39 protein-coding genes, 4 tRNA genes and 1 other RNA gene (1 of these 44 cut by a window edge) are annotated in these 42,333 nt (G+C 61.8%); 19 read left to right on the top strand and 25 right to left on the bottom strand.

Going from position 1 to position 42,333, the window contains the following annotated elements; all coding sequences use genetic code 11:
• Positions 1–4: 4 nt before the first annotated feature.
• From MTX36_RS08225 to MTX36_RS08215, 3 genes are all read right to left on the bottom strand, one after another.
• Positions 5–1,012: an ABC transporter permease gene (locus MTX36_RS08225; protein ID WP_243619217.1), complete on the bottom strand. Its 1,008-nt coding sequence runs from the start codon at positions 1,010–1,012 to the stop codon at positions 5–7.
• A 7-nt stretch (positions 1,013–1,019) separates the two neighbouring features.
• Complete coding sequence (locus MTX36_RS08220; protein WP_243619216.1) at positions 1,020–2,672, bottom strand: ABC transporter substrate-binding protein; 1,653 nt, start codon at positions 2,670–2,672, stop codon at positions 1,020–1,022.
• Between the two features lie 177 nt (positions 2,673–2,849).
• Positions 2,850–3,977: an NDMA-dependent alcohol dehydrogenase gene (locus tag MTX36_RS08215; RefSeq protein ID WP_243619215.1), complete on the bottom strand. Its 1,128-nt coding sequence runs from the start codon at positions 3,975–3,977 to the stop codon at positions 2,850–2,852.
• A gap of 131 nt (positions 3,978–4,108) precedes the next feature.
• On the opposite strand from MTX36_RS08215, the gene MTX36_RS08210 reads away from it, so the two are divergent.
• A complete protein-coding gene (locus MTX36_RS08210) occupies positions 4,109–4,969 on the top strand; it encodes a spermidine synthase (RefSeq protein ID WP_243619214.1) in 861 nt (286 codons plus the stop codon).
• A 7-nt stretch (positions 4,970–4,976) separates the two neighbouring features.
• Here the strand turns inward: MTX36_RS08210 and MTX36_RS08205 are convergent, their stop codons facing one another.
• The 3 genes from MTX36_RS08205 to MTX36_RS08195 form a co-directional block, all read right to left on the bottom strand.
• A complete protein-coding gene (locus MTX36_RS08205; RefSeq protein ID WP_243619213.1) occupies positions 4,977–7,991 on the bottom strand; it encodes a bifunctional [glutamine synthetase] adenylyltransferase/[glutamine synthetase]-adenylyl-L-tyrosine phosphorylase in 3,015 nt (1,004 codons plus the stop codon).
• Entirely contained in the window at positions 7,988–9,328 is a 1,341-nt protein-coding gene (gene glnA, locus MTX36_RS08200; protein ID WP_243619212.1) for a type I glutamate--ammonia ligase, read from the bottom strand. Before glnA ends, MTX36_RS08205 begins: the two co-directional genes overlap by 4 nt.
• Positions 9,329–9,435: 107 nt before the next feature.
• Entirely contained in the window at positions 9,436–11,004 is a 1,569-nt protein-coding gene (locus MTX36_RS08195) for an alpha/beta hydrolase (RefSeq protein WP_243619211.1), read from the bottom strand.
• Positions 11,005–11,197: 193 nt separating this feature from the next.
• Here MTX36_RS08195 and panB point away from each other — a divergent pair, with 193 nt between their 5' ends.
• From panB to pip, 3 genes are read left to right on the top strand one after another with little or no spacing between them, the layout of a single operon-like run.
• Entirely contained in the window at positions 11,198–12,046 is an 849-nt protein-coding gene (gene panB, locus MTX36_RS08190; RefSeq protein WP_243619210.1) for a 3-methyl-2-oxobutanoate hydroxymethyltransferase, read from the top strand.
• A gap of 55 nt (positions 12,047–12,101) precedes the next feature.
• A complete protein-coding gene (locus MTX36_RS08185) occupies positions 12,102–12,542 on the top strand; it encodes a hypothetical protein (RefSeq protein WP_243619209.1) in 441 nt (146 codons plus the stop codon).
• Between the two features lie 13 nt (positions 12,543–12,555).
• Complete coding sequence (gene pip / locus MTX36_RS08180) at positions 12,556–13,518, top strand: prolyl aminopeptidase (protein WP_243619208.1); 963 nt, start codon at positions 12,556–12,558, stop codon at positions 13,516–13,518.
• Between the two features lie 18 nt (positions 13,519–13,536).
• Here pip and MTX36_RS08175 read toward each other — a convergent pair whose 3' ends face one another.
• The 3 genes from MTX36_RS08175 to rnpB all read right to left on the bottom strand — a co-directional run bounded on the left by MTX36_RS08175 (position 13,537) and on the right by rnpB (position 15,939).
• Positions 13,537–14,946 (bottom strand): RNB domain-containing ribonuclease, encoded by a 1,410-nt coding sequence (locus MTX36_RS08175; protein ID WP_243619240.1) that lies wholly within the window; start codon positions 14,944–14,946, stop codon positions 13,537–13,539.
• A 51-nt stretch (positions 14,947–14,997) separates the two neighbouring features.
• Entirely contained in the window at positions 14,998–15,183 is a 186-nt protein-coding gene (locus MTX36_RS08170; protein ID WP_033233133.1) for a hypothetical protein, read from the bottom strand.
• Positions 15,184–15,525: 342 nt separating this feature from the next.
• Positions 15,526–15,939: RNase P RNA component class A (gene rnpB, locus MTX36_RS08165), an RNA gene on the bottom strand.
• 54 nt (positions 15,940–15,993) lie between these two features.
• Here rnpB and MTX36_RS08160 point away from each other — a divergent pair.
• Together MTX36_RS08160 and MTX36_RS08155 are read left to right on the top strand one after the other, a co-directional pair.
• Positions 15,994–16,521 carry a DUF1697 domain-containing protein gene (locus MTX36_RS08160; RefSeq protein WP_243619207.1) on the top strand — a complete coding sequence of 176 codons (528 nt, stop codon included), beginning with the start codon at positions 15,994–15,996 and terminating at the stop codon, positions 16,519–16,521.
• Between the two features lie 20 nt (positions 16,522–16,541).
• Complete coding sequence (locus MTX36_RS08155) at positions 16,542–17,777, top strand: SLC13 family permease (RefSeq protein WP_243619206.1); 1,236 nt, start codon at positions 16,542–16,544, stop codon at positions 17,775–17,777.
• Here MTX36_RS08155 and MTX36_RS08150 read toward each other — a convergent pair whose 3' ends face one another.
• The 4 genes from MTX36_RS08150 to cobC all read right to left on the bottom strand — a co-directional run bounded on the left by MTX36_RS08150 (position 17,778) and on the right by cobC (position 21,894).
• Positions 17,778–18,905, bottom strand: coding sequence for a bifunctional RNase H/acid phosphatase (locus tag MTX36_RS08150; RefSeq protein ID WP_243619205.1), 1,128 nt, complete (start codon positions 18,903–18,905; stop codon positions 17,778–17,780).
• Positions 18,902–19,639 carry a zinc ribbon domain-containing protein gene (locus MTX36_RS08145; protein ID WP_243619204.1) on the bottom strand — a complete coding sequence of 246 codons (738 nt, stop codon included), beginning with the start codon at positions 19,637–19,639 and terminating at the stop codon, positions 18,902–18,904. The genes MTX36_RS08150 and MTX36_RS08145 overlap by 4 nt, the downstream gene beginning before the upstream one ends.
• Before the next feature lie 93 nt (positions 19,640–19,732).
• On the bottom strand, positions 19,733–20,863 hold the full coding sequence (locus MTX36_RS08140) for a Nif3-like dinuclear metal center hexameric protein (protein WP_243619203.1): 1,131 nt from the start codon (positions 20,861–20,863) through the stop codon (positions 19,733–19,735).
• On the bottom strand, positions 20,860–21,894 hold the full coding sequence (cobC, locus tag MTX36_RS08135; protein ID WP_243619202.1) for an Rv2231c family pyridoxal phosphate-dependent protein CobC: 1,035 nt from the start codon (positions 21,892–21,894) through the stop codon (positions 20,860–20,862). The genes MTX36_RS08140 and cobC overlap by 4 nt, the downstream gene beginning before the upstream one ends.
• A 56-nt stretch (positions 21,895–21,950) precedes the next feature.
• On the opposite strand from cobC, the gene MTX36_RS08130 reads away from it, so the two are divergent.
• Genes MTX36_RS08130 through MTX36_RS08120 form a run of 3 tightly spaced genes read left to right on the top strand, consistent with a single transcriptional unit; the run spans position 21,951 to position 24,064 of the window.
• The gene (locus MTX36_RS08130) at positions 21,951–22,634 is read left to right on the top strand and encodes an HAD-IA family hydrolase (protein ID WP_243619201.1); all 684 of its coding nucleotides are present in this window, start codon (positions 21,951–21,953) and stop codon (positions 22,632–22,634) included.
• Positions 22,621–23,094 (top strand): low molecular weight protein-tyrosine-phosphatase, encoded by a 474-nt coding sequence (locus MTX36_RS08125; RefSeq protein ID WP_243619200.1) that lies wholly within the window; start codon positions 22,621–22,623, stop codon positions 23,092–23,094. Before MTX36_RS08130 ends, MTX36_RS08125 begins: the two co-directional genes overlap by 14 nt.
• A 49-nt stretch (positions 23,095–23,143) precedes the next feature.
• A complete protein-coding gene (locus MTX36_RS08120; RefSeq protein WP_243619199.1) occupies positions 23,144–24,064 on the top strand; it encodes an SURF1 family protein in 921 nt (306 codons plus the stop codon).
• On the opposite strand, the gene MTX36_RS08115 is transcribed toward MTX36_RS08120, so the two are convergent.
• From MTX36_RS08115 to MTX36_RS08095, 5 genes are all read right to left on the bottom strand, one after another.
• Positions 24,005–25,006, bottom strand: a complete 1,002-nt coding sequence (locus tag MTX36_RS08115; protein ID WP_243619198.1) for a cobalamin biosynthesis protein — start codon at positions 25,004–25,006, stop codon at positions 24,005–24,007. The two genes, MTX36_RS08120 and MTX36_RS08115, sit on opposite strands and share 60 nt — an antisense overlap.
• A gap of 275 nt (positions 25,007–25,281) precedes the next feature.
• A tRNA-Val gene (locus tag MTX36_RS08110) sits at positions 25,282–25,353 on the bottom strand.
• A 32-nt stretch (positions 25,354–25,385) separates the two neighbouring features.
• Positions 25,386–25,850, bottom strand: coding sequence for a peroxiredoxin (locus MTX36_RS08105; RefSeq protein ID WP_094275119.1), 465 nt, complete (start codon positions 25,848–25,850; stop codon positions 25,386–25,388).
• Positions 25,851–25,985: 135 nt separating this feature from the next.
• Positions 25,986–26,411: a DUF3052 domain-containing protein gene (locus MTX36_RS08100; RefSeq protein ID WP_243619197.1), complete on the bottom strand. Its 426-nt coding sequence runs from the start codon at positions 26,409–26,411 to the stop codon at positions 25,986–25,988.
• A gap of 177 nt (positions 26,412–26,588) precedes the next feature.
• Positions 26,589–27,140 (bottom strand): hypothetical protein, encoded by a 552-nt coding sequence (locus MTX36_RS08095; RefSeq protein ID WP_243619196.1) that lies wholly within the window; start codon positions 27,138–27,140, stop codon positions 26,589–26,591.
• Positions 27,141–27,469: 329 nt separating this feature from the next.
• Between MTX36_RS08095 and aceE the strand changes: the two genes are divergently transcribed.
• The 6 genes from aceE to MTX36_RS08065 all read left to right on the top strand — a co-directional run bounded on the left by aceE (position 27,470) and on the right by MTX36_RS08065 (position 35,969).
• Complete coding sequence (gene aceE / locus MTX36_RS08090; protein ID WP_279394306.1) at positions 27,470–30,325, top strand: pyruvate dehydrogenase (acetyl-transferring), homodimeric type; 2,856 nt, start codon at positions 27,470–27,472, stop codon at positions 30,323–30,325.
• A 97-nt stretch (positions 30,326–30,422) separates the two neighbouring features.
• Positions 30,423–31,766, top strand: coding sequence for a CdaR family transcriptional regulator (locus tag MTX36_RS08085; protein ID WP_243619195.1), 1,344 nt, complete (start codon positions 30,423–30,425; stop codon positions 31,764–31,766).
• A gap of 142 nt (positions 31,767–31,908) precedes the next feature.
• A complete protein-coding gene (locus MTX36_RS08080; RefSeq protein ID WP_243619194.1) occupies positions 31,909–32,817 on the top strand; it encodes an ACP S-malonyltransferase in 909 nt (302 codons plus the stop codon).
• An 81-nt stretch (positions 32,818–32,898) separates the two neighbouring features.
• On the top strand, positions 32,899–33,174 hold the full coding sequence (gene acpM, locus MTX36_RS08075; protein ID WP_033233096.1) for a meromycolate extension acyl carrier protein AcpM: 276 nt from the start codon (positions 32,899–32,901) through the stop codon (positions 33,172–33,174).
• Positions 33,175–33,181: 7 nt separating this feature from the next.
• Complete coding sequence (locus tag MTX36_RS08070; protein WP_243619193.1) at positions 33,182–34,432, top strand: KasA/KasB family beta-ketoacyl-ACP synthase; 1,251 nt, start codon at positions 33,182–33,184, stop codon at positions 34,430–34,432.
• Positions 34,433–34,535: 103 nt separating this feature from the next.
• Positions 34,536–35,969, top strand: coding sequence for an acyl-CoA carboxylase subunit beta (locus MTX36_RS08065; protein WP_243619192.1), 1,434 nt, complete (start codon positions 34,536–34,538; stop codon positions 35,967–35,969).
• Between the two features lie 50 nt (positions 35,970–36,019).
• Here MTX36_RS08065 and MTX36_RS08060 read toward each other — a convergent pair whose 3' ends face one another.
• The 3 genes from MTX36_RS08060 to MTX36_RS08050 all read right to left on the bottom strand — a co-directional run bounded on the left by MTX36_RS08060 (position 36,020) and on the right by MTX36_RS08050 (position 38,654).
• Positions 36,020–36,526: a DUF3145 domain-containing protein gene (locus MTX36_RS08060; protein WP_243619191.1), complete on the bottom strand. Its 507-nt coding sequence runs from the start codon at positions 36,524–36,526 to the stop codon at positions 36,020–36,022.
• A gap of 138 nt (positions 36,527–36,664) precedes the next feature.
• On the bottom strand, positions 36,665–37,489 hold the full coding sequence (locus tag MTX36_RS08055) for a serine hydrolase (RefSeq protein ID WP_243619190.1): 825 nt from the start codon (positions 37,487–37,489) through the stop codon (positions 36,665–36,667).
• 37 nt (positions 37,490–37,526) lie between these two features.
• Positions 37,527–38,654, bottom strand: a complete 1,128-nt coding sequence (locus MTX36_RS08050) for an NDMA-dependent alcohol dehydrogenase (RefSeq protein WP_243619189.1) — start codon at positions 38,652–38,654, stop codon at positions 37,527–37,529.
• A gap of 233 nt (positions 38,655–38,887) precedes the next feature.
• On the opposite strand from MTX36_RS08050, the gene MTX36_RS08045 reads away from it, so the two are divergent.
• Positions 38,888–39,091 carry a hypothetical protein gene (locus tag MTX36_RS08045; RefSeq protein ID WP_243619188.1) on the top strand — a complete coding sequence of 68 codons (204 nt, stop codon included), beginning with the start codon at positions 38,888–38,890 and terminating at the stop codon, positions 39,089–39,091.
• Positions 39,092–40,335: 1,244 nt separating this feature from the next.
• Positions 40,336–40,470 carry a hypothetical protein gene (locus MTX36_RS29805; RefSeq protein ID WP_279394304.1) on the top strand — a complete coding sequence of 45 codons (135 nt, stop codon included), beginning with the start codon at positions 40,336–40,338 and terminating at the stop codon, positions 40,468–40,470.
• 104 nt (positions 40,471–40,574) lie between these two features.
• Here MTX36_RS29805 and MTX36_RS08040 read toward each other — a convergent pair.
• Positions 40,575–40,648 (bottom strand) — tRNA-Ile (locus MTX36_RS08040).
• Positions 40,649–40,827: 179 nt separating this feature from the next.
• Between MTX36_RS08040 and MTX36_RS08035 the strand changes: the two genes are divergently transcribed.
• Positions 40,828–41,025, top strand: coding sequence for a hypothetical protein (locus MTX36_RS08035; RefSeq protein WP_243619187.1), 198 nt, complete (start codon positions 40,828–40,830; stop codon positions 41,023–41,025).
• Between the two features lie 175 nt (positions 41,026–41,200).
• Here the strand turns inward: MTX36_RS08035 and MTX36_RS08030 are convergent.
• Positions 41,201–41,273: transfer RNA gene (locus tag MTX36_RS08030), tRNA-Asn, on the bottom strand.
• Between the two features lie 160 nt (positions 41,274–41,433).
• Positions 41,434–41,506, bottom strand: a tRNA-Asn gene (locus MTX36_RS08025).
• A gap of 136 nt (positions 41,507–41,642) precedes the next feature.
• Between MTX36_RS08025 and MTX36_RS08020 the strand changes: the two genes are divergently transcribed.
• On the top strand, positions 41,643–41,894 hold the full coding sequence (locus tag MTX36_RS08020; RefSeq protein WP_094273802.1) for a hypothetical protein: 252 nt from the start codon (positions 41,643–41,645) through the stop codon (positions 41,892–41,894).
• Between the two features lies 1 nt (position 41,895).
• On the opposite strand, the gene dnaG is transcribed toward MTX36_RS08020, so the two are convergent.
• Positions 41,896–42,333, bottom strand: the final stretch of a protein-coding gene (dnaG, locus tag MTX36_RS08015) for a DNA primase (protein WP_243619186.1). The gene runs 1,494 nt beyond the window's last position; only the last 438 of its 1,932 coding nucleotides appear in the window; the start codon falls outside the window, past its right edge; the stop codon is at positions 41,896–41,898.

The following is a 42,333-nucleotide window of genomic DNA, read 5'->3' as shown; positions in this document are numbered from 1 at the left end:
CACTTCACCGACAAACGTATCCATCGATTCTCCGACGCGGTTGAGGGTGTGTGCATCCATGTGGGCATGGTCTCGAGAAATCCGTCGAAACTCGAGCGGACACGCCGAGGTAACAAAGTACTACTAGCGTTGCCAGCAGGAATGCCCCTTGCAGCAAGGGGTAATCACGCGTTGTCACCGCGTCGTAGGTGAGCTTGCCCAATCCGGGGTAGGCGAAGACACTTTCCACCACCACAGCGCCCGATAGCAGGGTTCCCACTGTCAGAGTCAGACTCGTGAAAACGGGGAGCAGAGAGTTTCTCAGTGCATGCCCGAGCGCAACCCGCTTTTCGGTGAGCCCCTTGGCCCGAGCGAGCCTGATGAAAGGCTCGTCGAGTACTCCCGTCATAGATGCTCTGGCCAGGAGGAAGAATCCGCCGACACTGGCGATGACCAGCGTCGCGACCGGTAGCACCAACCTGAGGGCAACTGCGGTGAACCAATCCCATCCGCTGACATTGATCGGTACGGCGCCGTAAGAAGGAAACCAACCCAGCTGCACGGCGAATACCGCGATCAAGATCATGCCCACCCAGAATCCCGGCATCGAGTCGACAACGAGAACTCCGGCGACAGTTGCGGTTTCACGGTTCGTCCCGCGATGCCAGGCCACCCAGGTACCCAGCAACGTGCCGATCACCGCGGCAATCAGCATCGCCATCCCGACCAGAACGAGGGTCCACGGGAGCTTTTCCATCAGCAGATCCACGACGGGCCGATTGTGTTGAATCGACATCCCCAGGTCCCCCTGGAGCAGTCCTCCCAAGAATGAGAAGTACTGCTCCACGATAGACCGGTCGAGACCTGCTGCGGAGCGCATCTGCTCGACGTACTCGGGCGCCAGGTTTCCGTCCTCGCCCCCGTAGAGGAAAGTGATCGGATCTCCTGGTGCGAGGTACGGCAGTGCAAAATTGATTGTTACCGCAGCCCACAGGACCAGTAGGTACTGCCCGATACGTCGAAGCGCCGTCATTGAAAGCTCAGCGCACCGGCGCGATAGCGTTGGCGGTCTCCGCTACCTCGCGGGGCAGGAACGACCACTTGTGCACGATGCCGTAGCCGGGAGTTTCGACCCAGCCCCCGAACGTGTCGGAGCGGACGCCGAAGTACTCGTCGGGGTAGTACAAGCCAATGACGGTGGGCTGACGGTTGAACAGATCCTGAATCTCGTCGAGCACCGCGAGACGCGCATCGTTGGTCTCGGTCGCTTTCCACTTCTCGTACAGCGCATCGTATTCGGGGTACGCCACCGACGGCGCCTTCCACAAGTTGCCCGAGCGGTGCGACATGATGAACTGGGTGGAATCCGCCACTGCGTGAGGCGAATTCATGGTGATGTAGAGATCGTAGGTTTTCTTCGTCGCGATGTCGGACAGAGTTCCGGTGTCGACAGCGATCACGTTGGTTTCGATGCCGATCTCGGCGAAGTCCTCGGTGAGCAACTCGGCGGCGCGCACGTCCGGCGAAAGTCCACCGTTGACATGAATACCGAAGGTCAACTTCTCCCCAGCCGCAGTCTCACGAATACCGTCGTCATCCTTGTCGACAAAGCCCATCTCGTCGAGAGTTTTGTTCGCAGCCTCGACGTCATATGGATCCTCGGTCGGGTTTACATAGGGCGCATCCGGGTGGACGTAACCCTGAGTTGCCGGCCGGCCCTGACCTAATCCGACGATCTCGAGAAGCTGATCGCGATCAACGGCCTGGTTCATGGCTGTGCGGAACTTCGCGTCACTGAACGGAGCTTCGAGGAAATTCAACTTCAACTCGGGGTAACGCAACGGCGAGGTCTTGATCACCGAGATCTCCGAGGAACCTTCGAACTCGGCAATCAGCTCAGGTGTCAAAGCTCTTGTCGTGGCATCGATCTGACCCGAACGTAGTGCAGTGAACGTAGCGGAGGAATCCGCGATCACCGGCACGATGATCTCGTCGACGGTCGGTGCGCCGGCAAAGTAATCCGCGTTGGCTTCGAGTCGGTAGCCCGAGGTGGGGCTGTAGTCGACGAGTTTGTAGGGGCCGGTTCCGATCGGGAGGTCGGTGACTTCCTTGGCCTTGGCGGGATCAACCTTGGACCAGAAATGTTCCGGCAGAACGGGAAGATCTGCGAGCGTCACCGTTCCGAGTTCAGGGCACGCGTAATCACAGACAAACCGCACACCCCCGTCGGCGGTGGCCTCGACAGTGGAGATCGACGGAGTGTCGTTCACATGATGGGTGAAACGGCCGGTCGGCGCCGAATGCATGTAGTGGAAACTGAAGACGACGTCGTCAGCTGCAAACGCCTCGCCGTCGTGCCACTTCACGTCATCGCGTAGCTTCACTTCCCACGTGGTGGGGCTTACCTGTTCAACAGACGTTGCCAGCCAGGGCTGCGGGTCGTCGACATACGGCGACGGCGCCAGCAACTTGTCATAGATCATCTCCGTCATCTGATCCGTCTGTCCGGCAAAGATATTGAGTGGACCCGAATCCTTGTCCGTGGCAATGGTCAATGACGTCGCCGTGGCGGGACCGGACAGTGAATCAGCCTCGTCGATACTCGAGCCGCATGCAGTCGCCAACATCACGGGAGTCAGTACAAGAGCGGAGACGCCGCACACACGCCGCCGGGAAAAGTTGGGAAGGCCCATCACGATCTTTCTAGTTAGGTCTGCATTACCTTAGCGAGGTAAGCCTAGCTTAACTAGAATCAATTCTGTGTACCTACGTTCACCGGCGCCCGAAATCTGCCACCGAAACGAAACCGGCCCTCCGGCACGTACGCCGGAGGGCCGGAATCAAATCCGTCACGCTGAGACTGAAGGCGATCAGTAATCGTCCTCCGTGTAGACGATCATTCCGCGCAGATTCTTTCCGGCCAGCATGTCCGCGTACCCCTCGTTGATTTCCTCCAACTTGTAGGTCTTGGTCACCAACTCGTCGAGTTTGAGTGCGCCACTGCGGTAATGGTCGAGGAGCTTCGGAATCTGGGAACGCGGTCCCACTCCACCAAAGATGGCTCCCTGCAAGCGCTTCTGCAGAAGTGTCAGCTCGAACAGACTCAGCGTCACCTGAGAATCAGCGTAGTGGCCCATACCGACGACGACGACCTGCCCACCCTTGCCTGTTGCACTGAGTGCGGGCTGGATCATGTCGCCGTGGATCTCACCGACCGTAATGACCGTGACGTCGGCCATCTTCCCCCAGGTGATTTCGCCGATCGCCGGGAGTGCCTCCTCGATCGAAGCAAAGGTGTGCGTGGCACCGAATTCCTTGGCCTTCTGTCGCTTGAACTCGACCGGATCAATGGCAACGACGAAGCGCGCCCCAGCCGCCGCGGCACCCTGCACCGAGTTGATGCCGACGCCGCCGACGCCGATAACAACCACAGTGTCACCTACTTTGGTGCCGCCGATTGCCGTCGCCGAGCCCCAGCCCGTCGCAACGCCGCAGCCGAGCAGAGCGGCCTTGTCGAGAGGTATGTCTTTCTCGATCTTGATCACCGATGCCTCGTTGACCGTGACGTACGGCGAGAAGGTACCCAGCAAACACATCTGGACGACTGGTTCTCCGTTCAATGTCACACGATGCGTCTTGTCCGAGATCGCCTGGCCGGTCAGCAGGCCCGCGCCCTCGTCACAGATGTTCTGGAGCCCCTTGGCACACGATGGACACCGTCCACAGGCGGGGATGAACGCGAGCACCACATGATCGCCTTCTTCGATATTGGTGACGCCAGCACCCACCTTTGTCACCACACCGGCACCCTCGTGGCCACCGAGAGCTGGATAGAAAGGCAGCGGAGTTGCGCCTGTGCGTAAGTGCTCGTCCGAATGGCACAACCCGGACGCGGCAAGTCGAACCTGGACTTCACCGGCGACCGGATCTCCCAGTTCGACTTCCTCGATCTCCCATGCCTGGCCGGGTGCCTTCACTACTGCTGCTTTGACCTTCACCTGCACTCCTCGAAATTCTTCGTGACGCACGGACGACGACGGACCGAACCGGAATCATGTGTCTCCGATCACACTCCACCCATGAGTGTGCCTGAAACGAAGCGAAAATACCGCTGCTCCGTGCGCCTAGAATGGGCGCAGTGGCCAAAGGAACTCGGAAGACCAAGAATCGCAGCACCGCTCCCGAACAAGGAGAGACCGGCCCCGTCCCCGGAATCTTCCCGATCGACACCGGGACCTGCGAACTTGTTCGCGATCAATACTCCGACACCGGTTGGATAGTGCAGATCAACGGCGTCCCCAGCTCGCACATCGATCTTGCCGATCCGAAGATTCTGGATTTCGAGTACATGAGGTGGATTGCGCACCTCGTCGATTCCGAACGCGATCGAGCAGAGCGGCTGCGCGTACTCCACTTGGGCGGCGGGGCGTGTTCGATGGCTCGGTACTTCGCGGCCATCTATCCCGATGCGCGGCAGGTTGTGGTCGAGATCGACGGCGCGCTGGCGGAATTGGTCCGCAACTGGTTCGATCTTCCGCGGGCACCATTGCTCCGCATCCGCGTGGGCGAGGCTCGGGCCGTCACCGAAACCCTCACCGAATCCACGCGCGACATCATCATCCGAGATGTCTTCGCCGGCAGCAAGACTCCGGTACCGCTGACCACGGCCCAGTTCACCGCCCACGTGCGACGCGTCCTCGCGCCCGGCGGCATCTACCTCGTCAACTGCGGCGACACCCCCGACCTGCAGGGAGCACGGGCCGAAGCTGCAACTATCGGTGCACAATTCGAACACCTGGCGATCATCGCCGATCCCGCGATGCTCAAGGGCCGACGCTACGGCAACATGATCATCGCGGGCAGCGATGTTCCCATCGCCAATTCTCCGGCGCTTGCACGCGAACTACTCGGCGGCGGTGTTCCAGCCCACGTGTGGGGCGACGCGGAGGTTCGGAAGTTCGCGGCAACCGGGTCGGCCTTGCAGGACTGAACCAGCTCTACTCGCCGCCGAAAACCCTCTCCACCACAGCCTTTGCCCGACGCGTGATGCGCAGGTAGTTGTCGAGGAACTCTCCCGCATCATCTCCGTACCCGGCGACCTGCGCCACGGCAGCCAGGACGCGTCCGGGCCCAGGCAACTGATCCGTCGGCTTACCACGAACCAGTACAAGGCAATTCCGTGCTTTGGTCGCGGTAATCCAGGCGTCGCGTAGCAGTTCCACATCTTCTTCGCTGAGCAACTCGGCCGCGCCGATGGCGTCCAGAGTTTCCAACGTCGAGGTGTTGTGCAGGGACTGGATTTTGTCGGCATGGCGCAGTTGAATCAGTTGCACCGTCCACTCGATGTCGGCCAGTCCGCCGCGCCCCAGTTTGGTGTGCGTTGCGGGATCAGCTCCGCGAGGGAGCCTTTCGGAGTCGATACGAGCCTTGATCCTCCGGATCTCGCGAACAGCTGCGTCGTCGACACCACCTTCGGGGTATCGAGTCTTGTCGATCATGTGCAGGAACCGCAGCGCGAGCACGGGATCGCCCGCAACGGGGTGAGCCCGTAGCAGCGCCTGGATTTCCCACGCCTGCGCCCACTTCGAGTAGTAGGCGTCGTACGACTCGAGGGTGCGGACCATCGGACCGTTTCGGCCTTCGGGGCGCAGTCCGGTATCGACTTCGAGAGGCGGATCAGTACTCGGAGCACCGAGAAGTTTGCGTACCTTGTCCGCAATACTGTTGGCCCACTTGACTGCAACGGTTTCGTCGACGCCTTCGAGGGGCTCGCACACGAACAAGACGTCCGCGTCGGATCCGTATCCGAGTTCGCCGCCGCCGAGGCGACCCATGCCGATGACGGAGAAGGCTGCCGGTGCCGGTGCGCCCATTTCCGCAACACTGGCCTTGATGACGGCAGACAGGGACGCATTGAGTACTGCGGCCCACACCGAGGACAACGCCTTGCATACCGCGGGAACATCGAGCATGCCCAGGATGTCGGCCGAGGCGATCCGAGCCAATTCATGCCGACGCAACGAACGTGCCGCAGCGACAGCGCGATTCGGATCACTATGTCGCCCGGAGGCCGTGAGGATTCCGCGGGAGACGTCCTCGGGCTTCGGTTCGATCAGGCGTGGGCCGCTGGGTGAATCCGCGTACAGACGGATCACATCGGGTGCCTTGACGAGCAGATCGGGAAGGTAGGCCGAGGAACCCAGCACCCGCATCAGGCGTTCGGCAACGGCAGCCTCGTCGCGGAGCAACCGGAGGAACCAGGTCTGATCGACCAAGGCATCGGACAACCGTCGATACGCAAGCAGTCCGGCATCAGGATCCGGTGTGTCAGCAAGATATTCGAGCAGTGTCGGCAGCAGTAGCGCCTGAATCCTGCCCTTGCGGGAAGCGCCCCTGGTCAATGCGGTGAGGTGACCCAGCGCATTTTCGGGGGCGGTGTACCCCAACGCCGCCAACTGACGGATCGCAGCGTCCGGTCCGAGAACCATGGCTTCCTTGTCCATCCGAGCCACCGATTCGAGCAGTGGGCGGTAGAACAACTTGGCGTGGAGTCGGCGGATCCGATGCGAGTTCCGCTTGATTTCGGCACGCAACACTCCGAGCGCATCCAGACGTCCGTCGGGACGCATGTGCGCGGCGCGGGCCAACCAGCGCAATGCCTCGTCGTCGTCCGGTGGCGGCAACGTGTGCGTGCGCTTGAGTTTCTGCAACTGCAGACGATGCTCGAGAAGTCGCAAGAATTCGTACGACGCCGTGAGGTTTGCGGCGTCGTCCCGGCCCACGTACCCACCGGCAGCGAGCGCAGTCAACGCATCGACGGTGCTCTGAACATGAAGGGCGTCATCGGCTCGGCCGTGCACCAATTGCAGGAGCTGGACGGCAAATTCGACGTCGCGCAAACTTCCGCGGCCGAGTTTGAGCTCACGCTCACGCATCTCGGCCGGAACCATCTCCTCGACGCGGCGGCGCATGGCCTGCACTTCGGGGACGAAGTCTTCGCGTTCGGACGCAGTCCACACCATCGGACTCATGGCCTCGGCGTACTGACGACCGAGTTCCATATCGCCGGTCATCGGCCGAGCCTTCAGTAGCGCCTGAAACTCCCACGTCTTGGCCCACCGCTTGTAGTACGCGAGGTGGGAGTCGAGTGAGCGCACCAGTTCTCCGCGCTTGCCCTCAGGGCGCAATGCGGCATCAACTTCGAAGAATGCGGAGGTGCCGATCCTCATCATTTCACCGGCTACCCGACTGGCTGTGGCATCGGCCGGTTCCGCAACGAAGACGACGTCGACGTCGGAGACGTAATTCAGTTCACGGGCACCACATTTGCCCATCGCGATCACGGCAAGCCTGATCGGACAGCTACCTTCGGGGCACACTGTGGCGATGGCTACCGACAGCGCAGCGGTCAGTGCGGCATCTGCCAGGTCCGAAAGTTGATGGCCGACAGTCTGATACGGAACGACCGGCTCGTCCTCGACCGTGGCCGCCAAATCGCAGGCAGCCAGCAGCATCAGCTGATCTTTGTACGATTTACGCAGCGCTGCAACGGCTTCCGGACCAGTGACGGTGGCGCGGTACGTCTGCGACCCCGGCCCGGCACCATCGTCGAGACTCGCCCCGACAGAATCGAGCAGCGCAGACGTGGCTTCGTCCTTACTCGGCAATGACGAACCGTCGAGGAGTTTCCACCCGATCGGATCGGCAACCAGGTGATCGCCGAACGCGGCCGACGCACCGATCAACGCCAGGAGGCGACCGCGGACACTCTTGTTCGTGCGCAGCGCGGCATCGAGCTCACGCCAGCCGTCGCCCAGGGACTCCTTGATGCGCACCAGTGTGCGCAACGCGAGGTCCGCATTTGCCGCGCGCGAAAGCGACCAGAGAAGTTCGATGCTGTCGGCGTCGACCCATCCAAGCTGGCGGAGTTCGTCGGCGGCCGTGGACTCGACCAGCCCTAGCCGACCTGGTCCCGGAACTACTGCTCGAGCAGATGGCGGCTTCACCGTCACAGACCGAGGTAGTTCTTGAGCTCGAACGGCGTCACGTGGCTCCGGTATTCCTCCCACTCACGACGCTTGTTGCGGAGGAAGTAGTCGAACACGTGCTCGCCGAGCGCTTCGGCCACGAGTTCGGATTTCTCCATCTCGCGTAGCGCGCCGTCCAGGTCGCTCGGAAGTTCCTTGTAACCCATCGCACGACGCTCGGCGGAGGTCAACGACCACACGTCGTCCTCAGCCTCGGGCGGCAAGGTGTAGCCCTTCTCGATTCCGCGCAGACCGGCTGCGAGCAATACCGCGAAAGCGAGGTACGGGTTGCACGCCGAGTCTGGGCTGCGAATCTCGACGCGACGCGACGACGCCTTGTTCGGCGTGTACATCGGAACGCGGATCAGTGCCGAGCGGTTGGACGGGCCCCATGACGCGGCCGTGGGTGCCTCTCCGCCGTGCACGAGACGCTTGTAGGAGTTGACCCACTGGTTGGTGACGGCACTGATCTCATTGGCGTGCTCGAGGATGCCGGCGATGAATGCCTTGCCAGTTTCCGAGAGCTGCATCGGATCATCCGGATTGTGGAATGCGTTGGTGTCGCCTTCGAAGAGGCTCATGTGAGTGTGCATGGCCGAACCGGCCTGATCGCTGAACGGCTTGGGCATGAAGCTCGCCCGCACACCTTCACCGATCGCGACCTCCTTGACGACGTAGCGGAACGTCATCACGTTGTCGGCCATCGACAGTGCGTCGGCGTAGCGGAGATCGATCTCCTGCTGGCCGGGCGCGGCCTCGTGGTGGCTGAACTCGACGGAGATGCCCATCGATTCGAGAGCGTCGATCGCATGACGACGGAAGTTGGGCGCCGAATCGTGTACGGCCTGATCGAAGTAACCACCGGAATCAGCCGGGATCGGCGGTGTGCCGTCCATCGGGCCGTTCTCGAGGAGGAAGAACTCGATCTCCGGATGCACATAGCAACTGAAGCCCAGATCGCTGGCCTTGCTCAGCTGGCGACGCAGCACGTGGCGAGGATCCGCCCACGACGGCGAACCGTCCGGGTTCGTGATGTCGCAGAACATGCGCGCGGAATGCTGCGCACCGTCCTTGTGGGCCCAGGGAAGAACCTGGAATGTCGACGCGTCCGGGCGGGCAACGGTGTCGGCTTCGGAGACTCGGGCGAATCCCTCGATGGCAGAACCGTCGAAACCGATTCCCTCTTCGAAGGCACCTTCGAGTTCGGCGGGGGCGATCGCCACCGATTTGAGGTAACCGAGAACGTCGGTGAACCACAAGCGGACGAACCGAATGTCGCGCTCTTCCAGGGTACGAAGCACGAATTCTTTTTGGCGATCCATGTCCGCGAGAGTAAGCAAGCCACGTTAAATCTGTGTTACATCAGTGGTCGGAGTTGTCCGAGTGATTTGTCACCCTCGCATCTGCGCAGCGTACGAGTGTGCGGGCATTAACATGTCAGGCCCTCTTCCGGAACTTTCAGGTAGACGAAGTAGTCGATCACCGCGTCGTCGACGCAAGAATTGCCGTCCAAGACCACGGTGTGTTGGGTTCCGTCGAACGTGATGAGCGCTGCGCCCAGCTGCTTGGCCAGGTCCACGCCGGCCTCGTACGGCGTCGCCGGGTCCTCGGTAGTCGATACGACGACAAGCGTCGGCAGACCGGCGTCGGCCAGTGCCTGTGGATCGAGTTGGTGCGGGGCGCCTGTCGCCGGAACGGGCCAGAAGGCGCAGAGATCCAACGATGCCTGACCGGTTCCACGACCGTCGTCGAGGAACGGGGCTGCTTCGCGGTACCGGGTATCGGCTTCCCCTGCTTCCGCGCGATCGGTCATCGCCGGATCGTCCGCGCACCTGATCGCATTGAAGGCGTCGTTGAGATTGGAGTACGTGCCGTCCCACTCGCGCCCTTGATATTGGTCAGCCAGATTCAGAAGCGAGTCACCGTAACCGTCGGCCAGGCTGGTCAATCCGCCGCGCAACGAAGTCCACAGTTGCGGTGAATACAGCGCCTGCTGCACCCCGGTCAACGCATCCTCGTAGCTGAGTCCACGCGGATCTGTAGTTGCTGCCGGCTTCTCGATCATCGGCTCGACCAATTCCTTGAAACGCGCCTGAGTCTGCGCCGGATCATCCCCGAGCGGGCACTGCGGCCGCGAAACACAGTCCGCGGCAAAAGCATCGAACGCAATTTGGAAGCCTTTGGCCTGCAGGACAACCTCGTCGACGACGTTCTGATTCGGATCCAGCGCACCATCGAGCACCATGGACCGGACGTTCTGCGGGAAAGTTTCAGCGTAAGTGGAACCGATTCGCGTTCCGTACGAGAACCCGAGGAAGTTCATCGTCGAATCCCCGAGCGCGCCGCGGATCACGTCCAGATCGCGCACCACTTCGTACGTGCCGACGTGGGCGAGGAATTCGGTGCCGGTGTGCTCGACACACGCAGCGGCGTAGTCCTTGCTCTCCTGCTCTGCGCGAGCAATGCCCGCGGGAGTCATATCGACGTTGACCTCGGCGCGGTCGGCATCGAATTCGGCCGGCGTCAGACAACGCACCTGCGGCGTCGACGCACCCACACCGCGCGGATCGAACCCGATCCGGTCGAAATGCTCCGACAACTGCGTCCCCGAACCCTCGGATGCCATCGACAGTCCTGATCCGCCTGGTCCCCCGGGGTTGATCAGAAGGGATCCGATGCGCTCCCCCGTCGCCTCCGCTCGCGAGATGACAACCTTCGCGGTGTCCCCCTCCGGATGTGCGTAGTCGATCGGGACTTGGATCGCGGCACAGTCGATACTGCTCGAGAGCGGAGAATCGGTGGCAAATCGGTCGCACGGACCCCAGTCCGGACTCTGCTCGTAAAACTTCTCCAAGCCTGCCGGAATCGCACCCGTCGACGGCACACCGGTGGTCTCCGGCGTCGGAGTCTCACCCCCGGACGTGGTGCAACCAGCGACCAGCAGGAGGACTGCGACACTTCCGGCCAAGGCACCGGCGAGGCGAGAAGACTTCGACATGCCACCGATAGTGCCAGGAGACGCCCGGGACGGCCGGTAACCAGCCATTCGCCTGCCCCACAGCGACTGCTGCGATGTGACCCAACGCACCTGCGTCAGCTATTCGCTCCGACGGTTCCCGGTGGCAGACTGAGCGTGTCATCACCCAAACCCGGGGACCCGACAAGGGCCTCGAGGCACGAAAGGGACAACGATGTCCGAAACTCCGCTTTACGGTTCTGCACCTTCAACCACGTCTGCAGCACCCAAGCGCAAGACCCGCATTCACCACCTCGCCGAGATGAAGCAGCGCGGTGAGCGCTGGTCGATGCTCACGGCCTACGACTACTCGACGGCACGCATCTTCGAGGACGCCGGCATTCCGGTACTCCTCGTCGGCGATTCAGCCGCCAACGTGGTCTACGGCTACGACACGACAGTGCCGATCACGATCGACGAACTGCTCCCACTGGTTCGTGGAGTCGTTCGCGGCGCTCCCCACGCCCTGGTTGTCGCCGACCTGCCTTTCGGTACCTACGAGGGCTCAGCCGAACAGGCACTGGCCACCGCGACGCGCTTCATGAAGGAGGGCCTCGCGCACGCCGTCAAGATCGAAGGCGGCGAGCGGATGAGCAAGCAGATCGCGGCCATCACCGCTGCCGGCATCCCCGTCATGGCTCACGTCGGATTCACCCCGCAGAGCGTCAACTCGCTCGGCGGATTCCGCGTCCAGGGCCGCGGCGACGCTTCCGAGCAACTTGTGGCGGACGCCATTGCCGTCCAGGAAGCCGGAGCGTTCTCCGTTGTCATGGAAATGGTTCCGGCAGACATTGCGGGCCAGGTCAGCCGCAAGTTGACCATCCCCACGGTCGGCATCGGTGCCGGCAACGAATGCGACGCCCAGGTTCTCGTCTGGCAGGACATGGCCGGTTATACGAGCGGCAAGACAGCCAAGTTCGTCAAACGTTTCGGTAACGTCGGTGACGAACTGCGCTCCGCGGCCGCAGCCTATGCGTCAGAAGTTCGCACAGGCGCATTCCCGGCCGAAGAGCACAGTTTCTGATCCGAGACCGGCGAACGCCGCCTGTCTCTCGAAAGAAGATTCAGGGGTGCGTTCAATGATGGGCAACCGTCGTACTTTCACTGCTGCCGCCGTCGGCGGCGCAGCTCTCGTGACGGTTCTGAGTGGATGCGCGGGAGGGACAACGGTCTCTCCCGCGTCTTCCGGTTCGACCGCACCGACCACCTCGGCAGCGGCAAAATCAGCCACGACGACCGCCGCACCGGGGACCTTCACCGACGCTCAGATCCAGCAGTTGTGCTCGGATATGGAAGCGGAACTTCAGAATTGGCGCACGGTCACGCCGACGCTCGGCAAGGGCGGGCTAAACATTCTTGTCGGTTCGTGGGCAACCGCGAACGGCATCAATCTTCTTGATCTCGCCCAGCACCGCGATCGCATCGACACCGCCATGGCTGCCAGCTGCCCACAGGTCCGTGACGGTGCCCTGTACGCCCTCGAGATCCCCGATCTAGCCTCGGGCATGGTCGGGTTCTGATGGTCAGCCTCTAATGGCAGAGCTGCGCACTCTCTATCCGCCGATCGAACCGTTTTCCAGTGGGTTCCTCGATGTCGGTGACGGTCAGCGCCTGTACTGGGAAGCCAGCGGCAACCCGGTCGGGAAACCGGTCGTGTTCCTGCACGGTGGCCCCGGCGGCGGCACGCATCCGTCGTTCCGCCAGTTCTTCGATCCCACGGCCTACCGGATCGTCCTTCTCGATCAACGTGGCTGCGGACGGTCCACACCCCATGTTGCCGACGGCGCCGATCTGTCGGTGAACACGACGGACAAACTGCTCTCCGATATCGAAGCTCTACGTGAGCACCTCGCCATCGAGCGGTGGATGGTGTTCGGCGGATCCTGGGGATCAACGCTGGCACTCGCGTACGCCGAAACATTTCCGGCTCGCGTCACCGAACTCGTCCTGCGAGGGATCTTTCTCCTGCGCCGACGCGAAATCGACTGGTACTACAACGGCGGGGCCGGCAACATCTTCCCCGAACGGTGGGCTCAGTTCCTCGAACCCGTTCCGGAACATGAGCGCGGCCACGATCTGGTGGCGGCCTACCACCGACTGCTGCAGTCCGACGACCCCGAGGTCGCCGCCCGCGCCGCCGTCGCGTGGTCGGCGTGGGAAGGGTCGACCAGCTACCTGCTCCCCCAACCGGACAAGGTCGAGGAGAACTCGGAGATCCGGTTCGCCCTGGCATTCGCGCGCATCGAAAACCATTACTTCGTGAACGGCGGATTCTTCGACGAAGCCCAACTCCTGCACCAGAGTTCGGCACTCCACGGCATTCCCGGCACCATCGTGCAGGGACGCTACGACGTCGTCTGCCCGGCCACCAGTGCCTGGGACCTGCACAACGCGTGGCCGGAGTCCAAGCTCGTGATCGTCGACGACGCCGGACATTCCGCAATGGAACCCGGCATCATGCATCACCTCCTCGAGGCAACCGACGCTTATCGGTAACTCGATTCGGTGGCTCGATCACGCTGGGAAAGTGAACTCCACTGTCCGCTTGGCCATGTCGACGGCGGTGAGGCGGACCTTGACCCGCTCCCCGTCGTCGGGAGTGCCGACGCACTTGGCAATCACCGTGACCGACGGAATGAAAACCTCAGCCGCGCGCTTCCCGTCCTTGGCGCGCATCACCACCGCGTCGAACACCTCTCCGACGCGGCCCTCGAGCAACGTGACCTCAGTCAGATCGATGCACGCACGATCCACCTTGTTTGCCAAGGAATCCGAGCCGCTCATGATCGGAGGCAACTCGGGCAGTGCCGTGCGCGCCCACTCCGGTATCGCTGCACCGGCACTGATCGCCAGGCAGACCTCGGTGCTGAATCGATCGGAGAGCCTTCGCAGCGGTGCCGTCACGTGGGCGTACGGCGCACCGATCCCTGAATGCACTGTCAGGTCCGGTAATTGCCCGTCGAAGGCCGCGTAGTCCGCGCCACGTAGCAGCGACGGGGCAACCGACATCAGAGCCATCGTGGACGGCGCCTGCGCATCGAGTCCGGCAAGGATTTGCCCCACCGATTTGTCTTGGGGCCACACAATCCCCAACGCGAGCGCAGTTCTGCGCAGAGCGTCCACCGCAGACTTCTCGGCCGGCGGCAAGGTGCGCAGCAATCCGACACCGGCGTCGATCATCATTTTTCCGGCGCACATTCCGGTCAGTAGCGATACTTCGGCATTCCAGTCGTCGGCCTCGGTGCGCGGTTCCAGCACGATGTGCCACTGCCCCGAACCGTCAGCAGCCGAATCCTCCCGAACCACGGACTGCTCGGGCAGTTTCAGCTCGATCGCCCCGCGGGTTACAGCAGAGATACCGCGCAGACGGCCGAATTCGGGGAGCGCCGCAATGGACGGATGCAAGGTGCCGGCGTCGGCGTCACGCTGGACCGTCGAATAATCCAGACGCGCCACTGATTTCACGAGCGCGCGTGTCACCGTCCACGACGTCGGCTCGGCATTACCGTCGAGCTCGATTCGCCAGAGCGCTACGGGTCGAACCAGATCCGGGAGCAGGCTGGCCGAACCTTCGGACAGAGCACGAGGATGCAGCGGAACAGAACCGTCCGGTAGGTAGAAGGTTTGGCCTCGCTTGCGCGTTTCGATGTCCAGCGCCCCACCAGGGTTCACCACCGCAGCAACATCCGCGATTGCATAGTGAACGACAAAACCGTCGACCGACTTCGTCAGGTGCACTGCCTGGTCGAGATCCATCGACCCGGGCGGGTCGATGGTGACAAACGGAATGTCAGTGGCGTCGAGACGGCCGTCGGTCAATCGATCTCGAGCATTGTCGGCTTCTGCCAACGCCCCGCTACAGAACGCGTCGGGTAGCGCGAACTCCGCCCGGATCATCCCGAAGTCGATTCCCTGCACCATCATTCGACTTGCCGGCACTCGTCCTCCACCTTCGGTTCGGCGGCGAAACCGAACTCAGTTGTTCCAGTCGTCGTCGGCCCGATCAGCAGCTTTGTTGCGTTCGGCCGCGATCTGCAATGCATGCTCTGCCGACTCCCGATCAGGGTACGGCCCCATCCTTGTCAGGGACGAAGGCCCCTTCCCTTGGGACACAGATCCATCGGACACATCGAAGTACCAGAGTCGATCTTCATCAGTCATGAATACAGTGTGGCATTCCCGGCGACCCGCGGGTGACATTCCGATGGGAGTCGCGCTTGTAGATCGTCGCAAGACTGCTATTCTTTCGACGGCCTGGCAGGTGAGAACCGGACATTCGAACGGTGAGTTCTGCTTGATCGCCCTCGACGAGCTACGAAAAGAAATTAGGAGCGCACAATGTCCGCGATTCTCTACGATTACCTCCTCCCGCTCATGGGCCATGACGCGGCGACCTACTGGGCGACCTTGCTGGTCATCAAGCCCCTCTAAGTCATCCCACAGATCTATAACAAGAAACCCCCGTTGACTTCGGTCGACGGGGGTTTCTTTTCAGTCTGGGGGCGGACGAGTTGGCGTATAAGCCGGATCCTGTCCTCGACACCGAAGTGACGAGTGGCGACCATCCATCTGGACACACCGTCGCCGGGTGCCTCACGCGGTTCACCCGCAGGCTCGGGCGAGCAGCCCTCGAACACCTGCGCAGCCGCACCGCAAGCGATGCGACCTTCAACCTTGCTCCGGGCGGGGTTTACCTAGCCACCCCGGTCACCCGGGGTGCTGGTGCGCTCTTACCGCACCGTTTCACCCTTACCTGCCTCGAAAGGCCGGCGGTCTATTTTCTGTGGCACTGTCCCGCGAGTTGCCTCGGGTTGCCGTTAGCAACCGCCCTGCTCTGTGGAGTCCGGACTTTCCTCGACTCGAGGCCTGTGCGCACTACGCGCAGGTTCCCCGATCCGCAGCCGCCCAGCCAACTCGTCCGCCCCAGTAGGTTACCGGGTCCCTGTCGGTGACCCACACTATGGTCTCGGTATGACTCGGTACGTTGCCCTGCTACGCGGAATCAATGTCGGCGGTATCAACATCAAGATGGTGGACCTGGCACGCGTCTTCACTCAACTCGATTTCGAGAATGTCAAGACGGTCCTCGCATCCGGCAACGTTCTATTCGACAGTGACAGCACAAATGTGGCGGCACTGAAGAAACGGATCGAGACGGCATTGAACACGGAGTTCGGCTACGAGGCGTGGGTTTTTGTGCTGGACACCCCGGCACTGAAGGCTATCGTCGAGAACTATCCGTTCGATCCCGACCATGAGGGCTGGCACTCCTACGCGATCATCGCGTCCGAACCTGCTGTACTTGACGAACTAGCTTCGCTGTCAGACCAACTCGATCCCAACCTCGAGCAGATCGGCGTTGGCGACGGCGTTCTGTACTGGGAGGTCGAAAAGGGTATGACGCTCAAGAGCGTCGTCGGCAAATACACCGGTAAGCCGAAGTTCAAGGCGTTCACCACCACCCGCAACCTCAACACCCTCAACAAACTGCTGCGATAGAACTCGCCGGCCAGCCGCTCATGAATCTGATTCCGATCATCCTGGTCGCCGCGGTTCTGATCTTCGCGATCGCCCGCCCGCGTGGTCTTCCCGAAATCGTTGTCGCCGGCCCCGCCGCGCTGATAGTCGTACTGACCGGCGCGGTCAGCCTCACCGAGGCCCGCACCGAAGTAGCGACGATGACTCCGACCGTCGTCTTCCTGGTGGCGGTGCTGATACTCGCGCACGCCGCCGATGCATTGGGTGTCTTCGGTTGGGTAAGCCAAGTCCTGCAGAAACAATCACGGCGCGACCCACGGCGACTCCTGACCTACGTGTTCGTCGCAGCCGCCGCGACAACCGCAGCCCTGAGCCTCGACGCGACCGTCGTCCTTCTGACGCCGGCAGTGATCGGGGCAGCCCGAGCCGTGGCGGCAAGTCCGCGCCCACACTCGTATGCTGCTGCGCACCTCTCCAATTCGGCGTCGACGCTACTGCCGGTTTCCAATCTGACAAATCTCATCGCCTTCTCGGCCACCGGCCTGACCTTCCTGCATTTCACCGCGCTGATGGCCCTGCCATGGGTTGTGACGATCGTGATGGAGTACCTGATTTTCCGGCTGTTCTTTCGGACCGAGCTGAAAGCGACCAACCACGCCGAGCCTGCTCCGCCGAGCCCGCGCTTGCATGCACCGACCCTGCCGCTGGTTGTCATCGGAGCAACACTCGTCGGCTTTGCCGCTTCAGGTTTTGTCGGTATCGAGCCCGCCTGGGTCGCGGTTGCGGGCGCCGGCGTGCTTGGCAGTGTGGCTTTACGTCGACGCAGAACCGATCTACCAAGAATTCTTTACGCCGCAGACCTGTGGTTCTGCGCTTTTGTGCTGGTGCTCGGCATTGTCGTCGCGGGCGTCGCACACGGACCGATCGGAGACTGGATCGGACGGATACTGCCGTCGGACACGAGCTTCGTCTCCCTGCTCGTTGTTGCGACGGTGGCGGCACTCGCCGCGAATCTGGTGAACAATCTGCCGGCGACGCTGTTGATGATCGCGGCACTCGGCCCGTCGGCGCCACCGGGACTGCTGCTGGCCATGCTCATCGGAGTCAACCTCGGACCCAACCTGACCTATGTCGGCTCACTGGCGACGATGCTGTGGCGGCGCGTGGCCACCAGCGCGGGCGCTGCGCCCACGCTGGCAACCTTCACGAAGCTCGGCCTTGCCACAACGCCGCTCACCCTGTTTACGGCGGTAAGCGCATTGTGGCTCGTGCTGTGATCAGCGCAAGTGCGACGTGTCGTTCACAAGCCGAACGGACGCTCCCCCATCGGGATAAAACTCGGCGATACTCAACGACGCCAAATCCAGATGCAGGCGGTACAGCAACGACGGACCGGCATCGAGAGCCAACTGCACGAGAGTCTTGATCGGCGTCACGTGCGAAACGACGAGAAGAGTTGCGCCGCCGTACGTTGCGATCAAATCGTCACGCGCGGCAATCACACGATCACGGACCTCGTCGAAGCTCTCGCCTCCGGGCGGCTTCACCGACGTGTCGGACAGCCACTGACGGTGCAGTTCCGGATCACACTCGGCCGCTTCACTGAACGTCAGACCGTCCCAGTCGCCGAAATCGGTTTCGATCAAACCTTTGTGCTCGATCACCGGCAGTCCCAGAACACGCGCCGATTCCTCGGCGGTCTCACGAGTCCGACCCAACGGCGACGAGACTACGGCGTCGATACCGCCGCGGCTTCCGAATCGCGCGGCGGCCCCGGCAGCTTGGGCGCGGCCCAAGGCGGTCAGGATCGGATTGCCCCGGCCGGAGTAACGACGATCTACCGACATCGCGGTCTGACCGTGACGTAGCAACAACATTCGCGTCGGCTTGCCGGTGGTGGCAACCCAACCCGGCGAACCGGCGATCTGCGGTTCTGATGTCGACTCGGAGGGTGCGTCCACCGGAGCGGCAACCGGTGCCGTCTTTGTTTCAATGCCGGCCGCAGCATCCATCGCCTCGTTTGCCAGGCGATCCGCGTGCGAATTCTCGGCCCGAGGGATCCAGGTGTACGTCACGCGGTAAAACTGCTTGGCCAACTCCGCGGCGCGCCGCTGAAGCGGAATCATGTCCGGGTGCTTGACCTTCCAGCGTCCGGACATCTGCTCGACCACAAGTTTAGAGTCCATCCGGACGTCCACGTCGGTCGCTCCGAGTTCACCCGCAGCGGTCAATCCGGCGATGAGTCCGCTGTATTCCGCCACATTGTTGGTAGCTGTCCCGATGCTCTCCTTGCGCTCCGCGAGCACAGTGCGAGCCTCGTCGAAAACGACGGCGCCGTACCCGGCGGGTCCCGGATTGCCTCGCGATCCACCATCAGCCTCGATGATGACCTGTGACGAACTCACAGACCGGACTCCTTGGTACGAACCATGATTGCGCCGCACTCGTTGCAGCGGACAACAGAATCGGACGGGGCAGCTGCAATGCGCGAAATCTCGGCACGGTCGATTTCGATCCGGCACGCACCACAGCGGCGAGCCTGAAGGAGCGCTGCACCCGGTCCGCCTTGAGCGCGCTGCTTCTCGTACACGGCCAGGAAATCAGCCGGGAATTCACCGATCAGGCGTTCGCGATCCGCGAGGCAACGCTCCTGCGCCTTGTTCAGATCGGCGACGGCATCGTCGCGACGACGCTTCGCATCGACCAACTCGTCTTCTGCCTGCGAAAGCTGCGCACCGGCGTGATCGTGATCTGCCTGCAGCGCCTCGCGCTGTTCCATGATCTCGAGCAACTCGTCTTCCAGGATTCCCTGCCGACGGACGAGGCTGCCCAGTTCGTGTTCGAGTTCGGTGAGCTGCTTGGCGCCCACGCTGCCGCTCTGCAAAAGAGTTCGGTCTTTGTCTTCACGCTGACGAACTGCGTCGATCTCGCCCTCGAGCTTGCGAATGTCGCGATCGATGTCATCAATCTGGATCTCGACGGAAACCGACGCGTCCTTGCGGCTGATGCGTTCAGCCTCGAGACTGTCCACTTCCTGCTGCTCGGGAAGCGCGTTGCGACGGTGTGCGATCCGGGTGAGCTCCGCATCCACGCCGGCGAGGTCGAGAAGCTTGGCTTGCACCTGTGGTTGGACGTTCACGCTGTGTAACTCCTGCTGTATGTCCGAGGTCGGCACGACTCATGAAAACTGCTGTTGAAATGTTCGTGCAACCGTACCTTGATCGGGGCCGACCTACGACGCACTCAGGCACCACGGATCCGTGCGAATTGTCGATACCCGACTCTCCCATCCGGGAACGGACCCGAAGGCGGCGTCGACCACCGACTTTGCCTGGCCGCACCACGGAAACTCGCTGGCCCAGTGCGCGACGTCGACCAAGGCCGGTCCCCCAGCCCGCAGATGCTCGTCGGCGGGGTGATGCCGCAGGTCGGACGTCACATACACGTCGACGCCCAATGCCGACACCGTCGCGAGATACGAATCTCCGGAACCGCCGCAGACAGCGACGGTGCGCACCATCGCGTCGGGGTCACCCGCTGCGCGGACGCCCCATTCCGTCGACGGCAATGCCTTGGCGACACGCGCGGTGAACTCACGCAGAGTTTCGGGGTGCGGAAGCTCACCTATGCGGCCCAAACCCAATGAACTCGGGAAGGCGGCGAGTTCGAATACATCGAAGGCCGGTTCCTCGTACGGGTGCGCCGTGCGCAATGCCTCGAGCACGGCCCCGCGCTTGTTTCGCGCCGCGATGACCTCGACACGATCTTCGCTTACCTCCTCGATCGCACCGACGCTGCCGATCGCCGGATTCGCCCCGTCTCCGGGAACGAACTGGCCGGTGCCCGTCACCGTCCAACTGCACTTGCTGTAGTCACCGATCCGGCCGGCGCCGGCCACGAACAGCGCTTCCCGTACAGCGGCGGTGTTACCGGCCGGCACCATCACCACCCACTTGTCAAGCGGCGCAGACGGTTTCGGTTCGATCGGACGCAATACCTTCAGTCCGAGAGCGTCAGCGAGAGCGTCGGAAACTCCGGGATCTGCCGAATCTGCATTCGTATGCGCGGAGAACAACGCGCATCCCGCCTTGATCAGCTTGTGCACCAGTGCGCCCTTCGGCGTGTGCGCGCCGACGGTATCCACCCCGCGCAGAAGCAGCGGATGATGCACGACCAACAGATCGGCACCCGAAGCAATGGCGTCGTCGACCACGGCTTCAGTCGGATCGACGGCGAAGACGACTCGGCTCACGGAATCTGCCGGATCCCCGCACACCAGTCCGACGGAATCCCAGGATTCAGCCAGAACTGTGGGATAGGCCGCTTCGAGGGCCGCGATGACGTCGGCAAGTGTCGTATTCACAGAAACTCCTTCATTGCATCGATCAATATCGACACCTGTTGCGGCGGGCGGACAGCGAGTCTCAAGTGATTCGGGCCGAGTCCCGGAAACGTATCGCACCGACGCACGGCGATACCGCGAGTCCGCAGGTGAGTCCGCATCGCTTCGCCGTCGGGAAGCTCGATGAGAACAAAGGGCGCTGCCGCCGGTTCGTGGACAGCCACACCGATGGCACGCAGTTTTCCACACAGTGCGGCGCGCTGACCCGCGATGATGGCAGCCTTCGTCTGTGACTCCGCCACCGCCGACGGTTCGCAGCACGCTCTGATTGCTTCGATTTGCAGGCTTCCCAGCGGCCAATGCGCGCGTCCGTGCGCCAGTTTCTCGAGCACGTCGGGTGCACCGAGCGCGTATCCGCAGCGCAATCCCGCCAGCGCCCAGGTCTTGGTCAGACTGCGCAACACCAACACGTCCGGCAACGACAAGTCGGCGATGCTCTCGGTTTCGCCCGGTATCGCGTCGCCGAAGGCCTCGTCAACCACAAGAATCCGGCCGGGACGACGCAGGGCCAGGACGTCCGCTTTCGGATGCAGTACCGAGGTCGGATTTGTTGGGTTTCCCACCACCACAAGATCCGCTTCATCAGGCATAACTGCTGTTCGCAGTGTGTACGGAGGGTCGAGAATCACCGGCGTCACCGGCACACCGGCTTCCCGTAACGCCAATTCCGGTTCGGTGAAAGAAGGATGAATCAAGGCAGCGAACGCCGATCCGAGCCGCGGCAACATCGCGAACCCCTCAGCCCCACCAGCCAGCAACAACACCTCGTCCACGCGACGCCCGTGCCGCGCCGCAACCGTTTCTCGAGCCCGCAATTCCGCCGTCGCCGACGGGTACGAACCGAGCGTCGACAGCTCGCCGGCAAGACGTTCCCGCAGCCAAGCCGGCGGACCCTCACCCTGAACGTTGACGGCAAAATCGAGGAGACCCGGCGCAGCGTCGACGTCCCCGTGATGACGCAGACTGTCCAAGTTGCCCGTTCCGATACTCACGCACCAAAGCCTACGGGCGCGGACACCGCTCGCTCAGTCGGGGACAATGACCTTCTGTGACTCAAACTCTCGACGCCTTCCCCGTAGTTCTCTTCGATCTCGACGGCACCATCACCGACTCGGCGCCCGGCATTCACGCCGGATTTCGGCACGCCCTCGCTGCCGTCGGACACCCGGAGCCGACGGAGGAAATGCTGGCCGCCGTCATCGGGCCACCGATGATCGATACATTTCGGTCGCTGGGAATGACAAATACCGAGGTAGAGACGGCAATCAACACGTACATCGAGCGCTACGACGCCATCGGCTGGAGTGAGAATTCCGTATTCGACGGTATGGACGAGGTCCTTGCGCGTGCCAAGGCCAACGGGACTCGCCTGGGCGTCGCGACATCGAAGTCCGAGCGGTTTGCCGTCCGCATCCTCGAGCATTTCGGACTCGCCGAGCACTTCGAGTTCATCGGCGGCGCGAGCAACGACGGCGTCCGTCGGGCCAAGCCTGATGTGATTGCGCACTCACTGACCTCACTCGGACTCACCCCGGTGGCAGCGGCCGACGGCGGCACCCCGGACGTCCTGATGATCGGCGATCGAGACCACGATGTTCTCGGCGCAGCCAAGTTCGGAATTCCCGCGCTGTTTGTCGAATGGGGTTACGGCAGCACATCCGAAGCCCACGGCGCTCACTGCTCCGTCGCGTCGACATCCGAATTGGGAGGACTCCTCGATGGCCGCGTCTGAAGCCCTCCACGTCACCTTTGTGTGCACCGGAAACATCTGCCGCTCGCCGATGGCGGAGAAGATCCTTCTCGGACATCTGCAGCGCCAAGGACTCGACGATCGGGTCCGTGTGAGCAGCGCCGGGATCGAGAACTGGCACAGCGGCAAAGAAGCTGACGAGCGCACCAACATCGTGCTCCGCACAGCGTTGTACCCAACAGGCCACAGTGCAGCCCAGGTAAATACTGACCACCTGTCGGCAGACCTCGTCATCCCCCTCGACACCGGCCACGATCGTGAGCTTGCGCATCTCGGCGTCCCAACCGAGCGAAGGCGCCTCCTGCGTTCCTTCGACCGCGACGCGGACGGGAGTTCGGTGCCGGACCCCTACTACGGCGACTTCGACGGCTTCGAATTGGTCCGAGATCAGATCGAAGCGGCGATTCCCGACATCCTGGTCTGGATCCGAGAACGGCTGTAATCGCCGGAGCGAATTCACTCATCACACGAGAACGGATACCGTAGTAGTCGTGCGAAGACTCAAATTCATGTTGCGGCCCGGTTGGTTGGTACTGGCAGCTGTGGTCGGCATCTTCGCTTACCTCTGCTTCACGGTGCTGGCGCCGTGGCAACTCGGCAAGAACACCTCGACCGAGCATCGCAATGATCTGATCTCCAATTCCATCAACGCGGGGACAGTGCCCGTCGGCGAGGTCATTGCCGACGGAACCATCGCTCCCGACGACGAGTGGCGAAACATCACGGCCACCGGGTCATACCAACCCGATGCCGATATCCTCGTCCGCCTCCAGTCCATCGAGGGCGCCCCGTCGTACGAGGTACTGACACCGTTCCTCCTCGACGACGGCCGAACCATCCTGGTCAATCGCGGCTATGTACGCCCGATCAACGGCGCCGAGGCACCTCCGATCGCGGCCCCGCCGACCGATCCCGTCACCTTGAACGGTCGTGTTCGTCTCTCCGAAGGCACAGCGCCCGGCCGAGTTCCGATGGTCGAAGACGGAGCGAAACAGGTCTACTCGATCGATGCCCGACCGATCGGCGAGTTCATCGGCACCGACCTCGTCGACGCGTACATCCAGCTCGAACCCGATCAGCCGGGTGGCCTGGGTACGATTCCGCTCCCCCAGCTCGACGCCGGTCCGTACCTTTCCTACGGTTTCCAGTGGCTCGCGTTCGGCATCATGGCGCCGCTCGGACTCGCCTACTTCATTCGGGCCGAATGGCGTGAGCGCCGCAAGGAGAAGGCACTGGCCGAGGCCGGGACAACTCCCGACGATGTGACAGCCGGGACAACTCCCGACGACTCGACCCCCGAAGCAACGCCAGCACCGGCCCGAAGCAGTCGGCTCCGCAAACCCGAGCCCGTGTCAGTACCGCGAACGGCGAAGGAAGCCAGACTTGCCGATCGCTACGGCAATGCCCGCTGACACTGCCGCCGCACCGATCTGAACCACCGAGGACAGCCTCGATGCCCGACGTAAATCCGTCGGCGTCGGGGCTGGCCCGTTTCCGAGTACCGGGCGTTGCTCGACGCCATGCGCGTATTGGGTACGCCCCCCGAGCGAAATCCCCAAAGCACCTGCCGCGCTGGCTTCGGCAACACCGGCATTGGGACTCGGATGCGCGGACGCGTCACGCCTCCACGCCTCCAGCGACTCTCTTGACGAACCTCCGACCAGCGGCGCCGACCCGACTGTGAGGACGCCCGTCAACCGGGCCGGCACGATGTTCACCAGATCATCGAACCTCGCGGCAGCCCACCCGAAGTTTCGATACTTCTCCGACCGATAGCCGATCATCGCGTCGAGGGTGTTTGCAGCACGGTAGACAAACAGGCCCGGAACTCCCGCGACAGCACCCCAGAACAATGCGCCGACTGTGGCGTCGGAGGTGTTCTCGGCGACGGATTCGAGTGCCGCTCTCGTGAGCCCTTCCTCGTCGAGTACCGACGGATCGCGACCGCACAGCGACGGAAGTAGCTCACGCGCAGCGGTGAGGTCGCCAGTCGTACGCGAGGTCTCCAGCCGGACCGCCATGTCGTTCCCGGTGCGGGCGAGCGACGTCCCGCCCAGCACGGCCCACGTTGCCGCTGCCGTCACGCCCACCTCTGCAAGCCACCCAGCTCGAACCGCTACTCGACTGCTCACGGTGCCCAGCGCCGCAACCCCGGAAATCAGCACCGCGACGTGGGCAACTCCGGCGATCTTGTTGTCGCGGTACAAAACCTGCTGGAGCGCAGCAGCGCTCGTCCCGAAACCGGCGACGGGGTGAAATCGTGCCGGGTCCGCGAAGCAACGGTCGGCGGCAAAGCCGAGTAGCAGGCCGACTGCGCGTGCAGTGGACGGAGAACAATTCGATGGGCGTGGCACTTGATAGTTCTATCAAGTGCCACCCTGAGTCAGCGCGTTGGTCGAACGGCAGTCCGTCCACACGTCCCCGCGGGGACGTGGCATTTCCGGTTCGAGAGGTCGGACTCCCGGCCAAGCTGATCTGACTGACGTCGGGCGAGTTGCAGAAGGCCCCACCGTTTGGTGGGGCCGTTGAGCGAAGACTGATGTGGGCAGAATGCGAGAAGTTGCCGCCAATCGGGCATAGAAAAAGCCCCGGCCCGCATGTACATGCGGGCCGGGGCTTCGTCCTTCGGTGGGCGCGGAGGGTTTCGAACCCCCGACCGCTGGTGTGTAAAACCAGAGCTCTACCACTGAGCTACACGCCCGAACTCCCGGCGAGAACCTCACCGGGAGTGCTCTAAGACTCTAACGCAGCGATGGCGTTTGCCCAAAGCCCGTGGTCACGGGCCTCTCCGGGACCATTCATCTCAGCGAAGCGGACGATGCCGTCTTTGTCGATGACAAATGTTCCACGGTTCGCGAAGCCCAACTTGTCGTTGAACACGCCGTACTTCTGCGCAACGTCACCGTGCGGCCAGAAATCAGCCAGCAACGGGAAGGTGTAGCCCTGCTCGGCCGACCAGATCTTGTGCGTCGGCGAAGCACCGACAGAGATGGCCAGGATTGCAGTGTCGTCGTTTTCGAACGTGGGTAGTTCGTCACGAACCTTGCAGAGCTCACCCTGGCAGGTGCCGGTGAAGGCCAGCGGGTAGAAGACGAGCAGAACGTTCTTCTTGCCACGGAAGTCGGAAAGTGAGACTTCCTGGTTGTTCTGATCCTTCAACGTGAATTCCGGTGCCTGGGCACCAACTTCGATAGGCATGAGCGATTCCTTAACTGGACAGTGCATCGGAAACTGACGGTGCCTCAGAAACTGAAAATGCGCTGGAAACTGAAAATGCATCGGACGCCGCGCTTGCGCCGTCCGATGCACTACTGCTTACAGAAGAAGTCCTGGTCAGCGCTTGCCGGCCGGACGAGCCTTCGGTTGAACTAGTCGGCTGGCCGACCAATCACCGAGGTTCGCGGCCGAAGTCTGAGTCAAACCGGCTGTAGGTGCAGATTCAGCGATCTCACTGGGCTCGACGTGACCGTCGAGGCCTGTCTTGGGTGTGAGAATCCAGACAAAACCTTCGTCTGCGAGAGGACCGATGGCATCCATCAGGGCGTCGACAAGGTCTCCGTCCTCGTCGCGCCACCACAGCAGCACGACATCGATGACCTCGTCCGAGTCCTCGTCGAGCATTTCCCCGCCGATGGTTTCCTCAACCGAGGCACGAATGCCGTCGTCGGTATCCTCGTCCCAGCCCAGTTCCTGCACCACCATGTCGGCAGTAATCCCTAGTTTCTGAGCGTAGTTCTGGGCATCCGCCGCGGCGACCACGGTGAGGTCCTCCTTTTGTTGATGGCGTGCGGAGTCCCCGCACACCTAACGTTTGTTGTTCGGTTAGGGAAAGCGAACAGGGTCGGAGGCGTTAGCGCAAGCCGACCACGCCGAAAACTTTTGCCAATCTGCGCCTCCTGACGCTCTCGGAACCTTACGCCTTCGAATTTACGCAGGTCACAGGGCTCCACATTCGCTGCGGATCGAATCTCGAATCGAATTATTTGTATCGGTGATTGAGTTGATTTCAGAGGCCGTGTGGTCACGTTCGACGACGCGGGCCGTTTCACTCAAGCTGTCCGCAAGGTCCGAGAAGAGTCCGGACAGCACCGATGGAAGGTCTCCGGCAACCTCATCGAGCCACGACGCCATCTCGTCGGCCGAAGAAACCGCGGCGCGCCCTTTGGCCTTGACGTCGGAAGCATCGTTGTTATTGGCATCGATATACGCGTTGAACGTAGATACGTCTTCCTTCGATCGGGCCACCATCCCTTCGCAAATCGCGAGGGCGTTGTCGGCTGCAGCCGCAGCTGCCTTCGACGACGAGACTGCGACCACCGACGACGTCACCTCTGCCTGATAGTCGGCAGCCTGAGCCGCGTTGGGCTTCGGTGATCCTTCGACAGCACCGGAGCAGCCGACAATCGCAACCGAACCCACCGCCACTGCTCCGAGCGCGAGGGCGAGGGCGCTACGACGAGCCCTGCCCTCACTTGTTTTCGGTCCCACGATCCGCCTCCCCTAGAAATTCACTGCCGCCAAAACCACTGGCGCCACCAATCACTGGCGCCACAAACACTGTCGCCGACAAACCGCAATGGCAGCAACTCGCGAGGGCCCACCCTCCCTGTCGCCACCGGCAACGATCGCCGACGGGCGCCGAACTGAAAAAGGCTACCCGACGGTAACCAGGGCCACAGTGTGCCGGGCCGACCGGGATGGTGAAAGATTGAGGTACGCGCCATATTCATCATGGAAGTGGATCGGGCCTAACAAGGTCTCGATCACCTGCAGAGGACGCCCAACCATGCGTCCCCAAACCCAATGAGGAGCAAACGTTGTCTGACCTGATCCAGGGTCCCGCGTCGCAGCCCAACGCCGAATCCGGCGGAACGGGAGTGGCGGGGTCACCGTCACCCAATCCCACGCCCGGAACGGATGGCCGAGTACGCGTCATCCGTGAAGGCGTTGCGTCGTACCTTCCGGATATCGACCCCGACGAGACCACCGAATGGCTCGAGTCGTTCGACGGACTCCTGGACCGGTCCGGCCCCACCCGCGCCCGCTATCTGATGCTGCGGATGCTCGAACGCGCCGGCGAGAAGCATGTTGCACTGCCTGCGCTGACATCGACCGACTACGTCAACACCATCCCCACCGAGAACGAGCCCTGGTTCCCCGGTGACGAGGATGTGGAGCGTCGTTACCGCGCCATGATCCGCTGGAATGCCGCCATCATGGTGCACCGCGCGCAGCGTCCGGGCGTCGGCGTCGGCGGCCACATCTCGACTTACGCGTCCTCCGCGGCGCTGTACGAGGTCGGCTTCAACCACTTCTTCCGCGGCAAGGAACACCCGGGCGGCGGCGACCACATCTTCATTCAGGGTCACGCCTCCCCCGGCATCTACGCCCGCGCATTCCTCGAGGGCCGCATCCCGGCCGAGCAGATGGACGGGTTCCGTCAGGAGAAGAGCCACGCTGATTTCGGCGGCGGACTCCCCTCGTACCCGCATCCGCGTTTGCTCCCCGATTTCTGGGAGTTCCCGACGGTATCCATGGGCTTGGGCCCGATGAATGCTATCTACCAGGCGCGATACAACCATTACCTGAATGATCGCGGCATCAAAGACACCACCGATCAGCATGTCTGGGCATTCCTCGGCGACGGCGAGATGGACGAGCCGGAGTCACGCGGTCTCGCTCATGTGGCGGCCACCGAAGGCCTCGACAACCTGACGTTCGTCGTCAACTGCAACCTGCAGCGCCTCGACGGACCGGTGCGCGGTAACGGCAAGATCATCCAGGAGTTGGAGTCGTTCTTCCGCGGCGCCGGCTGGAATGTCATCAAGGTCGTCTGGGGACGCGAGTGGGATTCACTGCTGCACGCCGACAAGGACGGTGCGCTCGTCAATCTGATGAACGTGACACCGGACGGCGATTTCCAGACGTACAAGGCCAACGACGGCGCGTTCGTTCGTGATCACTTCTTCGGTCGCGATCCGCGCACGAAGGATCTGGTCAAGGACCTGACCGATCAGGAAATCTGGAACCTCAAGCGCGGTGGCCACGATTACCGCAAGGTTCACGCCGCCTACGCCGCTGCCATGGCCCACAAGGGTCAGCCGACGGTCATCCTTGCGCACACCATCAAGGGCTACACGCTGGGCAAGGGCTTCGAGGCGCGCAATGCGACGCACCAGATGAAGAAGCTGACGTTGCAGGATCTCAAGGATTTCCGCGACTCCACCCGTATGCCGATCACGGACGCACAACTCGAAGCGGACCCGTACCTGCCTCCGTACTACCACCCCGGTAACGACTCACCGGAAATCCAGTACATGCTGGCTCGTCGTAAGGCTCTGGGCGGATTCCTGCCGTCCCGTAATACGGACGCCGCTCCGCTCAAGCTGCCCGACGACAAGACGTACGACGTCATCCGCAAGGGCTCGGGTAAGCAGCAAGTGGCCACCACCATGGCCATCGTCCGCATCCTCAAGGAACTGCTGCGCGACAAGGAGATCGGCAAGCGCATCGTGCCGATCATCCCCGACGAGGCCCGCACGTTCGGTATGGACTCGTGGTTCCCGTCGCTCAAGATCTACAACCGCAACGGACAGCTCTACACGTCCGTCGACGCCGACCTGATGCTTGCCTACAAGGAAAGCTCGGTCGGTCAGATCCTGCACGAGGGCATCAACGAAGCGGGTTCGACGGCGTCGTTCACCGCGGTCGGCACGTCGTATGCCACGCACGGTGAGCCGATGATCCCGCTGTACATCTTCTACTCGATGTTCGGTTTCCAGCGCACCGGCGACGGCCTGTGGGCAGCTGCCGACCAGATGGCTCGCGGATTCGTTCTCGGCGCAACAGCCGGCCGAACCACGTTGACCGGTGAAGGTTTGCAGCACGCCGACGGTCACTCGCTTCTCCTGGCGTCGACCAACCCGGCAGCGGTCACCTACGACGCGGCGTTCTCCTACGAGCTCGCTCACATCGTCAAGGACGGTCTGCGTCGTATGTACGGCGGTACGGAAGGCGTGGCCGGTTTCGGCGGCGAGAACATCTTCTACTACCTGACCATCTACAACGAGCCGTATGTTCAGCCGGCCGAACCTGCCGGTTTGGATGTCGAGGGTCTGCTCAAGGGCATCTACCTCTACAAGACCTCCGACTCGGCAGGTCCGAAGGCTCAGATCTTGGTTTCCGGCGTGGCAATGCCGGAAGGTCTGCGGGCTCAGCAGATGCTGGCCGACGAGTGGGGTGTCTCCGCAGATATCTGGTCGGTCACGTCGTGGGGCGAATTGCGCCGCGAGGGTGTCGAGTGCGAGCGTCAGGCTTTGCTCAACCCGGCCGAGGACGCACCGGTTCCCTTTGTCACCACCGCGTTGTCAGCGGCGCAGGGCCCCCTTGTGGCTGCATCCGACTGGATGCGGGCAGTTCCCGATCAGATCCGCCAGTGGGTACCGGGCGACTTCACCACGCTCGGCACCGACGGCTTCGGTTTCTCGGATACACGCACCGCGGCTCGTCGTTTCTTCAATGTCGATGCCGAGTCCATCACCGTCGCAGTTCTGAACGGACTGGCGAAGGAAGGCTCGATCGATCGCACCCAGGCCGTGGAGGCTGCGGCGCGTTACCGCATCGACGACGTGAACGCTGCACCCGAGCAGACCGGGGACACCGGTAGCGCGTAAGTTTCACCGCTCGAACTACCAGCGCCCATCGCTGCGGGTTTCCTCGAGGCATCTACAGCCTCGCGACATCCACAGCGATGGGCGTAAGTTTTGCAGCATGCACGAACCTGATTCCCCTAAATCTGGAGTCGCAGCAGCCGAAGCCGGCGTGCCTGAAGTCGGGGTACGGAGAATTCGTCCGTCTACTTCCGGTTTGCAGGCTTCGCTGTCCAAGCGTCGCCAAGTTCGTGATCCACTGCCGGACGCATTGCTGCGCCGCGTCAAGCAGTTTTCCGGCCGTCTGGCCACCGAGGCTGTGACGGTGATGGAAGAGGAACTTCCATTCTTCGACAGTCTCGACGCATCCCAGCGCGCCGATGTTCAGTTGCTGGTGCAAACGTCGGTGGTAAATTTCCTGGAGTGGCTCAAGCAGTTGGATTCGGAGATCAGCTTCGGGTACGAGTCCTTTCCCGTCATCCCCCAGGATTTGGCACGCCGCCTCACTCTGCGGCAGACCGTCGACATGGTCCGAGTCGCGATGGAATTCTTCGAGAAGTGGCTGCCGGCGCTCGCCCGCAACGACCAGCAACTCATTGCTTTGACGGAAGCTGTCCTGAGATACGGCCGCGAGCTCGGATTCGCGGCTGCGACCGTGTACGCGAGCGCTGCCGAATCTCGTGGCGCTCTGGATACCCGATTGGAAGCGTTGGTCGTCGACGCCGTTGTCCGGGGCGATACCGGTTCGGACATGCTTTCGCGAGCAGCAACTCTCAATTGGGACGCAACAGCTCCTGCCACCGTCATTGTCGGGTCGCCGCCGCCGGATGAACGGGTATCGGTCGCTGGAAATGTTCACTCCACTGCCGCAACTCATGGTCGCGCGGTGCTCGCTGTCGTTCAGGGCAGTCGCCTCGTGATGATTGTCAGTGGCGACGTCAGCAGTAAATCCGAAGAGAGTGAATTTATTCAGGATCTGTTGAAGAACTTCGCCGACGGACCTGTCGTGATCGGCCCGACCACACCGACGTTGAGCGCTGCACATTTCAGTGCGTCCGAGGCGCTGGCCGGAATCAAGGCTGTCGCCGGGTGGCGGGGTGCTCCACGCCCCGTGTTTGCGACGGAGCTACTGCCCGAACGCGCACTGTTGGGCGACCAGGCCGCGGTCGATGCCCTGCAGGATCATCTCGTCACGCCTTTAGCTGCGAGCGGCACCGTCTTGACCGACACTTTGGACACCTATCTCGACTGTGGAGGTGCGGTTGAGACTTGCGCACGTCAGCTGTTTGTTCATCCAAATACCGTTCGGTATCGACTCAAAAGAATTACCGAGGTGACCGGTCGGGATCCTACAAATCCGCGCGATGCATACGTATTGCGTATAGCAGCTACCGTGGGCCGATTGACGCAAATCGACAACAAAGTGGACAAATTGGTAACTCCGGTCACAACCTTCACAGTGTGACGAACCGGGATGTAACTCTTCGGCGTCCAATTCCGATGGCGGACCGCGACGTGGGAATTTGTGGGAAACCTACAAAACGTGCCAGCAGAGTTCATCGCGACCGACATCTCGCAGGCGGCTCCGCGCAGTGTTCTCTTAGTAAGTGATTTCGTTGCTCGCCCCAGGACAGGGCTCTCAGACACCCGGCATGCTCAGCCCATGGTTGACGCTGCCCGGCGCGCAAGACCGTCTTGAACTGTGGTCGAAAGCCGCGGGCTTGGACCTCGTCCGCCTCGGCACTACCGCAACAGCCGAGGAGATCACCGATACGTCGGTCACTCAGCCGCTCGTCGTTGCAGCTGCCCTCCTCGCCTACGAGGAAATCGAATCACGGGGCCTGCTCGGCTCCGATGTGATCGCAGCCGGCCACTCCGTGGGCGAACTCGCCGCAGCCGCTATCGCCGGCGTCATCTCCGCTGACGATGCCGTCGCACTCGCTGCCGTTCGCGGTGCCGAGATGGCCAAGGCCTGCGCCCTCGAACCGACGGGTATGTCAGCCGTTCTCGGCGGCGACGAAGCTGAAGTTCTGGCACGCATCGAGGAACTCGGCCTGGAGGCAGCCAACCGCAATGCCGCTGGTCAGATCGTCGCAGCAGGTCTTCTCACTGCACTGGCAGAACTCGCGGCCAACGCGCCCGCCAAAGCTCGGGTGCGCGCGCTTCCCGTCGCCGGCGCGTTCCACACGCGGTTCATGGCTCCGGCTCAGGACGCAGTCGCAGCCGCTGCCGCCAAGGTCACGCCTTCCGATCCGATAAGGACTTTGCTCTCCAATTCGGACGGATTGCCGGTCACCTCCGGTGCCGATGCACTTGCCAAACTTGCTGCTCAGGTAACCCGCCCCGTCCGCTGGGAACTCTGCTCCGCATCGCTGCGGTCTGCCGAAGTCACCCTGGTCGTGGAGTTGCCGCCTGCTGGAGCCCTCGTCGGTATCGCCAAGCGTGAAATGCGTGGCACGCCGACGTTGGCCCTCAAGAACCCGGAGGATATCTCCGAACTGCCCGGACAGCCGTAGTCCGAGCGCTCCACCCACGTTCAGCTGCCTAACGCTGAACGTGGCGCACTACCTCAATCGATCAAGAAGGGAGCCACACCAGTGGCCCACACTCAGGAAGAAATCATCGCGGAACTCGGCCAGATCGTCGAGGAGGTCACCGGTATCGAGCCTTCCGAGGTCACCGCTGACAAGTCCTTCGTGGACGACCTCGATATTGATTCCCTGTCCATGGTCGAGATCGCTGTCCAGACCGAAGACAAGTACGGCGTCAAGGTTCCGGATGAGGATCTTGCAGGCCTGCGCACCGTCGGCGACATCGTTGCCTACATTCAGAAGCTCGAAGCCGAAGGCGCCGAAGCCAAGAACGCAGAGTGAGCCGACCGTGACTTCCGCTTCTACCCGCAGGGGGAAATTTCCCGACATCGTAGTCACGAGCCTCGCGACTTCGACGTCGGTGGCTGGTGATGTGGATGGCACGTGGAAGGCACTGCTCGCCGGCGAAAGCGGCATCGGAGTCCTCGACGATCCGTTCATCGAAGAATTCGATCTTCCGATTCGCATCGGCGGGCACCTCAAAGTTTCACCGGACGAGGGCCTCTCGCGAGTTGAAATCCGACGGATGAGCTGGGTCGAGCGCCTCGCGCTCACCCTCGGCCGCACAGCGTGGAGCAACGCCGGTAGTCCCGAGGTCGACAAGGACCGCCTCGCGGTTGTTATCGGCACCGGACTCGGCGGCGGCGACACGCTGATCGACGCGGTCGACAAGCTCCGAAGCGGAGGCTACCGAAAGGTGTCCCCGTTCTCGGTGCAGATGGTCATGCCTAACGGACCGGCTGCGACAGTGGGCCTCGAACTCGGCGCTCGCGGCGGCGTCATCACTCCCGTCTCCGCCTGCTCGTCCGGTTCCGAAGCCATCGCTCACGCTCACCGCATGCTGGTCATGGGTGACGTGGACATGGTGGTGGCCGGCGGTGTCGAGAGTTTCATCGACGCCGTGCCCATCGCGAGCTTTGCCATGATGCGCGCGATGAGCACCAACAACGAGAACCCGACTGCGGCTTCACGTCCTTTCGACAAGGACCGCGACGGTTTTGTGTTCGGAGAAGCCGGCGCTCTCATGATCCTCGAAACCGAGGAACATGCCAAGGCACGTGGAGCTACGATTCATGCTCGCCTGTTGGGCTCCGGAATCACTTCCGACGGCTATCACATCGTGGCACCACATCCCGAAGGGCTGGGCGCGGCGCGAGCGATGACTCGCGCGATCGAGATGGCGGGTCTGACGAAGTCGGATATCAAGCACATCAATGCTCACGCCACTGCGACGCCGATCGGCGACATCGCAGAGGCTGCGGCAATCAATTCCGCAGTGGGCAATCACGCTGCGGTGTACGGACCGAAATCCGCGCTGGGACACTCGATCGGCGCTGTCGGCGCTCTCGAATCTGTCCTGACGGTTCTGGCTGTGCGCGACGGAATCATTCCGCCGACGCTCAATCTCGACAACCAGGATCCAGAAATCGATCTCGATGTCGTCAAGGGCGAAGCCCGAACCGGCAGCTTCGATTTCGCACTGAACAACTCGTTCGGTTTCGGTGGGCACAATGTTGCGCTCGCTTTCGGCCGGGCATAGCCAGTCGTTGCACCTGTCCGCGGGTGACGCCACGATCACAGCGTCGCCCGCGGGCACACCGATCGGCAATTAACCCGAAGGCACGTAATTGAAGGAGGACGCGATGACCATTCTGGCCCCCGTGACAAAGTCCGAATCGTCGACAGACCCACGCGATCCCCTTGCGCGCCTGGAGAATCTGTTCGATCCGGGAACTACCGTTCCTCTCCACCCCCGTGACAAATCCGGTGTCCTCGCGGCATCCGGGATGATCGACGGTATTCGCACTATCGCTTACTGCTCGGATGCCACCGTCATGGGCGGCGCTATGGGCGTCGATGGATGCAAACATCTTGTCAGCGCGATCAATACCGCCATCGACGAGCAGACTCCCATCGTGGGCCTCTGGCATTCCGGTGGCGCCCGTCTGGCCGAGGGCGTCGAAGCCCTCCATGCCGTCGGACTTGTTTTCGAGGCGATGGTCCGCGCGTCGGGCCTGATCCCCCAAATCTCTGTAGTTCTGGGCTTTGCCGCCGGCGGAGCCGCCTACGGTCCGGCGTTGACCGACGTCGTCATCATGGCGCCCGAAGGTCGAGTTTTTGTCACCGGCCCCGACGTCGTACGCAGCGTCACCGGCGAACAGGTCGACATGGTCTCACTCGGCGGACCCGACACCCACACCAAGAAGTCCGGTGTCGCACACATCGCCGCACACGACGAGTCCGACGCTCTACACCGTGCCCGACGACTCGTCTCCATGCTTTGTGAGCAGGGCACGTTCGATCAGCGTGCTGCCGAACTCGGCGATTCCGATCTGCGGGCCATGATGCCGGCGTCGGCGAAACGCGCCTACGACGTGCGCCCGATCGTCCACGAACTACTCGACAACGTCGAGGGTGAGTCGAGTTTCGAAGAGCTGCAAGGTAATTACGCACGCAGCATCGTGACCGGATTCGGCCGGATGGCCGGCCGCACTGTCGGCGTCATCGCCAACAATCCGCTGCGTCTGGGCGGATGCCTCAATTCCGAGAGTGCTGAGAAGTCGGCGCGGTTCGTACGCTTGTGCAACGCATTCGGAGTTCCGCTGGTGGTTGTCGTCGATGTCCCGGGCTACCTGCCGGGTGTGTCGATGGAATGGGAAGGCGTTGTCCGACGCGGCGCAAAACTATTGCACGCCTTCGCTGAAGCCACAGTTCCCCGCGTCACTGTGGTCACCCGAAAGATCTACGGCGGCGCTTACATCGCGATGAATTCCCGCGCACTCGGCGCAACCGCCGTGTTTGCGTGGCCGAATTCCGAAGTTGCTGTCATGGGAGCCAAGGCCGCTGTGGGGATCCTGCACAAGCGTGCCCTGGCCGCCACACCCGACGACGAGCGTGAGACCTTGCACGATCGACTCGCAGCCGAGCACGAAGCCATTGCCGGTGGCGTGGATCGGGCCGTCGAAATCGGTGTGGTCGATCGAGAAATCGATCCCGCCAAGACTCGCAGCATTGTCACGGCGGCTCTTGCTGCCGCACCGAACGTACGTGGAAGCCACAAGAACATTCCGTTGTGAGAAACGTGGAGGGCGGGCCGCTGATCAGCGGCCCGCCCTCCACGTTCACATCAGCTCACTCGACGGTGTAGCCACATCACCTCTGCGCCCTCACCGGAGCTTCGGTACGGTTCCAACTCTTCATCCCAGGGCGCGCCCATCGCGCGATCGATCTCGGCCACGATGTCGCCGCCCGCTTTCATGATGGATCTCAGTCGCATCTCACCGACCATCACATCACCGTTTGCACTGGTGGACCCACGCCACAGCCCAAGCCCAGGTACATGGCTGTAGCGTTCGCCGTCCACCCCGCTGCTGGCGTCCTCGGTGACCTCGAATCTGAGCATCGGCCACACGCGCAGCGAATCAACCAGTCTGGCACCGGTTCCGACGGGACCGGACCAATCCGTTGTTGCACGAAGCAGTCCGTTGTCTGCCGGCTGAGAAGTCCACCTCAACTTGGCAGGACTTGCCAACGTGGCGGACAAGGCCCAATCCACGTGCGGGCATAACGCAGCGGGTGACGAGTGGATGTAGACCACACCAGCCGTCAGATCCGCGAGGTGATTCGGTTGCACACGAGCCTCCTGCTTCGACGAGGGACGTCTTCCCCAACGACCTCTGCCGAGTTTGTGAAGCAGGCTCGATTGAACAGTGTGCCTGTGATGCCCATGTTGCGCTAGTGAAACGAGAGAAAATTGTTCCCTATTTGTCTGCTATTTCCCCGCTATTACGCGATCGGACACTTCGGTCCATAACGGCTTGGCCCAGTCTCCGAATGGTCGATCGGTAAGAACGACGCACGCCAGGTCGATACTCGGATCCACCCACAGGAAAGTTCCCGACTGACCGAAGTGACCGTACGTGGCCTCGGAATTCGCCAGACCGGTCCAGTGCGGATTCTTGTGACCTCGAATCTCGAAACCCAAACCCCAGTCGTTGGGACGCTGGGAGCCGTATCCCGGCAAAATTCCGTTCAGGCCAGGAAACTGCACCGAAGTCGCCGCTTTGTGCGTCTGCGTCGAAATCAGCGTCGGAGCGAGTAGCTCTGCAGCGAACTTCGACAGATCCTCGGCCGACGCCTGGGCTCCGTGCCCCGCCGGTCCCACTAATTCTGCCGTGGTCATCTGCAACGGTTCGAAGACTGCCTCGGCCAGATAGTCGGCAAAAGGTATCGCCGTCTCGCTCTCGATCAACTCTGCGAGCACCTCGAACCCCGCACTCGAATAGATGCGCTTCGATGCGACGGGCGCCTGGACCTTCCGCTCCCCGAAAGCCAACCCCGACGCGTGCGCCAGCAGATGGCGAACGGTGGAACCTTCGGGACCCGCCGGCTGATCAAGCTCGACTGCACCTTCTTCGACGGCAACAAGAATTGCGTACGCACACAACGGTTTTGTCACCGACGCCAAGGGGAATACTCGGTGCTGATCGCCGTGGAACGCAGGAAAGCGGCCGCCCTCGTCGGAATTCTTTCCCGAGAGGACGACCGCTACCGCATGGTCGACCGGCCACTGATCGATTACGTCAAGACTGTGCACTCGATCAGACTACTGGCCCCTGATTTCAGTTAACTGATCACCAGTCAGCTTCGGTGTAACGGATGACGCCACGGATGTTCTTGCCGTCCAGCATGTCCTGGTAGCCCTCGTTGACCTCTTCGAGGCTGTACGTCCGGGTGATCATGTCGTCGAGGTTGAGCTTGCCTGCCTTGTACATGGCAAGGAGGTTCGGAACGTCCTGACGAGCGTTGCCGCCGCCGAAGATGTTGCCCTGAAGATCCTTCTGCAGCATGGACATCAGGAACAGGTTGAGCTTGACGTCCATATCCACGAGGTGACCCATCGCCGTGACGACAACTCGGCCGGCCTTGGCGGTCAGGATCATCGCTTCTTCGACGTACTCACCCTTCATCTCACCGACCGTGATGATGGTCTTCTGTGCCATGCGGCCGTGAGTTTCGTTGATGATCGGTTCGATTGCCGCCGCAGCACTTTCGTAGACGTGAGTGGCACCGAACTTGAGAGCCTGCTCACGCTTCCACGGCACCGGGTCGATGGCGAAGATCTTGCGCGCACCGGAGGCCACAGCGCCCTGAAGCGCGCTGATGCCAACGCCGCCGACACCCATGATGACAACGTCTTCACCGGGCTTGACGTCGGCTATGTGCGTTGCCGATCCCCAACCGGTAGGAACGCCGCAACCGACCAGCGCGGCAACCTCGAACGGAATGTCCTTGTCGATCTTCACGACGGACGACTGGTTGACAACCATGTACGGAGAGAATGTTCCGAGCAGGCACATCGGGATCACGTTCTCGCCGCGAGCCTGGATTCGGTACGTGCCGTCACTGATCGCCTGGCCGCTGAGCAGTCCCATGCCGAGGTCGCAGAGATTCTGGTGCCCGCCCGAACATGCCGGACAGGTTCCACACGCGGGGATGAAGGACAGCACGACGTGGTCGCCGACCTCGAGGCCGTGGACCTCCGCGCCGACCTTGGTGATCACACCGGAACCTTCGTGTCCGCCCATTGCGGGGAACGACGCCATCGGCGTTGCGCCGGTGACGATGTGGTGGTCGGAGTGGCACATTCCGGCCGCTTCCATGCGGATCTGGACTTCACCGGCTACCGGCTCGCCGATCTCGATCTCCTCGACGGACCACTTCTCGCCCAGGCCCCACAGGATTGCACCCTTGGTCTTCACGTCACTTCACCTTTCATTCGCACACCCGCATCTTTCTTTGTGACCATAGCCACAAATGGCCGAAATTGGAACGTGTTCTAACGAAAGATTTAGATTCGCAGGTCAGACGCGCTATTGAGCTGCACTTTCGGCGCGGCGCCCAACTTCCGAATGACCCACTGAGTGGGACAACCAGATTTTCGGACCGTTCGCTCCAGCCATTGCCCCCGCCTTCCGACGCAGAGCAGACTTTGATGATGGGAACTTCCGGGAATCGGCACGGAGAACATCCGCAACGCACACCGGCCTACGGCGTGGTCATGATCATCGTCGCCCTGGCTGCCGCGATCACAGTCAGTTACGTCGGGCCGGTGTGGTTGCGGTTCACGGTCTACATCGCCGCGGTAGTGACAATTGCAGTCGGATTCGTGTTCACGCTGCGCGACTACTCGACCTGAGTGGGATGAAGTGATTGTGAAGGATTTCGTTCGCTGAGCGAGTGAAATCCTTCAGAATCGCAGGGCGAATGTGGGGCGGATCGGGAACTGGTGCCCAGAACCCGAAATGGCCAAAGCCACACTGGCCACCGACCATACCCCGGCCAGAAAACGAGGTTGTCTCTGGCCGTTCTGCCGGACCGTGAACGCTGCCGCGCCGCGTTAAGAAGCTACTTGGCTGCCAAACTGACATGCAGCAATACTAAATTAATCGATGTAGCACTACAGGTCACATGAGACCATTCGGGCGTGAAAACAAAACTGGCACTTGCCATTCTGGCCGCACCACTAATACTTGCTGGATGTGGCGAGAGTTCCGATGCGCCTACTGCGTCCACAGCTTCAATTTCGGTCGGCAAGTCGGCCACTCAGCCAACCTCGACTATTCCAGTTGCAGTCGCCGTGGCCCCGGATCTTCCAGGCAAAGTTGTGGTGCGCGGAGATGCCAGCTCCTGTTCCAACGCGAATCCAGCTTCACCGGTGGGACTGGTTTCGACATCGACGGAACTCGGCGTCGGAGGTTATGCCGGAGACGCTGTACGGGTGACGTGGACCTACTCAGGCCAGTTGCCAACCTCTGGCACAGTTCTATTTTCACTGTCGGGCGCCAACCAAAGCGGAACCGTTGTCAAACAGTTGGGATACAAGACTCTTGACGGTGATCAGATTGCATACTTTGTGGCGGACCAGTCCGGCAAGCAGCAAAACCTGTCTGGCTTACCCGACACTAGTGTCCCCGGTCAGATCTCAGCAGTCTTGCCTAGTGCGCCAGCAGACGCGCTAGGACAAAACTGGCACTGGTCGTCGTCCATTAGCTTGGGAGGCAAGGATGTGGACTCATGTCCAAGCTAGCTCTTCTGCATTGACTGGCTAGGTTCGCCACTGGTTCCGATCGGGCTACTGTGCTGGGGCGAGATGGCCCCATTCAATGTTCACCGCTGAGATGAGAAACGCCGTTGACTGCTCGTCGAACAGGTAGCGAGATTGACGGGAAGTTGAAGTGGGAGCCTGTGAAAATCATCAGGCAAGCTCAGTGTCGGCGTCTCGGTTCGTGGCCGATCAAATCAATGCCGCATGCCTCGGCAAGGATCCGATCGGCCTTGTGTGCCCTACGTTTGGTGGCGGTGTGATCCTGAATAGAGGTGCACGTCACCAGCGGTTTGATGATGCGGTCAAAAAATCGAACGTGCCGGAGATAACACCAGATGACCGTAGGCACTCTCTGCGGCGTCCATTGGGACGAATCTGAGGGGCATTCCGACGATGCTCGGACACAAGGCAGTGACGAGACTCTGGATTCGATGCTGCCGCGCTGGCCGAAGTGGCGTCACCAGGCTTGATTCGCAGCGTGCTTAGTTCCAGGTGTGGCGGCAAAATGTGGGCAGAGATGCAAAAAGGCCCTCACGGATTTCTCCGAAAGGGCCTCTGAACTGCAAACTAATTGTGGGGCGGGTGGGGCTCGAACCCACGACCAATGGATTATGAGTCCACGGCTCTAACCGACTGAGCTACCGCCCCATCCGAAATGCACTGCATCTCGGCGCGTCCGAATGTTACCGGCCCATCCGACGCACATCACAACCGGGCAGGTTGTGACTGGTCCACCTCACCTGAGTGCACGAGATATCGACTTGGTCGGCATTGGCGCGTGAACCCGATACCGTTGGAGAGCACACCCCACGGAACAGGATCATCACATGAAGCTTGCACTCTCTGAATTCAAGAACTCCAAGGCCACTATCCGCATCATCATGTCCGATGGCGCGAAGCTCAACGGCACCGTCCAGGACTTCACGGAGGACACGTTGGTCCTCCACTCCCCCAACGGGGTCTACTACATCAACCCGGCCCACATCGTGCGCCTGTTCGAGCCCTCGGACCGCGCAGCGAAGTAGTCGCTCTTTTCAAGTCAAGCCCCGGCGCATCACTGCGTCGGGGTTTTTCTTGCTCTCGATTCACCACGGGCGGAGCACTTTTCGCACTCCGGCTCGTGCCTGCCTCAATTCAGCCCGGACAACAAAAAAAATGTCCCCGACCCGCGATTGCGGATCAGGGACACCTTCATTGCTGCTCCCCCGACTGGACTCGAACCAGTAACCGTCCGATTAACAGTCGGAAGCTCTGCCAATTGAGCTACAGGGGATTATCTTGCCGACAGCGCCGATCACGACGTTGCTGACAGCAACATTACCCAATGCATCGCCGAAGTACCAATACGGCACTACAGCCCCCATCGTGCGCCTGTTCGACACACAGAAAAGCGAAAAACCCCCACCCGGATTACTCCGAATGGGGGTTACACGCTCCCCCGACTGGACTCGAACCAGTAACCGTCCGATTAACAGTCGGAAGCTCTGCCAATTGAGCTACAGGGGATTATCTTGCTTGCAACGCCCGTTCCGGCGTTGCTTGAGAAACTCTAGCGAACGCATGACCGAAGTACCAAATCGCCTGCCCAGCGAGTCATCAGGCAGGATGGAGACAGGACGATCGGTGCTGGAGGGAAGCAGGAATGATGCGTTTGTTGATCGGTGTTGCAGCTGGGTACGTCCTGGGAACGAAGGCAGGCCGCGCACGATACGAACAGATCAGCCGGGCAGCCAAGGCTGTGGCGACCAGTCCGGCCACCAAGAAGGTGCTGGACGCGTCGCGTCAGAAGTTGGCGGACTCATTGAGCACGCAGCCAAAGCTCGAGCCCATGAAGCCGCTCAACGAGGAAACGACGATCCTGGTCCCCCACGACCAGTTGAAGAAGAACCGCTAGCTCAGCCGGGCAATCCGGCGCTGGTATCGCCGACAGCTTGTTCACGCAGTTGTCGGCGATACTGCTCGAGTGCGACGAGGTCGCCGAACAGTGAGTTGTATTCCTCGGGTGCTGCGGCCGGCGAGATACGTTGAAGCTTCGATTTGAGGTCCGCGACCTGTTCGCCGACCCAGGCTTCTTGCAGTCGGGCGAGCACGCCGGTGATGTACCGCGGAACGGTCTCTTCGTCGCAGGGCATCGGTTCTACGGCCAATTCCGAGATTACCGAGGCAACCGTCACGTCGTTGACGCCCTTGGTGACGACGTCGATCCATTCGGCGCCGCCGAGCCCCTTGCTGGTTCCTCCGACGTCGGCCATTGATTGCCTGATTGCCACGTAGGCCGGATGCGTGAACGTTTCGGCGGGCAGGGAGTCGAATACTGTTCCGGCGATCCCGGG

The organism is Rhodococcus sp. ARC_M6 (genome assembly GCF_022810305.1).
Lineage (GTDB): Bacteria > Actinomycetota > Actinomycetes > Mycobacteriales > Mycobacteriaceae > Rhodococcus_F.
This window is presented reverse-complemented; position numbering and strand designations above follow the sequence as displayed.

What these genes read in the sequence shown, in the direction of transcription:
- MTX36_RS08225 (WP_243619217.1), bottom strand. Translation starts at nt 1,012, where the DNA reads ATGACGGCGCTTCGACGTATCGGGCAGTACCTACTGGTCCTGTGGGCT.
- MTX36_RS08220 (WP_243619216.1), bottom strand. Translation starts at nt 2,672, where the DNA reads ATGGGCCTTCCCAACTTTTCCCGGCGGCGTGTGTGCGGCGTCTCCGCT.
- MTX36_RS08210 (WP_243619214.1), top strand. Translation starts at nt 4,109, where the DNA reads ATGGGCGCAGTGGCCAAAGGAACTCGGAAGACCAAGAATCGCAGCACC.
- glnA (WP_243619212.1), bottom strand. Translation starts at nt 9,328, where the DNA reads ATGGATCGCCAAAAAGAATTCGTGCTTCGTACCCTGGAAGAGCGCGAC.
- MTX36_RS08195 (WP_243619211.1), bottom strand. Translation starts at nt 11,004, where the DNA reads ATGTCGAAGTCTTCTCGCCTCGCCGGTGCCTTGGCCGGAAGTGTCGCA.
- panB (WP_243619210.1), top strand. Translation starts at nt 11,198, where the DNA reads ATGTCCGAAACTCCGCTTTACGGTTCTGCACCTTCAACCACGTCTGCA.
- MTX36_RS08185 (WP_243619209.1), top strand. Translation starts at nt 12,102, where the DNA reads ATGATGGGCAACCGTCGTACTTTCACTGCTGCCGCCGTCGGCGGCGCA.
- pip (WP_243619208.1), top strand. Translation starts at nt 12,556, where the DNA reads ATGGCAGAGCTGCGCACTCTCTATCCGCCGATCGAACCGTTTTCCAGT.
- MTX36_RS08175 (WP_243619240.1), bottom strand. Translation starts at nt 14,946, where the DNA reads ATGATGGTGCAGGGAATCGACTTCGGGATGATCCGGGCGGAGTTCGCG.
- MTX36_RS08170 (WP_033233133.1), bottom strand. Translation starts at nt 15,183, where the DNA reads ATGACTGATGAAGATCGACTCTGGTACTTCGATGTGTCCGATGGATCT.
- MTX36_RS08160 (WP_243619207.1), top strand. Translation starts at nt 15,994, where the DNA reads ATGACTCGGTACGTTGCCCTGCTACGCGGAATCAATGTCGGCGGTATC.
- MTX36_RS08155 (WP_243619206.1), top strand. Translation starts at nt 16,542, where the DNA reads ATGAATCTGATTCCGATCATCCTGGTCGCCGCGGTTCTGATCTTCGCG.
- MTX36_RS08125 (WP_243619200.1), top strand. Translation starts at nt 22,621, where the DNA reads ATGGCCGCGTCTGAAGCCCTCCACGTCACCTTTGTGTGCACCGGAAAC.
- MTX36_RS08105 (WP_094275119.1), bottom strand. Translation starts at nt 25,850, where the DNA reads ATGCCTATCGAAGTTGGTGCCCAGGCACCGGAATTCACGTTGAAGGAT.
- MTX36_RS08085 (WP_243619195.1), top strand. Translation starts at nt 30,423, where the DNA reads ATGCACGAACCTGATTCCCCTAAATCTGGAGTCGCAGCAGCCGAAGCC.
- MTX36_RS08065 (WP_243619192.1), top strand. Translation starts at nt 34,536, where the DNA reads ATGACCATTCTGGCCCCCGTGACAAAGTCCGAATCGTCGACAGACCCA.
- MTX36_RS08045 (WP_243619188.1), top strand. Translation starts at nt 38,888, where the DNA reads ATGATGGGAACTTCCGGGAATCGGCACGGAGAACATCCGCAACGCACA.
- MTX36_RS29805 (WP_279394304.1), top strand. Translation starts at nt 40,336, where the DNA reads ATGACCGTAGGCACTCTCTGCGGCGTCCATTGGGACGAATCTGAGGGG.
- MTX36_RS08035 (WP_243619187.1), top strand. Translation starts at nt 40,828, where the DNA reads ATGAAGCTTGCACTCTCTGAATTCAAGAACTCCAAGGCCACTATCCGC.
- MTX36_RS08020 (WP_094273802.1), top strand. Translation starts at nt 41,643, where the DNA reads ATGATGCGTTTGTTGATCGGTGTTGCAGCTGGGTACGTCCTGGGAACG.